Raw genomic sequence first — 40,809 nt, forward strand, 5'->3', positions numbered from 1 at the left:
GCCGTATCCGCCGCGCCATTGATCATCTTCGCGGCCGTCGTCGCCGTCTCGGTGTTGTTGCGCACCACGGCCGTGATCTCTTCCATCGACGAAGCCGTTCGCTCCAGGTTGCTCGACTGCCCTTCGGTGCGTTCGCTCAGATCCGCATTCCCTGAAGCAATCTGCGCCGATCCGGTCGCAATCGAAGCCGAAGCCGCACGAATCCGATGAACGAGCGTCGACAGCGACGACACGAACCGGTTGAACGCATCCGACAACTGCCCGATCTCGTCCTCGCTCTCGACCGTCATCCGGCGCGTCAAATCGCCCTGACCGCTCGCAATCTCCGACAACAACGTAGCTGCCCGACGAATCGGCGCGGCAATCGCACGCCCCACCAGCCAGATCACGATCAACGCAACCCCAAGCCCCACCACCGCCGCAACCAGTGCCGCGCTGCGGATCGCACGCGTCACCGGCCCGAGCAGTTCGGCCTGCGGCACCTGAACGACCACATACGCATTCAACTCAGGAATAAACGACGTCGCGATGAACCGCGCGCCGCCATCACCCTCGTAGCTCCGATACGCATACGGCTTACCCGCAAGCAACGTCGACGACGCATCCCCCGGCAGCCCCGATTCATCCTTCAGAAAATGCTTACCGTCGATCAGCGACGTATCGCGATGCATCATGATTGCGCCGTCGGGGCGCACGAGGTACGCAAACCCGGTGTCACCGATCCGGTAAGCCGAGATGCCCTTCGCGAGCGCATCGACGGACAGGCTCATGCACGCCGCGCCGATCGGCACGCCGTCGAGTTCGATACGGCTGTTGATGAACATCATGTAGCCGCCGACGGTCACCTCGCGATCCATGTTCACGTCGTACGCCTTGCCCGACGACAGGAAACTGGTCAGCCACTGATCCTTGTCGGTCACCTTCCGCTGCAAGCCGGCTTCGTTGTAGTAGTTGCCGCTCTTCACCGACACCCACTGCACGGACGCGGCCTTCTGCTCGTCCTTCACGTTCTTCGCGAGCTGAATCCAGTTGCGCGTGCCGGCATCGGGTTCGCCGTCGGCTTCCCATTGCAGCAGGAACGCATCGCGCGCCAGAATGCGCGACGCGGCGATCGGGCCGGCCATCTGGCGCTGCACGTCGGCGCGGATGCCGTTGACGGCGGTCGGCAGCTCTTCGCGGACGACGCGCTCTCGCACCGCGTTGCCGATCAGACGAACGCTGAGCCCGCTCGAAATCGCGACGAACACGAGCAGGCAACTCGTCATGCTGAGAATCAGCTTGTTCTGAATGGAAAGCTTGCGCCAGAAATGCATGGGGAACCCTCGATAACCGCTCGGTCTGAGCCAGTTTGGGTTATCGGCATGCACGCGCAGAACCACATCGTTGATTTCAAATGTCGATCATTCGAGATTCGTTATGTTGTTGATGGGCGGGCATATGCAGCCGCCTATATGTACGAGAACCATGCAAATACAACGCGCGGATCAATACGCAACGAAGATCGTGACGCGCCGGTTTCGCGCTCTTGATGCCGCATCGTCCCCCGCGACAAGCGGCTGCGTATCCGCCCGCCCGATCGCCGCCAGCCGATGCGGCGCAACACCACGCTCGGTCAGATAACGCACCACACTGCCCGCCCGCGCCGACGAAAGCTCCCAGTTCGATTCGTATTTCGCGTTCGCGATCGGCACGCTGTCGGTGTGGCCTTCGACGAGGATGTCGCCGGTTGCATGCGCGCTCAATGCCTGCGCAATCTGGTTCAGCACCGGCGACGAATCGGGCAGCAACCGCGCATCGCCGACGTTGAACAGAATCTTCGCGTCGATACCGATCTCGACGCCATGCGGCGCCTTCACCAGCGAAATGCGTCCATTCGACTTCAACGAATCGAGCAGCGCGAGCCACGGCGGCGCAGGGTCGGACCTCGCGGTATCGACGGCGGCAGTCGCCGCGCCCCCGGCCTGCCGCGCAAGCGTCTGATACCGCGCATCGAGCGCGTTGTATTTCGCGAGCTGCAGCACATACAGCGCGAGAAAGAGCACCATCAGCGTCGTGATGAGATCCGCGTACGAAATCAGCCAGCGTCCGGACTGCGCGCCTTCGAGTTCGTCATCGTCGCGATCGGCAGCGGATGCGCCGTCAGTTCGAGCAGTCATGCCGTCGGGAATCCGGGTTCGTCATACGGTACAGATACAGGCCCACGCGCAAGCACGAAGCACACGGACATCACGCGAGCGATTCCGCCGCCCGCCCGCGCACATCGCCGGTCAACCGCGTCTCGATCGTATGCGGCGACTCCTTGCGCGAGATCGCGAGCAAGCCGTCGAGATACAGCTTGCGAAACCGCATCTCGCTGTCGATCTGCGCGCGCAGCTTGCCGTACAGCGGCAAGAACACGAGGTTCGCGAACGCGAGCCCGTACAGCGTCGCGACGAACGCCACCGCGATGCCCGGCCCGAGCTGTGCCGGCTCCAGAATATGGCTCGTCACCTGCACGAGCCCGAGCACCGACCCAAGAATGCCGAACGTCGGCGCATAGCCGCCGGCCTGCTGCCACACGCGCACGGCGGCGAGGCGACTGCGTTCGTACGCATCGAGTTCGCGTTGCAACGCATCTTCGAGCACCGCGGTCGACACGCCGTTCGCCAGCAGTTCGAGCCCGCGCCGCGCAAACGGATGAATCCCGCTCACGTCCATCGATTCGAACGCGAGCAACCCGTCGAGCTTCGCGCGGTCGCCCCATTCGAGCAGGTCGGACAGGTTCTTGCGATCGACTTCGCGCGCCCGCACGAACGCGAGCCGCAACTGCTTCACCGCGTCGAAGAAGCGCGCCCACGTGTTCTGGATCATCACCGCGCCGAGCGTGCCGCCGAGCACGATCACGAGCGCCTCGAACTGGAACAGCATCGAGAAATGCCCGCCTTCCAGCGCGAACCCGAACACGATCGCCGCGCCGCCCAGCACCACCCCGACCAGGGTCAACAGATCCATACGCGCCTCCGTATCACGCATCCGACGCCGAAGTCGACGCAACGGCCGTTGCGCCCGCCGCAGGCGCCTTCGCCGCGCGTACGGCCTCCAGCACGCGCTGTTCGATCTCGTCGATCTCGACCGGATCGAGCTTGAGTTCGCGGCGCATCACCCACGACACCTCGTTGCGCCGCGCCTCGGTCATCACGGAAAACAGCTTGTCGGCCACCGCGCGATCGTCGAGGTTCGCGATCAGCTTCGCGAGGTCATAGGTATCGAACGCGCTGATCACGTCGAACAGCGTGCGCTGGTCGATCCAGACGAGATCCTCGAGCGCGCGCACGTCGCCGCCGCGGCGCGCGTTGCGGCGCGAGAAGTACGCAACACCCTTTTGTTCGACGTAGTTCAGCACCTTCGATTTGCGGAACGCGAACACTTCTTCCGCGATCTCGCCGTTCGACAGCTTGTTGAGCAGCAGCGTCTTGTCGACGCCGATCAGCGATTCGAGATCGGCCAGTTCGATGAGTTCGAGTTCACTGTTGATCGATACGTCGAGATCGTGATCGGCCACCTGTTGCGCGCGGTCGATCACGCGGGCGGCGTCGAACGTGACGACCTGGCGCGCATCCGACGAAGCCGCGTAATCGCTTGCGCCGCCGGTGCCGTCGCCCTGCGCGGCTTCGATCGTGACGAGGTTGAGCTTCTCCATGCGCCGCAGCATCGCGAGCACGTGCGGCCGCGAATGGCCGGCAATCGCGCGGCATTTGCGAATCACTTCGGCAAGCGGCACCGAGGTTTCGGCCGCGTGCGCCTGCATCGGCCGGCGTGCCCACGTGTCGCCGGATTCGCGCGCGTCGGCGCCGGCCATCAGCGACAGCACGTGCGCATACGACAGCACGCCCGGCATGAAATCGGCATGCGTATAGGTCGCCAGTTGGTCGTCCTTGCGCTTCACGCGGCGGATCATCGTTCGCACGATATGGCGCAGCAGCGCGGACACGCGCTCGATTTCTTCATCGAGCATGCCGGCCGGCACGACGGTGAGCTGGCAGAACGAAAGCGCCTTCGCGGTATGCGCGCGCGGTTCGGCGGCGAGCAGCGCCGATTCGCCGAAGAATTCGCCGCGGCCGAGCGTCGCGACGATCACACGCTTGTCTTCGCAGCGCGTGGACAGCTCGACCTTGCCGTCGGTAATCAGAAAGATGACGGGCTCGCCCGCGAAGCCCTCCGAGTAGATGATTTCTCCGGGCGCCGCGGTACGCGTCCACGATTGCTGACGATTCAAGTCGATTCCCCTGCTGCGCTGGTTATTGCGGACTGCGCGTCGCACGTCTGAAGCATGCGATCGCGAGTCGTCCCCGTGACTCGTTTACGTCATCGTGCGCAACATCCTTTAGGGCATTCGTGCTCGTTTCGAACCGAAATCAAGGTAAAACGTTTGCGGATTGCGCGGGCGCATCGATCGTTCGTTTCGCCGTTTGCGCATGTAGTGAAATTGAAAGCCCACCGCGACCGCATGCGTCCGGTCAGAACTCCATGTCGAGTTCGTCGATGTCTTCGTGCTCGGCCTTCGCCGCGTCGATCCATTCGGCGACGAACGGATGCGCGAGGACGCGCATGCAGTACTCGGCGACGTCCGGTTCGAGTTTCACGTCGTAGGTCAGGAAGCGCGTGACGACCGGCGCATACATCGCGTCGGCGATGCCGATCTCGGCACCGAACAGCCAGGGGCCGCCGTACTCGGCCAGGCACTCGCGCCAGATCGTCACGATCCGCTCGATGTCGTGCTGCGCGCGCGACCAGATCCGGAAGCCGGGGAAATGCCCGCGCAGGTTCATCGGCAGCGCGGATCGCAACGCGCTGAAGCCGGAATGCATCTCGCCGCAGATGGACCGGCAATGCGCGCGCGCATGCCGGTCGTCGGGCAGCAGCCGCGCCTGCGGGCGGATCTCGTTCAGGTATTCGGCGATCGCGAGCGTATCCCACACCGCGTTGCCGTCGTGCGTCAGGCACGGCACGAGGATCGACGGCGACAGCAGCAGCAGCTCCGCGCGCGACGTCGCATCGATCGGCACGCTGATCGTCTCGAACGCGAGCCCGCTCAGCTTCGCGAGCAGCCAGCCGCGCATCGACCACGACGAGTAATTGCGGCTGCTGATGGTCAGCGTCGTCCGTGCGTTGGATTCCATGTCGCTCCCTCCTGCTAAATGTCGTTCGTGCCCCTGCACCGTATACGGACGCGCCGCATGAACGGCCGCACCACGTCTGTGCGGTCCGTTCGCCGAACTGGCGCAACGTCGCACGGCCGCGCGGCATGCGTCGCACGCCCGACCGGCAAGGCAACGCGTCACCTTCGCGCTGCGTCATCACGTCCCGCGCGTGCCGCCGCGCTCCCGAACCGCTGCAACGCGCGTGCCAGCCTCACGCTGGCATACGGCTTGCCTCGTTCCTTGCAATGCGGCGTCACGAGCGACGGTCATGAACCTGCTTGCCTATCCGTTTTATCAATGGTCTGCGGAATGCCTGCGCCCGGCGCGTGCATGGGCCGCCGCCACCCGCGCGACGATGTCGCTGTGGCCGCCGGCGACATCGACGCCGACCGGCCGCATGGTCGACGCGCTGTGCGAACTGCTCGAATGCTGCGCGTTCTCGCATCGGCGGCCGCCGTTCGGAATCGCGTCGGTCGTCGTCGACGACGAAACGGTGCCGATCGTCGAGGAAGCGGCGGCGGTCACGCCGTTCGCGACATTGCTGCATTTCCGCAAGGCGCGGCCGGTCGCGCGCCAGCCGCGCGTGCTGATCGTCGCGCCGATGTCCGGGCACTTCGCGACGCTGCTGCGCGGCACGGTACGCACGATGCTGGCCGACCACGACGTATACATCACCGACTGGCACAACCCGCGCGACATCCCGCTGGCGGCCGGACGCTTCGGCTTCGACGAGTACGTCACGCACGTGATCGACTTCATCCGCCACATCGGCCCGGACGCGCACGTGCTGGCGATCTGCCAGCCGACCGTCGCGTCGCTGGCGGCCGTCTCGCTGATGGCGGCCGGCGGCGATCCCGCGCAGCCCGCGAGCCTCACGTTGATGGCCGGCCCGATCGACTGCCGCGTGAATCCGACGAAGGTCAACGAACTCGCGACGAGCCAGCCGATCGAATGGTTCGCGCGCAACCTGATCAGCGTGGTGCCGACGGGTTTCGTCGGCGCGCAGCGGTGCGTGTATCCGGGTTTCGTGCAGGTCGGCGCGTTCATGTCGATGAACCCGGACCGCCATGCGGCGTCGTTCGCCGATCTGTACTACGAGCGCGCGAAAGGCGACCCCGCGAAAGCCGACACGTTGCGGCACTTCTACGACGAATATTTCGCGACGGCCGACCTCACCGCGGAGTTCTATCTGGAAACGGTCGAGAAGGTGTTCCAGCAGTACGCGCTCGCGCGCGGCGAGCTGGCGGTGGGCGACACGCTGGTCGAACCGGCGGCGATTCATCGCACCGCGCTGTTGACGATCGAAGGCGAGAAGGACGATATCTGCGCGGTAGGCCAGACGGTGGCCGCGCAGGAACTGTGTTCGGGATTGCCGTCGTACCTGAAGACGCACCATGTACAGACGGGCGTCGGGCACTACGGCGTGTTCAACGGCAGCCGCTGGGAAACGCAGATCTATCCGATCGTGCGGGCGACGATCCACGACAACGAGCCGTACGATCGCACCGCGGACGCGCAAGGCGACACGCACGGCACGCACTACGTCACGCTGCGCGCGCTGCTCGATGCACGGGCATCCGGGATCGATGCGGCGACCGAAGCACAATCGGCGCACGCGCACTGAACGCGGCTAGCCACACAGTGAATCGCCCCGCCTGAGAGGCGGGGCGATGTGTGCTGCAGCATTCGGACGCCGCGCGAGCGAAACCGCTCGCGCGCCGGGCCGGCTCGTTACGAGCAGGCCTTGCCGTGCGACGCGTGGTAGCCCTTCGCCTTCGCGTCGGCTTCCGACATGTAGCTGCCGTGCTTCGTCTTGCCGTAGTACTTGTCGGTCGAGCAGTGATAGACCTTCGTGCTGTCGTTCGCCCACACCTTGCCCGCGCCGCCGCCCGGCGCCGCGGCCGTCGTGGCGGCGCTCTTCGCGCCTGCGGCGCCCGATGCCGGCGCGACGGAAGCCGCCGTAGCCGGCGCCGCGGCCGGTGCGCTCGCCGCGGCAGCGCCCGATGCGCCGTACCACGTCTTCACGCCCTTGTGGCCCGCACATGCGCCCTTCTTCGACGCGCCCGAGTAGAACGAGCCGTCCTTGCACAGCCCGGTCGTGCCGGCCGGCGCGCTGGCCGGAACCTGCGCGAACGCACCGATCGACACACCCATGCCGGCGACCAGCGCGGCGATCAACATCGTTTTTTTCATGATCCTCTCCTGATTTGCCTGAATGACGAAAGCGTCCGGGACATCCCCGGCGACAGCGACGGTTACCGCGCCCAGCGGCACACGCGGTGATGGTGATGATCGAAGTGGCACACGCGGTGCGAATGCGCTTCGGCCAGTGCCGGCACGAGCACGGCGCAAGCCAGTGCGGTGGCCGTCAGGATCTTCGCGATGCGGTTCATGGTGAAACTCTCCCGGATAGTCAGCCGGTGATCCGGCTGGTACCTCCTTAACGCCGGGCGTCGACACGCCGTGCACCGCCCCTGCGGGCAATTGACGATCTTTGACATCGCATCGCCTGTCGACGATCGAAGCTGACGAATGTCTTTCTTTTCTTTCTGGTTCTTCAGTTTCTCGATCGTTTGGAATTCGAAGGAATGTGTCGAAGCGAAAAGCAGTGCGCGTAAATCGCGCCGACCAATAAAAAACCGCCTGAATGCAGGCGGTTCGTCTAGAACGCACACCCACTCGACCGGCTACGCACCGACCTCGCCCCACGGCGTCGGCTCCGGCACCGCGCACGGCCCGTCGACATCGATCGATTTGAAGTCGGCAGGCCCGACGATCTCCAGGTACTCCATGTCCGGCGAGTAATCGAACAGGTAGTGGACGATCCCCGGCGCCTGGTGCACGCAGTCGCCCGCCGCCACCAGTGTCTCCTGTTCGCCGTACATGAAGCGCGCCCAACCCTTCAGCATGATCACGATATGGAACTCGGCCTCGTGACGGTGCCAGCCGGTGCCCGCCTCCGGTGCATGATTGGCCCTGACGAGTTGCGCGACGACCTTGCCGTTCGTCGCGGCGGCGATACCGAGATCGCGGTACAGGAAGAAGTCGCGCAGGCCCTCGCCTTGAAAGGCGGTGTCCTGCGGCTTCACGTGGGAAAAAGCGGTGGTGGTCGGCGTGCTCATCGCGGTGCTCCTTCATCGAAAGGATCACGCGAGACAAGCATTAAGCGTTCCAGTTTGCGGCGGCACGGCACCGTGCGCGTCAGCGCTTGCGCCGCTTGCCGGTCAGCAGCGTCTGCGCGATCACCGCGAGCAGCAGGAACGCGCCGCTCGCGAGGTTCTGGTAGTACGGGCTCAACGTGCCGACCTGGTTGATCACGTTCTCGATCACGCCGAGCAGCAGCACGCCCGCGAGCGGGCCGAACAGCGTGCCGACGCCGCCCGTCAGCAGCACGCCGCCGATCACCGCCGCCGCGATCGATTGCAGCTCGTAGCTGTTGCCGGCGCCCGGCAGCCCCGAATCGAGCCGCGACGCGAGCAGCGCGCCGGCCAGCCCCGCCAGCGCCCCGCTCAGTCCGTACGTGACGACCTTGAGCCCCTCGACGTTCACGCCGAGCATGCGCGCCGCCTCCTCGTTGCCGCCGATCGCGAACACGCCCGCGCCGTAGCGCGTGTGATTCAGCACGAACGCGGCGACGAGATACGCGACGAGCACGATCCACACGAGATGGCCGACGCCGAACAGCGAGCCGTTCGCGATCGTCGCGAAGAAGCCGGGGTTCGCGATCAGCATGTCCTGGCTCGCGAGCACGAGCGACAGCCCTTTCAAGCCGAGCAATGCGGCGAGCGTGACGATGAACGGCGCCATCCGCGCGCGGGCGATCAGCCAGCCGTTCATGAGCCCGACGATCAGCCCGACGCACACCGGCGCGGCCAGCGCGGCGCCCCAGCCGTACGGCGCCGCATACGCGGCGATCACGGTGCCGAGCCCGACGAGCGAGCCGACCGACAGGTCGAACCCGCCGAGGATGATCACGAAGCTCTGCCCGATCGTGATCAGCGCGACGAACGCGGCGGCCGTGACGATATCGAGCAGGTTCGGCGCACTCAGGAAATGCGGAAACACGCGGCCGGCGATCAGGCACACGAGCACGAGGATCGCGATCGCACCGCGCGCCTGCACGAGCCGGACGAACTGCGCGCGGCGCGCTCGGCCGGCATCCTGCGCGGTGTGCGGAGTCATCGGCGCGGTCGACATGTCAGGCTCCCGAGCGTTGCAGATACAGCGCGCCGAGGATGAACGCGGCCTTCAGGATCTGCGCATACGTGTAGCTGATGTTGTTCATGATGAAGCTGGCATCGAGCAGTTGCAGGAGCAGCACGCCGAACACGGTGCCGACGATCGACACGCGCCCGCCGGACAGCGGCGTGCCGCCGATCACCGACGCGGCGATCGCATCGAGTTCGAAGTTCACGCCGACATAGTTCGGATCGCCTGCGCCGAGCCGCGCGGTGGCGAACAGGCCCGCCAGCCCGGCCAGCGCCCCGCTCGCCGCATAGACCGCCAGCAGCGTGCGCCGCACCGGCACGCCGGCCAGATGCGCGGCGTCGCGGCTCGCGCCGACGAGAATCGTGTAGCGCCCGAAGGTCGTGTTGCGCACGACGAAGAACACGATGGCCGCGCACACGAGCGCGATCAGCATCACGACCGGCAGCCCGAACCACGTGCCGATGCCGACGAAGTCGAACGCATCGGACGGCGGCAGGCTCACGCGCGAGCCGCCGAGCAACGCCTGCGCCAGCCCGCGCGCGGCGACGAGCAACGCGAGCCCGGAAATCAGCGGATCGATGCCGAGCCGCGCGACGAGCCCGCCGTTGAACAGGCCGACCACAAGCCCGATCGCGATGGCCGCCGCGAACGCCGCGCCGGCCCCGTACGGCAAGCACACGGCGATGATCGCGCTGGAGAGCGCCATCACCGAGCCGACCGACAGGTCGATCCCGCGCGTGGCGATCGCGAGGTTCTGCCCGAGCGCGATCAGCACGATCGGCGCGGCCTGGAACAGCAGGCTGCGCGCGGCGAGCGGATTCGAGAAGCCGGGCGTGACGATCAGGTTGAAGACGGCGAGCGCGACGAACGCGAGATACACGCTGTGGTCGCGCGCCTGCGCGAACAGCGAGCGGCGCGACGGGCGGCGGGCTTCATCGGGTTCGCTCATCAGGTTGGCAAGATTCACGCTGTCCTCGTCCTCGGGTCGATGTGCGGGGCGTCAGGTCTGGTTCGCGAGCAGCGCGGTCACGTCGTCGGGGCTCGCGCCGCGCGTCGGCAGTTCGCCGCTCGTCGCGCCTTCATGCAGGATCACGAGCCGGTCGGCCAGCTCGAGCAGTTCTTCCATCTCCGACGACGTCGCGACCACCGCGAGCCCGTCGTCGGCGAGCCGTTTGACGAGATCGTGCACTTCGGCCTTCGCGCCGACGTCGATGCCGCGCGTCGGGTCGTCGAGCAGCAGCACCGACGGCTCGGTCGACAGGCAGCGCGCGATCAGCGCCTTCTGCTGGTTGCCGCCGGACAGCGTCGAGATCGGCGCGCCCGCATGCGACGTCTTGATGCCCAGCTCGCGGATGTAGCGCTCGACGAGCGCCTCCTGCTTGCGCACGGAGATGAAGCCGAACCGGGCGATGCGCGGCAGCACGCACACGACGATGTTCTCGCGCACCGACAGCTTCGAGAAAATGCCTTCCGAGCGGCGATCCTCGGACAGGAACGCGAGCCCCGCGCGAATCGCGCGCGCCGGGTCGGCGCCGTCGAGCGCCCTGCCGCCGACGCGCACCGCGCCGCCGTCCGGCTGCTGCGCGCCGAATACGGCCTTGAACGTTTCGGTGCGGCCCGCGCCGAGCAAACCCGCGAGCCCGACGATCTCCTTCGGCGCGACGCGGAACGACACGTCGCGCAAACGCGTGCCCCAGCGCAGCCCGTCGACGGCGAGCGCGGGCTCCCGCGTCGTGTCGGCGGCAACCGCCTCCGCCTGTTCGCGCGGGCCGTGCGCACCGACTTCGCGGCCGAGCATCGCCGCAATCAGCGCCATGCGCGGCAGCCGGTCCGGCGACTCGCTGCGCACCACCGCGCCGTCGCGCAGCACGGTGAGCCGGTCGCACATCCGGTAGCACTCCGACAGCCGATGGCTCACCAGCACGATCGCGATGCCGGTCGCGCGCAACTGCTCGACGACGCCGAACAGCACCTCGACTTCCGCACCGCTCAACGCGGAAGTCGGCTCGTCGAGAATCAGCACGCGCGCGCCGAGCGACACCCCGCGTGCGATCGACACCATCTGCTGCTGGCCGAGCCCGAGCGAGCCGACCTTGTCGGCCGGATCGACGTCGAGCCCGTAGCGCTCGACGATCTCGCGGGTGCGCGCCCGCATCGCGCGGCGGTCGATCCACGGGCCGAAGCGGCGCGGCTCGTGACCGAGGAAGATGTTCTCGGCCACGCTGCGTTCGGGAATCAGGTTGATTTCCTGGTAGACCGCGCAGATGCCCGCGCGCTGCGCGGCACGCGGGCTGTCGAACGACACGGGCACGCCGTCGACGCGGATCTCGCCCGCATCGGGCTGGTGAAAGCCGGTGAGGATCTTGATCAGCGTCGACTTGCCGGCGCCGTTCTCGCCCATCAGCCCGTGCACCTCGCCCGCGCGCAGCGACAGCGACACGCCGTTCAGCGCGCGCACGACGCCGAACGTCTTGCCGACGCCGTGCGTTTCGAGCACGACGGGTTGGCCGTGGGCGCCCGAGTCGGCGCCGGGTCCGGCGGGAAGCGTTGCGTCCATCGCGCGCCTCGCGTTCGCGGTTGAGCGGTTGAGCAGCGGTTGAGCGATTGCCGAGCGTTTGCCGGCCGATCAATAGACGAGGTTCGCTTCGAGCGAATGCTTCGCGTTCGCCTTGTCGTACAGCGCGTCATCCATGATCTGCTTCTGCGCGACCGGCTTGCCGGCGAACCATGCTTCGAGCGACTTGAACGCGAGCGGGCCGAAGCGCGGGTTCGTCTCGACGCTCGCCGCGGCCGAACCGTTCGCGATCGCGGTGACGAAGTCCTTGGTGCCGTCGATCGACACGACCGTCACGCCGCGCTGCTTGCCGGCCTGCCGCAACGCGGTCATCGCGCCGAGCGCCATCGTGTCGGCCTGCGCGTAGACGGCATTCACGTCCGGATGCGCGAGCAATACCTGCTCCATCACCTTCTGCGCTTCGGTGGCCGACCAGTTCGCGGTTTGCGACGCGACGATCTTCATGTTCGGGAATTTCTTCAGTCCGTCGGCGAAGCCGTCGGTGCGCTGGCTCTCGACGGTATTGCCGTAGCCGCCCTGGATCTCGGCGATCACGGCTTTGCCGCCCGTCGCGTCGGCGAGCGCCTGCGCGGCGCGCTGCCCCTGCCGGAAGAAGTCGGAACCGAGGAACGTGATGAAATCCTGGCACGGCGTGCCGGCCGTCTGGCGGTCGATCGTGACGACCGGAATGCCCTTCGCGCGCGCCTGCGCGAGCGCGGGCTGCAGGCCGGTCGAATCGTTCGGCGCGACGATCAGCGCCTGTGCGCCCTGGTTGATCATGCTTTCGATATCCGCGACCTGCTTCGCCTGGTTCGCGTTCGCATTCGTATACAGCAGCCGCTTGACGCCGGCCGCCTTCGCGGCGGCACGCACCGACGCGGTTTCGGTCGCGCGGAACGGGTTCTGTTCGTTCTCGGACTGCGAGAAGCCGACGACGAGATCGGTCAGCTTCACGCTGCCCGGCTTCGGATTCGTGCAGGTCTGCGCGGAACTCGCACCGACCTTCTGCGCATTGTCCTGCGCATGCGCGATCGCGACGCATCCGAGCGTCACACCCATCGTCACCACGATACGTTGCAGCTTTGCACGGCTCGGCATCATCGTCTCCAAATGTTGTGATGGCGTGATCGGCCCGCGCCCCGTCGCCTGCGGACGGCATCGGCGTCACGAATTAATATTATTACTCGATATTATCGCCTGCCCGACTCAGGATAATCCCGTATCGCCGAACCCGTCAGGCGGGGCCCGGCGTCCACCGCAACGTCGCCTGCAGCGACTCGCCCGGCGCCAGCACGCAGCCGCCGACGAGCGATGCGGGTTCCGTTGCATTGAAGCTGTCCGTCGTGTTCGTGACGGGCTCGACGCACAGCGCGTCGGCGCCCGACGGCGCGTACACGACGAGCTGGTCGAACGGCTGCTCGGCCTGCAGCACCAGTTGCCGGCCGCGCTCCGGCCAGATCACCGCGGCTTCGCGCGACCAGCCGACGAAATTGTTGTCGAGCTCGAATGCATCGACCGGCATCCCGCCGCGCAGCGCGGCGACGGCCGGGTGATCGCCGACGTGGGTAGGCAGCACGTCCGCATCGGCATGCCACATCGCGTCGACGTGCGCCTTCACGACGGTGTGCGGCGTGCGCAGGTAATACGGGTGATGGCCCATGCCGAACGGCATCGGCTGTGCGCCGAGGTTGCGCGCGGACAGCGTGATCGACAGCACGGGGCCGTCGAGCCGGATCGACTGGCGCGCCTCGTAATGGAACGGCCAGTCGCCCGCGCGGCCCGTGTCGGGGCGATGTTCGAAGCGCAGGTCGACCTGCGTTTCGTCGCGCTGCTCGACCTGCCACGGACGCAGCCAGCCGTGCCCGTGCAGCGCGTGACGATACGCATCGTCCGGGCCGGACAGGTCGATCGTGCGGCCGTCGAATTCGAACTTCGCGTCGCGGATGCGGTTGCAGTACGGAAACAGCGGGAAGCTCGCGAAGCGCAGCGGATCGCCGCTCGCGAGCGCCGCGTCGGTGGTCGGGCGAAACCAGTGCTGCGGGCCGTCCGGCGCTTCGTCGTAGTACGCGGCGATCGAGCCGCCGGCCAGCGGCGCGACGCGGACGCGGGTCGACCCGCTGGCGAGTTCGATCAGGTCGGTGTGGCGGGGCATTCCCATCGGCATCGATCATCCCGGGATGAAGCTGACGACCCCGTCGCCGGCATGCAGCATCCGGCCGCGGGCATGTGCGGCCAAGGATGGCACGGCGCCGCCCGCGTGGTCAATAATATTTGTTGATATTATTATCCGGACATCCACGCATCCGGCGGAACACGCGTAAAGCTTGATTGCCGGCCCGAATGGCCGATGTTACCGTCGGGTCAGATTGATCCGACCCGCTGTTCATCACCGACTTTATTTGCCCATCCTGCCGAGGCCGGACCGCGCTCCTACCGTGAAACGCTCTACTCAACGTCGCCCCACGATGACCGACATCGCCAAGCTTGCCGGCGTGTCGCAATCCACCGTCTCCCTCGTGCTGAACAACGCGGCGGGCACCAAGTTCTCGGACGCCACGCGCGAAAAAGTGCTGAAGATCGCGCACGAGCTCGGCTACCGGTTCCTGCCGCGCGAAGTGACGATGACGCACGGCGGCGAGCGCGACCTGATCGTCTATCTGGCCGACGAAATCTCGACGAGCCCGCACCCGGTCGTCAACATCGACGGCGCGCGCGACGCGGCGTATGCCAACGGCAAGCTGCTCGCCGTGTACTCGACGCACGGCAACGTCGACATCGAGCGCCAGGTGCTCGAATCGGTGCTCGCGATGCCGAACCTGCTCGGCGTCGTCTATGCGACCGTCTATACGCGCAAGGTCGCGCTGCCGGCCGAGCTGCTGCGCGTGCCGGCCGTGCTGCTCAACTGCTACACGACGGACAGCGGGCTGTCGTCGATCGTGCCGGCCGAAGTCGCGGGCGGCCATGCGGCGACCGAATACCTGCTGCGCGCGGGCCACCGGCGCATCGGCTACGTCAACGGCGAGCCGTGGCAGGACGCCGCGAAGGATCGGCTGAAGGGCTATCGCACCGCGCTGGCCACGGCCGACATCCCGTTCGCGCCGGAACTCGTGCGCGACGGCGACTGGGGCTCCGACACCGGCTTCGAGCAGACGCTGTCGCTGCTGCGCGAGCCGAACCCGCCCACCGCGATCTTCTGCGCGAACGACCTGATGGCGATCGGCGCGATCGAGGCCGTCAAGCATCTCGGCATGCGCGTGCCCGACGACATCTCGGTGCTCGGCTACGACGACCAGGAAATCGCGCGGCACACGCACCCGCCGCTGTCGACGATCGTGCTGCCGAACTACGAGCTGGGCCGCTGGGCGGTCGAGATCCTGCTGCAGGAAGAACAGAACCGTGCGGTCGGCATGCCCGTGCGCCGCCGCGCGATCAAGCTCGACGGGCCGCTCGTCGAGCGCGGGTCGGTGCGGACCGTCGAGACGGCCGCGCAATCGGCGAGCGCGTAGGCGCGCCCCTTCCTCCTTCCGACACACCCCTGCGACGCGGGCGGCACATTCGCTGCCCGCGCGTGCTTGCACGCCCTGTCGCCCCCCCGCTTGCCCTCCGTGTTGCCGCCCATTCGAGGGTAAACACCATCACTAAATTATTAGTAATATTTCTCCGTCATTTCTATACTTGCGTCGGCATCGGGCAGAACCCCGGGCCACGACAGAACAACACGACGAGACGGTGACCGGAAGCGACCGCGCGCGAACCCGCCGCGCGGCCCGCTCCGCGCCGTCCGCACATCACACGCGCACCGTGCCGCGACGCTTGCCGTCCGGGCACCGCTTCATCGCATCGAGTCACCAGTCGTCCGCTTCTCCCCATTGATCCGGAGTCCAGAATGACTATCACGTCTCGTCTCAAGCCCGCCGCGCTCGCGGTCTTCGTCTTGCTCGCCTCGTGCGGCGGCGATGATTCGTCCGCGCCGTCGGCATCCGCGCTTGCCGCGCATGCGTCCGTCGATGCCGCGTCCAGCGACAGTGCGGCCACGGCCAACGCCGCCGCATCCAGCGATTTCATGAACATGGGTCACGGCGGCCCGTCGCATTTCCCGAACCAGCTGGTCACGCTCGGCCTGCCGGGGCCGACGCCCGCGCTGCGCGTGTCGTCGCGCGGCGTGCCGCCGTATGCGCCGCCGCCACCGCCCGTCGCGACCGACACGCAAACGCTGACGCTCGCCGATTTCGATACGTACGGTCCGGCGTGGACGAGCGGCGGCACGAACACGATCCGGATCGACGGCACGAGCACGGACGGCGCGAAGCTCGTCACCAACGCGCAGCATCCGGCGTACGGCCACGCGTCGTACGAAGCGGACGTGACGATCGGCGCGCCCGCGCCCGGCGCGAATACCGCGAATGCGGGCTTCATCGTGCACGTGACGAACCCGTCGGTCGGCACCGATGCGCTGACGGGCTACTACATCGGGCTCGACGCGGTGCGCCACGTGGTGCAGGTCGGCCGCGAGCAGAACAACTGGACCGACTTCATCGACTACCCGGCGCCCGCGGTCGTGCCGGGCAGCACGCATCACCTGAAGGTCGTCACGCGCAACAACGCGATCGACGTGTATGTCGACGGCGCGCAGGTGATCAGCATCAACGACGCGACGAGCGGCCTGACGACCGCGCTGCGCGCGGGCGCGTTCGGGCTGCGCCGCTTCGGCGCGAGCGTCGCGTTCAGCAACGTGACCGTGAGCCGCCATCCGGACGTCGCGCCGAAAACCTACGACTTCTCGCGCGTGGTGGGCGCCGTGTACAACCCGTGGAATGCCGTCAACGCGATCGATTTCTGGCAGCACTACGATCCGGCGATCGTCGACCGCGAGCTCGACTACGCGCAGACGTACGGGATGAACACGATCACCGTGTACCTGCACTACCTGAACTGGGTCAACGATCGCGACGCGTTCCTCGCGAAGTTCGACAGCCTGCTCGAGATCGCCGCGCGCCACGGGCTGAAGGTCGCGCCGATCTTCTACGACGATTGCTGGCACGTCGATCCCGCGTACGGCCCGCAGCCCGCGCCGATCTTCGGCGTGCACAACAGCCGCTGGGTGCAGTCGCCCGGGCAGTCGGTCGAGCAGCAGTACCTGCAGCCGATCGCGGCCGGCGCGTCGACCACCTACAAGCAGGACCTGCAGCACTACATCGCCGATTTCGTGTCCGCGCACCGCAACGACCCGCGCATCCTGTACTGGGAGCCGATGAACGAGCCCGGCTGCAGCGGCAACGGCGCGCTGCAGCCGACGCGCGCGCTGATGATGAACGACGCGCGCATCGCGATCCTGAACGCGGGCGCGACGCAACCGATCAATTCGCCGAACGTGCAGGAGCCGGAAGGCGATTACTTCTCCGACTTCCATGCGTTCCACCCGTACGCGCTCAACGCGACGACGCCCGACTACTCGCTGCCGCCGAGCCTGCTCGACAGCCTGAATTCGGAAACGCTGCAGCGCGGCTGGCCGGGCGGCCAGGCAGGCCAGACGATGGCCGGCATCGCATCCACCTACGGCGGCAAGACGGGCTTCCTGGTGTGGGAGTTGATGATCGGCCGCACGAATACGCGCTTCCACTGGGGGCAGACGGCGTCCGCCCCGGCGACCGTCGAGCCGGCGACGCCGTTCCAGGGCACGCTCTACCCCGACGGTCACCCGTGGAGCACGGCCGAGGTGCAGGCGCTCGCGAGCGCGTTCAGCTCGCGGCTGCGTGTGCTGAACGCGACGTACTACAACGACACGACGTTCACGACGCCGGTGTTCTCGTCGATCACGCCGCTGGTCGATTTCGACCTGAACACCGAGCGCGGCACCGATTCGCCCGATGCGTCGAAGGGGATGAATGCGACGAACTATGCGATCCGCTGGACCGGCGCGCTCGACATTCCGAAGGCCGACAACTACACGTTCAGCGTGACCAGCGACAACGTCGCGCGCGTGTGGATCGACGGCCGCAAGGTCATCGACAAGGAGCAGCCGGGACTCGCGACCGCGAAGGGCCGCATCCACCTGTCGCAGAAGCGGAACGTGCCGATCCGCGTCGAGTACGTGCATGCGAGCGGGCCGGCCAGCATGCATCTGCAATGGTCTAGCCCGAGTGCGGGCCGCGATAATCTCGTACAGGTCGCGCAGCGGCCGTTGACGGACGCGCTCGCGCAATAGCAGGCGTTACCCGCATCAACGCCCGTGAAGCCTGCGCGGCTTCACGGGCGTTGCGATGCAACCGGCAGACGCGTTTATTACTTCAACCGCCCCGACAGAAACTGCCCGAGCCGCTCGCTCTTCGGATTCACGAGGATCTGCTGCGGATCGCCCTCCTCCTCGATCTTCCCCTGATGCAGGAAGATCACGTGGTTCGACACGTTGCGCGCGAAGCCCATCTCGTGCGTGACGACGACCATCGTGCGCCCTTCCTCGGCGAGCTTCTGCATCACCTTCAGCACTTCGCCCACCAGTTCCGGATCGAGCGCCGACGTCGGCTCGTCGAACAGCATCACTTCCGGCTCCATCGCGAGTGCGCGCGCGATCGCGACGCGCTGCTGCTGGCCGCCCGACAGATGCGACGGATACATGCCCTCGACGCGCGGCGCGAGGCCGACTTTCTCCAGATACTTGCGCGCCCGCGCGATCGCTTCGTCCTTGCCGACCCCGAGCACGGCCATCGGCGCCTCGATCACGTTCTCGAGCACCGTCATGTGCGCCCACAGGTTGAAGTGCTGGAACACCATCGACAGCTTCGTGCGCATCCGCTGCAACTGCTTCTGGTCGGCCACGCGCAGCGACCCGTTGCGGTCGCGCGTGGTCTGGATCGGCTCGCTGCCGATCGTGATCTGCCCCGAGCAGGGCTGTTCGAGGAAGTTGATGCAGCGCAGGAACGTGCTCTTGCCGGAGCCGCTCGAGCCGATGATGCTGATCACGTCGCCGGCCTTCGCCTTCATCGACACGCCCTTCAACACCTCGTTGTCGCCGAATTTCTTGTGCAGGTTGTCAACGGTAAGCTTGTACATGCTGGGTCCTTCGTTGCGGATCTTGCGGATGCGTTAATGGCTGCGCGGCGCGAGGTACGCGAGCCAGCGCGTCTCGAGCTTGCGGAACGCCCAGATGAGCGCGAACACGACTACGGCGTACAGCACGGCTGCGATGCCGTAGGCCTGGAACGACATGTAGGTTGCCGAATTGACGTCGCGCGTGACCTTCAGGATGTCGGGCACGGTCGCGGTGAACGCGAGCGTCGTCGCATGCAGCATCAGGATCACTTCGTTGCTGTAGCTCGGCAGCGAGCGGCGCAGCGCGGACGGCAGGATGATGCGCGTATAGAGCTTGAAGCGCGACATCCCATAGGCCATCCCGGCTTCGATCTCGCCGGACGACGTCGCCTTGATCGCGCCCGCGAAGATCTCCGTCGCATACGCGCATTCGTTCAGCACGAACGCGAGCAGCGTACAGTTCATCGCGTTGCGGAAGAACGTGTCGAGCAGCACGTGGTCGTGCACGACCTGCAGGCTGTAGATGCCCGTGTAGCACATCAGCAGCTGCACGTAGAGCGGCGTGCCGCGGAACACGTACGTATAGAGCCACACGGGGCCCGAGATCCAGCGGTTCGACGACGCCCGCGCGATCGCGAGCGGCACGGCGAGCGCGAAACCGAACGCGATCGACACGACCAGCAGCCACAGCGTGATCGCGAGGCCGCTGAAGCGGTAGCCGTCGGAATAGAGATAGTTTTGCCAGTACTGGCTGACGAGTTCGATCACAGTGCGAGCCTCCGGACACCGACGGAATAACGCTTCTCGAGGTGATGCAGCACGACGTTCGACACCGTCGTGATCGCGAGGTAGATCGCGCCCGCAGCCAGCGTGAAGAAGAAGAAATCGAGCGTGCTCTTGCCGGCGTCCTGCGACGCCTTCACGACGTCGGCGAGGCCGATGATCGACACGAGCGCGGTGGCCTTCACGAGCACCTGCCAATTGTTGCCGATGCCCGGCAGCGCGAAGCGCATCATCTGCGGGAACAGGATGCGGTGAAACACGCGCCAGCCGCTCATCCCGTACGCGAAGCCGGCTTCGAGCTGGCCGCGCGGCACCGCGAGGAACGCGCCGCGGAACGTCTCGGTGAAGTACGCGCCGTAGATGAAGCCGAGCGTCACGACGCCGGCCACGAACGGGTCGATGTCGATCTGGTCCCAGCCGAGCAGGTCGGTCACGTCGTTCAGCAGGATCTGGATCCCGTAGAACAGCAGCAGCATCAGCACGAGATCGGGCACCGCGCGGATCAGCGTCGTATAGAACGTGCCGACCGACTTGAGCACGCGGTTGGCCGACAGTTTCGCGGCCGCGCCCGCGAGGCCCAGTATCAGCGACGCGGCGAGCGACAGCACCGCGAGCTTCACGGTCTCGACCGTGCCGGCCCACAGCAGCGGGCCAAATCCTTGGAAGATCATATGAGGAACCCAGAACGAGGTGGCTGGATTGTCAATAGCCATTAAGCGCGCAGCAAACGAGTTCTGCGCACGACGTGATGCAGCCTGCTCATCAAGCCGGACGCGGCCCGCGCACGGTGCGGCATCCGGCAACGCAGGCGGCGCGCCGCCATCGATGCGCGCCGCCCGGGCGGTCAGCCGCCGTAGACGTCGAACGCGAAGTACTTCTTCTCGAGCTTCTTGTAGGTGCCGTCCTTGATGATGTCGGCGATCGCGTGGTCGATCTTCGCCTTCAGGTCGGCGTCGTCCTTGCGCAGGCCGATGCCGGCGCCGTTGCCGAGCGTCTTCGGATCGTCGATGTCGCCGCCGGCGAACTGGAAGTTCGCGCCGCGCGGCGTCTTCAGGAAGCCGATGTCGGCCTGCACCGCGTCCTGCAACGCCGCGTCGAGGCGGCCCGACATCAGGTCCTGGTACACGCCGTCCTGGTTCTGGTAAGGCACGACCTGCACGCCCTTCGGCGCCCAGTACGCCTTCGCGTAGGTTTCCTGGATGGTGCCCTGCTCGACGCCGACCGACTTGCCCTTCAGCGATTCGGCCGTCGGCTGCAGGTTCGCGCCCTTCTTCGCGACGAGGCGCGTCGGCGTGTTGAACAGCTTGTCGGAGAACGCGATCTGCTCGGCGCGCGCCGGCGTCATCGACATCGACGACAGCACGCCGTCGAACTTCTTCGCCTTCAGCGCCGGGATCATCCCGTCGAAGTCGTTCTCGATCCACACGCATTTCGCCTTCAGGCGGGCGCAGATCTCGTTGCCGAGGTCGACGTCGAAGCCGACGACCTTGCCGCTTGCGTCCTTCGATTCGAACGGCGGGTAGCTGGCGTCGACGCCGAAACGGATCGTCGACCAATCCTTGGCGTGGGCACCGACCGCGAGGCAGGCGAGGGCAATACTGAGCGCGAGTTTCTTCATGGCGTTCCTGTCAGAGGCGGACTGGGGCGGATTCCGGTCGGGCTGCCCGCCGTGAATCCTTCCAACCGGGTAATCGCGCGTTCCGGCGATGTTCCAAGTTGTACATACAACTTTGCCTTTTCCAGGATAGGGTCAGCAATCCGTGTTTATCTCTAATTGTCGGCGGATTAGGGGAGTCGACGGGATTTTCCTTAATTTTCAATTAATTATGGATTACGTGGGGCTGAATGGAGGCTTTCTTGCGGCGTACGGCGGCAGCTGGGCAGGGCCCGGCACCTGTCTAGACTTTGTCGGCCACCCACCGTGTTTTCCGAACCGGCCTGACGTTCGTCCAACGACGGCGTGGCCGCCGCCGGCTCACCCTGCCCCTCCGCCCTCGGTCGCCGGCGCAGCGCGTTTACACATCCTTTGCAGACGCGCGGCGAGTCTATACACCGTCTCGCCGCGGCGATTTCTAGAATGGGCGCCATGTCGAGAACGAGATCTCCGCCGTGCAGCGCGCGCCGCGACCGGGGATGAGCCCATGAAACCGACCAGAACCGAATCCACTGCTTCACGCCATCTGCCGCCCGCTCGCTCGCGGCGTCGCGCTCCCGCGGACACACTCGTGCTGCTGTCGATCCGCGTCGAATCGGACAACCTCGCGGTCGTGCGACGTCGCTTGCATCAGGCCGTCGGCGCCGCACTGAACTGCTACACGGCCGCGCTCGACCGCCGCACCGGGCGCGCGTGCATCGAACTCGAAGTCGCACGGTCACAGGCGTCGCCCGCGATCCTGTCGATCCTGCGCCTGCTGCCGGCCGCCGAGTTCGGCGCGATCCGCCTGTTGCAGCACTAGCGGCGTTCGTCACCGCCGCGCGTGACACGCGTCACGCACGCCCCCTTTTTCATCGATTCGCACGCACGCGTCCGCACGGATCCGCGCGGCGGATCGCCGTTCCCGTCGCAACGGGCCTTTCCAGGAAACACACGCAATGAAAAAAGCAGTCGTCGGTACCCTCTCGCTCGCATGCTTCGGCGCCGTCGCGCATGCGCAAAGCAGCGTCACGCTCTACGGGATGCTGGATGCCGGTATCGCCTATACGAACAACCAGTCGGGCAAAAGCGCGTGGCAGCAAGGCAGCGGCCTGCTGTCGAATACGGTCTTCGGGCTGAGCGGCAACGAGGATCTCGGCGGCGGCCTGCATGCGCTGTTCCGGCTCGAAAGCGGCTTCAACCTGAACAACGGCACGCAGTCCTATCGAAACACGCTGTTCGGTCGCCGCGCGTACGTCGGCCTGCAGAGCGATCGATACGGCGCGCTGACGCTCGGCCGCCAGTACGACGCCGTGGTCGACTATCTCGGCCCGCTCGCGATGGCGAACAACGGCGACGGCAACAACCTCGCGTCGCATCCGTTCGACAACGACAACCTCGACGATTCGTTCTACATCGACAACGCGGTGAAATACACGAGCCCGACACTCGCGGGCTGGCAGTTCGGCGGCCTGTACGGGTTCGGCAACGCGGCCGGCGGCTTCGCGAACAACCGCGCATACAGCGCGGGCGTGTCGTATGCGAACGGGCCGGTCAGCGTCGGCGCCGCGTACCTGCAGCTCGATCGCGGCGGCCTGACGGCCGGCGGCGCACTGTCGACCAACGACGCGCCGAACTTCCCGGCCGTCCGGCAGCGCGTGATGGGCGCCGGCGGCAGCTACGCGTTCGACCGGCTGACGATCGGCGCGGTGTGGACGCACGCGATGTTCGACGAAACGGCCGCGTCGTCGCTGCCGGGCGCGCTGAACGCGCTGCGCTTCGACAACTACGAGATCAACGCGCGCTATGCGCTGACGCCGGCGGTTTCGTTCGCCGGTGCCTATACGTTCACCGACGGCCGTTACGACGACGCAACCGGCAGCCACCGGCCGAAGTGGCACCAGGTGACGCTGATGGCCGACTACGCGCTGAGCAAGCGCACCGACGTGTATGCGGAAACCGTGTATCAGCACCAGTTCGGCGTGCCGACGGGCGCGACGCTCGGGTTCGCGAACGTCACGGGCGTCGCGGCTTCGTCGACCCGCACGCAGGTGGTCGCGACGGTCGGCATCCGGCATCGGTTCTGACCGCAAGCGAGCCGTCGCAGGCCGGCCGCTCTGTGCAATCCCGCATGGACGCGCGCCGGCCGAACAGGGATCATTCGGGGAATCCGGGCCGGCGCGCCCGCGAAACCGGTACACTCGGCGCCGGGCGCGCGCCGGATCGGCATTCGGCGGCGGCCCGCCGCCGACCCAGAAATCGTGATCCCATGACCACACCGATCTATCAGGAAATCAAGGACTTCATCCTCGCGCGCATTCATGCCGGCGAATGGGCGGAAGGCGACCAGGTGCCGTCGGAGAACGAGCTCGCACGCGAATTCAACGTCGCGCGGATGACCGTCAACCGCGCGCTGCGCGAGCTGACGGCCGAACAGGTGCTCACGCGCACGCGCGGCTCCGGCACGTATGTCGCGTCACCGAAATACGAATCGACGCTGGTCGCGATCCGCAGCATCTCCGACGAAGTCGCCGCGCGCGGCCACGGCTATCGCGCGCAGGTGCTGCAGGTCGGCGCGGCCGTCGCCGATGCGAAGCTCGCCGACGAACTGCGGCTCGACACCGGCAGCCCGATCTTCCATTCGCGCGTGCTGCATTTCGAGAACGACACGCCCGTGCAACTCGAGGAACGCTGGGTCAATCCGGCCTGCGCGCCCGAATACGCGTTGCAGGACTTCACGACGACGACGCCGAACCAGTACCTGACGCGCGTCGCGCCGCTGCAGCGCGTCGAATACCGGATCGAGGCCGCGATGCCCGATGCCGAAACGCGCCGCCACCTGACGATGGACGATCGCGAGCCGTGCCTGCTGCTGCATCGGCGCACGTGGTCGCAGGGGCTGGTCGCGTCGATCGCGAATCTGTGGCACCCGGGCAGCCGCTACCGTTTCACCGGGCATTTCTGATGCCGCGGCGCGCGCTTACCTCGCGCGCGGTCGCGCCCATCGTTCGATCGCACTGACGGCCCGCTGCAATCCCTCCTCCTGCGCGATGCGCGTGCCGAGCGCCGCCGCACGCGCCTTCGTCTCGCCGCGTTCGGCAAACGCGATCGCCCGTGCCAGCGCGGCCGCCTCCACGCGCCGCCCCGCGACCGGCGCATCCGCGACACCGAGCCGTTGCAGCCGGTTCGCCCAGAAGAACTGATCGCCCGCGAACGGCACGACCACCGACGGAATGCCGGCCCGCGCCGCCGAATGCGTGGTGCCCGACCCGCCGTGATGCATCGCCATCGCGACGCGCGGGAACAGCCAGTCGTGCGGCGTGTCGCCGATCACGCGAATGTGCGCCGGCAGCAGCGACGCATCGATGCCGCTCCAGCCCGGATAGAACAGCGCGCGCCGGCCGGCCAGCGCCTGCGTCAGCGCGGCGGCCAGCGCCGCCCGATCGAAGCCGGCCATGCTGCCGAACCCGATGTACACGGGCGGCTCGCCCGCGTCGAGAAACGCCGACAGTTCGGGCGGCGGCGTCCACGCACGCGCGTCGACCCGCCACTGGCCGCAGGCGTGCACGTTCGCCGGCCAGTCGGCCGGACTGGACAGCAGCGCCGGCGACACGCCGTACAGCATCGGATGATCGGTCCACACGTGCTTGCGCGGCGGCAATCCGCAGACGCTGGCGCGCGCCGCATTGGTCGACTTCCTGAACGCGTGCCACAGCAGCGCATTCACGAGCCGATGGCTCGTGCGATTCAGCCAGCGCGGCAGCTTCCCCGGCGGCAGGAACGGCGACGCGAATTCGGCGGTCGGCGTGATCGGGATCATGCCCGTGCCGATCGCCGGTATGCGGCGATACTCGGCGACCGACAGCCCGACGAACGACGCGAGGCCCGACACGAGCAGCGCATCGCACCCGGCCGACGCGTCCGCGACTTCTTGCATCCATGCGGCCGTGTTCGCATTCGCGATCGCCGCGAGCGCCTTCGACGTATCGTTGAAGCCGCCGCGCCCGCGCACCGCATCGGCCAGCGCGCCTTCCGGCGCGATCGCGCGACGGATATCGCCGGACAGCGGCGCCGACGGCACGCCGAGCGCGGCGGCCGAGCCGAGCGTCGCCGCGTCGGCCAGCAGCCGGACGTCGTGGCCGGCATCCAGCAGCGCGCGACCGAGCGCCGCGAGCGGACGCGTGTCGCCTTCGGTGCCGTAGGTGGCGATGACGAGTTTCATGCGGGGCTCCTCGTGCACGGCGGAAAAGGTTGGATTCAAAAAAGTGCACGTCGTATACTAATGCAATCCGCACACTTTCAGTCAATCCCCTGCCATGACGACTCCGACCGACGATCCGGGCCGCCGCGCGCGCAAACGCATCCAGATGCTCGCGCATCTCGCCGCGACCGGCGCGCGCCTGTTCGATGCGCACGGCTACGATGCCGTCACGATGGAGCAGATCGCCGCGCAGGCCGATGTCGCGAAACGCACGCTGTACAACCACTTTCCGACGAAGGAAGCCGTGCTCGCGCACTGGCTCGAAGGCGAACTCGCGCGCGATCTCGCGCATCTGCAGCACGACGTCGCGCGGCGCAAGACCTTTGCGTCGCGCATCGGCTGCGTGCTCGACGCGTCGGCCGCCTGGTGCGAGCACCATCCGGCGTACCTGCTCGCGTACCTGCGGCACCGCTTCCTGAGCATCGGCGCAGCCGAACCGGCGCGTGCGGGAGAGAACGGCAGCGACATCGCATGGGTGTGGCAGCAACTGATCGCCGCCGGGCAGCAGGCCGGCGAACTGAACGCCGCGCTGCGGGCCGATCAGCTCGCGACCTGGTTCCATCACCTGTATCTCGCGGCGATGCTGCGCTGGCTGACCGTGCCGGGGCTGTCGCTGAAACGGGAGTTTCAGTCGGTCGCGAAGCTGTTCATCGAAGGCGCGGAAGCGAAACGGTGACGCAGCCAACGCGTCGCGTGGCACACACATTGTTACAACGAACCCACACTTCGCATGCCAAATTTCCCGCGCAGCAGTATGCTGATGTCGTACGGCTGCGCACTGCGCATCGGGTAATCCCGTCGTTTGCACGCGACACGCGCCGCCGTCGCGACCGCAATCATGCGTTGCAAGGAGGGTTGTGATGGCTACCACGCATCAGCACTTCCACCTCGAACTACGGCACGCCACCGCGCCGACCTACTTCATCAGTTACCTGTTCCCTGCGTTGCTGTTCGTCTACGAACTGCTGCGCGTCGGCCAGTGGATCCGCGATCACGGGATGCAATTCGTCGCGTTCAAGCAGATGGGCTACGAGTATCTGCTGATGCTGCTGTTCGTCGGGCTGCAGATCGTCGTCGAGGCGATCTTCCTGCTCGGCGCCGCGATGCGCAAGGATCATCGCGATTTCGAGCACCGCTTGCCGAACGTGATTCTCGGCATCGGGCTTTCGATCGTACTGCTGGCGATCGATCTCGCGATCCAGCTTTCGTTCTGACCACCGGCGGGCAGGCGCCCGCCGGCGAGGGCGAGCGCGCTCAGGCGAGCGCGTCGCGCAGGCACGTCGCGACGGCGGCCAGCACGTCGTCGGTCCGCTCGCGGTGCGGCAGGTGTCCGCAGCGGGCAAGCAACAGGAACGACGACGGCCCCGCGACGCGCGCGGCGATCCGCTTCGGATGCACGTCCGACCCGTATTCGTCGTCTTCGCCGTGAATCGCGAGCGTCGCGCACTGCACGCGCGGCAGGTCGTCGTCGAGATTCCAGTCGCGAAACGTCGGCGACAGCCACGTGTCGACCCACGCGCGCAGCACCCATTCGGCCTTGTCGCCGTGATAGCGCGCGAGCCGGTCGAGTTGACCCGGCTCGTCGAACTGCCGCCCCGCGTCGCGAATGCCGGCCAGCGTGCGATCCTCGACGAACGCCTGCGCGGCGACGGTCACGAGCGCACGACACCGCTCAGGGTACGCGGCCGCACAGCCGACCGCCATCCCGCCGCCGACGCTGTGCCCGAACGCGACGAACGCGTCGACGCCAAGCTGCTCGAGTACCGCGGCGAACGCACGGTCGGCTTCGTCGCGCACGAACGTCGTGCCAAGCATGCCCGGATGCCGATCGGAACGGCCGAAACCGAGACGGTCGTACGCGATCACGTCGCGCTGCGTCGCGCGGGCGAGCTGCGCGGGGAAGTCGCGCCACAGGTCGACGCAGCCGAGCGAATCGTGCAGCAGCACGATCGGCGCGGCCGGCCCAGGCGCCGCCGCGGGCTGCGCCGGCCCCGCACGCCAGCGTTTCGCAAAGAGACGCCCTTGCGGCGTCTCGACGGTCGTCTCGGTCAGGATATCGGTCATGTGTCGGTCGTCTGCATGAAAGCGGCCGCGCGTCGGCGGCCGCATCGAATGCGCGCATGGTGGCCCGCCGGCGCGCGCAGCGTCAAGCAAGCCCCTACGGCCCGCGCGCTCATTCGGGCTGCGGCGGCAGATATTCCATCCGCGCCTCGTCGTACAGCCGGTAGATCAGCGCCTGCATCGCGCGGATGTCCTCCGATTCGTCGAGCGCGCGCATGCTCATGATGATCGGCGACACGAGGTTCGGATCGTCGAGCGGCTTGTAGCTGATGTCGTCGCGCTTGAGCCCGTACACGCTGTGCGGCACGACCGACACGCCCTCGCCCATCGCGACGAGGCCGAGCGCGATCTGCAACTCGCGCGTCTCGTAGATCCGGCGCGGTTGCAGCGCCCGATCGTGAAAGGCCGCGAGCACCTGGTCCGCGTAGCTCGGGCGCGGCGCCTTCGGAAAGATGATCAGCGTGTCGTTGACGAGATCGTGCAGCGACAGCACCGGTTTCGCGCTGTCGAGCACATGGCCGACCGGCAGCGCGACGATCATCCGCTCCTCGCGCAGCACGACGCGCCGCACGCTCGGGTCCTCATGGCGGATGCGCCCGAACCCGACGTCGATGCGCCCTTCCTTGAGCGCCTTGATCTGGTCCATCGTCGACATCTCGTGCAGGCTCAGCTCGACGGCCGGATATTCGCTGCGAAAGCGCCGGATGATCTTCGGCAGCATCCCGTACAGCGTCGAGCCGACGAAACCGACCGACATGCTGCGCTCGATCTTGCCGACCCGCTTCGTCATCGATTCGAGTTCGGTCGTCTGCGCGAGCAGTTGCACCGCGTGCGAATAGAAGAAGCGTCCGGCATCGGTCAGCTTCAGCGGCCGCGCGTTGCGCTCGAACAGCGGCACGCCGAGCGCCTCCTCGAGCTGCTGGATCTGCCGGCTCAGCGGCGGTTGCGCGATATGCAGCCGTTCCGCCGCCCGCGTGAAATTCCGCTCCTCGGCCACCGCGACGAAGTAGCGGAGATGTCTCAACTCCATGTTCGAATCCTCCCGGGACAGGCAACGGACGCTCACCCGGCACCGCGCGAACGGCGCCCGCACCGCTCACCCTCGCCGGCTATCCGTACCGGCCTCCTCGATCGCCTGCTTCCTGATCCCGTCACGATACCTCAGCCGGCGCCGATCCCGGCGCAAGCAGCGTCGTGCTCGCGGCGACGCGCGGGGCTGCGCAAAGCAAAACGGGAAGCCGCGAGGCTTCCCGTTCGTTCACCGACGCCGCACGGCGGCATCGTGTCGACCGCATCACCCCTCGGTCGCGTACAGCGCATCGCGCTGCTCGTGGCTCAGCGAGTCGAGCGGCACGTCCGGCAACTGATAGCAGATCATCGTGCCGTACAGCTCGGCCAGGCAGTTGCTGCCGGCGTCGAGCGCGTAGCCGTCCTCGCCGTCCGGCGCCGGCGGGTACACTTCGCGCCACGCGTTGATCGCGGCTTCGATTCGCACGATGGAAACGGGTCCGGCCTTCCGCTCGGCGGGTGATGCGCTCATGGATTCCTCTGGGTTGCGCGCTCCGCGGGCCGTGCCGGCCCGGCGGGAGCGATGAAAACGCCGGGCCGCTCGCCGGCCGCCGCGCGGCGCGCGCCGGATGCCGATCCGCGCCGCGCCTGTCGCGCCGGCCGGGCCGTGGCCCGGTAGGGTCGGGCAATATAACCGGCTTTGACCCCGTGCAGGCAAAAGCCGGGCAAAAAAAACGGGAAGCGCGCGGCTTCCCGTTTCGTCGACCGTCGCGCGGCCGCCTGCCGCGCCGGCCTCAGCCCGCGGTTTCGCGGTTCGCCACCGGCTGCCGCTGCGCGCCGCGATTCGCGGCGATCCACGGCGCGATCTCCATGTCCTCGTAGCGCACGAACCGGCTCTTCTTCAGGAACCGGAAGCCGAGCCACACGACGACGAACAGCGGAATGCCGACATAGGTCGCGGCCACGCCGGCCCAGTCGATCCGGTTCGCGAGGAACGCCTGGTAGTCCTGGCCGAGCGCGATCACGAGGCACAGCACGAACGCGAACAGCGGGCCGAACGGGAACCACTTCGACTGGTACGGCAACTGGTCGAGCGCATACCCCTGCTTCACGTAGCCCTTGCGGAACCGGTAGTGGCTGACCGCGATGCCGAGCCACGCGATGAAGCCCGTCATCCCGGAGGTGTTCAGCAGCCACAGGTACACGGTCTTGTCGCCGTACAGCGACGTGAAGAAGCACAGCGCGCCGACGGCGGTGGTCGCGTACAGCGCGTTGCGCGGCACGCCGCCCGGCGACAGCTTCGCGAACACCTTCGGCGCGCGGCCTTCGGTCGCGAGGTTGTAGAGCATCCGCGTGGACGCGTACATGCCCGAGTTGCCGGCCGACAGCACGGCCGTCAGGATCACCGCGTTCATCACGCCGGCCGCGAAGGCCAGGCCCGCGTGACGGAACACGAGCGTGAACGGGCTCACGCCGATGTCGGTCACGTCCGTCTTCAGCAGGTTCGGGTCGGTATACGGAATCAGCACGCCGATCACGAAGATCGCGAACACGTAGAACAGCAGGATGCGCCAGAACACCTGGCGCACCGCGCGCGGGATCGTCGTACGCGGGTTTTCCGATTCGCCGGCCGCGACGCCGATCAGCTCGGTGCCCTGGAACGAGAAGCCCGCGATCATCGCGACGCCCATCAGCGCCGGCAGGCCGCCCGCGAACGGTGCGTCGCCGATCGTCAGGTTGCCCCAGCCGTTGGCCGGCGCGCCCTTCAGAATGCCGAAGATCATCAGCAGCCCGACGCCGATGAACGCGACCACGGTGACGACCTTGATCAGCGCGAACCAGTATTCGGCTTCGCCGAAACCGCGCACGGTGAGCGCATTGAGCAGGAACATCACGCCGAGGAACGCCGCGCTCCACCACACGCCCGGCACGTCCGGAAACCAGTAGTGCATCACGAGCTGCGCGGCGACGAGCTCGACCGCGATCGTCACCGCCCAGTTGTACCAGTAGTTCCAGCCGAGCGCGAAGCCGAAGCCTTCATCGACGTATTTCGCGCCGTAGGTCGCGAACGAGCCCGACACCGGCATGAACGCGGCCATCTCGCCGAGGCTCGTCATCAGGAAGTAGACCATCAGGCCGATCAGCATGTACGCGACCATCGCGCCGCCGGGGCCGGCCTGCGAGATCGACGCGCCGGACGCGACGAACAGGCCCGTGCCGATCGAGCCGCCGATGGCGATCATCGTCAGGTGGCGCGCCTTCAGCGCGCGATGAAGCTTGGGTGGGTTCGCGGGCGAACCGGGTTGGTCGGAATTCGGAATTGCGGACATAAACGAGACGAACGTTGAGCGGGCCGGCATCCGTAGCCGGCGCATGCGGAATCGGAGCGCGGCGCGCGTCCTGCGATGCATTCGATGCGGCCCCGATACGCGTTGCGCGGCGGGCGCCTGCGGCGAAGCGCGGATTCTACCTGATTCGATACGGGGACAGCTGAGGTGGCCCCGCCCGCCACCCGCCGGAGATTTCGCGGAATCAACGGGTTGGCCGCGTCGGCGCGGCCACGGTCGCACGTCGTTGCAAAAGACCCCGATTACGAACGGGTCATTCGATATTCGTTTTTCCCGGTCACGACCTAATCCTGTCCCGATCCGCCAAATACCGCGGCAATACGCAAAATCGACCGATCAATACACCATTAATCAGACAAAAAGCCCGACACTGGTCATTGATTCAAATCAAATCGCCCGCGCGCCATGCGGTAATGATGCGTAACCGTTTCGAATCGCCGTATCCGCATGCATGTTTTGCATGCGCACGCGAAATTCAGGAATTCGCGGGATAATGACGCTTAATTCGAAATAATCTGCGCGCGGAACCGCAACGACGCGACCAGCCGCCACCCGCCACCCCCGAGGATGAAGTCATTCCCGCTGCCCGCCACGCTGCGCCGCCATACCGCGTCGGTCGTGGCACGCATTCTGTCGCCCCGCGGCGTACTCGTGGCGGGCATCGTCCTGCTGATGTTCAGTTGGGGACTTTCCACGTCGCTATTAATCGAGGCGCGCCGCGACGCGTATGACCATGCGGTCGAAAATGCGCGCAACCTGATGCTGCTGATCGAACGCGATATCGCGCGCAATATCGAACTCTACGATTTGTCATTACAAAACGTCGTCGACGGCGTGGCCGATCCGGAACTGATGACATTGCCGCCGCGCCAGCGCCACCGGCTGCTGTTCGACCGCGCGGCCACCGGCGCCTATCTCGGCTCCATTTTCGTGATGGATGCGCACGGCAATATCGCGATCGATTCGAGCGCATCGCCCGCGCGACAAGGCAATTTCGCCGACCGCGACTATTTCGCCGTGCACCGCGACCGGCTCGTCCCCGGCCTCTACATCAGCCGGCCGTACGCGTCGCGGCTGCGCGGCGGCGCGCTGACGATCGCGCTGAGCCGCCGGATCAACCGGCCCGACGGCACGTTCGCCGGGATCGTCGTCGGCACGCTCAGCATCGACTACTTCCGCGCGCTGCTCGACGGCCTCGCGGTCGGCCGGCACGGCAGCGCGGCGATCGTCGAGGACAACGGCACGCTCGTGTCGCGCCTGCCGTACGACACGCGGGTGGTGGGCCTCGACCTGCACGACTCGCCGCTGTTCGTCGACGCGCAGCGCAGCCGCGACGGCGAGCTGAGCGGGGTCGGCGCCATCGACGGCGTGCGGCGCGTCTATGTTTACAAGCATCTCGCCGGGCTGCCGCTGATCGTCGACGTCGCGCCCGCCGAGATCGACATCTATGCGTCGTGGCAGCACCGCGCGGTGTGGACCGTCGTGCTGATGAGCCTGTTCACGGCGTTCATCGCGTGGGGCTCGCTCGCGCTGTCGCGCGAGCTGAAGCGCCGGCAGGACGCGGAATCGAAGCTGTACCGGCTCGCGCACACCGATTCGCTGACGGGCCTCGACAACCGCGGCACGTTCGATGCGGTGCTCGCGAAGGAAGCCCAGCGCGCGTCGCGCAGCGGCCGCCCGTTGTCCGTGCTGTTCGTCGACGTCGATCACTTCAAGGCGTTCAACGACTACTACGGCCACCCGGCCGGCGACGACGTGCTGCGCCAGGTCGCGCAATCGCTGTCGCGCTGCCTGCGCCGCGACAGCGATCACGTCGCGCGCTACGGCGGCGAGGAATTCGTCGTCACGCTGCCCGACACCGACGCGCCAGGCGCGGCGACCGTCGCCGAAGGCATCCGGCGCGCGATCGCGGGGCTCGGGATCGAACACGTGAAAAGCCCGTACGGGCGCGTCACGGCCAGCATCGGCACGGCCACCGCCGCCGACGGCCGGATGAACGCCGCGACGCTGCTGCGGCGCGCCGACGAGGCGCTGTACCGCGCGAAGTCCGGCGGCCGCAACCGCGTGCTGGACGCACTGTCGAGCGCGGCCGACGCGTGACGCGAGGTGCGCCGTGACCTGACGCGGCCGCCGGTCGCCCGGCCCGTCGGCGCCGCCGTGGACAGCCCGCGCGCGTTCGGCTAGCGTTACGTCAGCTGCGCAGGCGGCGCGGCGCCGGCCCGCGCGGGCCGCCGTGCGCGTCCCGGCCCCCTCGACTCCGTCATGACCGCCCCGCTCCCGACCCGACTGCCGCCGCTCGTGCGCCACGCGCTCCGCCCGCTGCTCGACCCGTATCGCCGCTACCGGCACGCGAAGCTGATCCATGCGGCGCGCGTCGCGCTCGCGATTCTCGTGTCGATCGCGCTGTCCACCGGCCTGCGCGTGCCGCACGGCGAATGGTCGACGATCACCGTGCTGATCGTCGTCGGCGGGCTGCAACATCACGGCAACATCCGCAAGAAGGCAGCCGAGCGCGCGCTCGGCACGTCGATCGGCGCACTGGCGGGGCTCGGGCTGATCCTCCTCTACTCGTTCCTGCACGCGCCGTTCGCGATCTACCTGCTGATGGCCGTGGGGTGCGGTATCTGCGCGTATCACGCGATCGGCAAGGCCGGCTACATCGCGCTGCTGTCGGCGATCACGATGGTGATCGTCGCCGGGCACGGCGACAACGAGATCGTCGACGGCCTGTGGCGCGCGGTGAACGTGCTGGTCGGCATCGCGATCGCGCTGGCGTTCTCGTTCGCGCTGCCGCTCTATGCGACCTACTCGTGGCGCTACAAGCTCGCCGACGCGCTGCGCGCGTGCGCGGCCGTGCATGCGCGGCTCGCGGGCGACCGCCACGTGAGCGACGACGCGCACCTGAAGGAAATGGCCGCGCTGAGCGCGCTGCTCGTGCAGTTGCGCTCGCTGATGCCGTCGGTGTCGAAGGAGTGCGAGACGTCGATGGCGCAGCTCGAGGCGATCCAGCGCAGCCTGCGCCTGTGCATCGGTTATCTGGAGATCCTGTCGAGCGCGCTGCCGGCGCGCGACGACGTGGCGGCCCGCGAATACATGCGCGTCGAGATGAAGGGCGTGAACCGGCGCATCCGCGACACGCTGGTCGGGGCGAGCCGCGCGCTCAAGTTCGGCACGCCGAGCCGGCTGGCGCCGCGCCGCCGGCCGGCCGACCCGCCGCACGACGCGCCGCCGCCGCCGTTGTCCGGCTACGTGTCGATCACGGCCAAGCTGGCCGGCGAAGTCGACCAGTTGCGCGAGCGGCTGCTCGATACCGCGCGGTCGTGGAATATCTGAGGCGCCCGCTTCACGCGCCTTTCTTTCATATGCCTTTCGGCACATCGACGCGGCGCGCCGGCGACGCTGGGCACGGCCGGCCACCGATCCGGCCCCGGAAATCCGGCCCGCGGCCGGTTCGTCCGCGCGCGTGTTCGGCGGCGATGCAACGCCGCCCCGCACGGCGTTCTCCACCCGGTTAACCGCCCGTCAGGCCCGCCGCGACAGGCGCGACGACGGTTCCGCACCAAAATCAGCCCTTGCCCCAACTTCCCGGACAGCCGATACTCGCATATTCCGCGAAATACGATCCCACCGGCTTCAATCCACGGTAATTCCTATGAGCACGATTCTCGAAAGCCTCCCGACCGGCCAGAAGGTCGGTATCGCCTTCTCCGGCGGCCTGGACACCAGCGCCGCGCTGCACTGGATGAAACTGAAGGGCGCCGTCCCGTACGCATACACGGCGAACCTCGGCCAGCCCGACGAAGACGATTACGACGCGATCCCGAAACGCGCGATCGAATACGGCGCAGCCGGCGCCCGCCTGATCGACTGCCGCGCGCAGCTCGTCGCCGAAGGCATCGCGGCGCTGCAAAGCGGCGCGTTCCATATCACGACCGCCGGCGTCACGTACTTCAACACGACGCCGATCGGCCGCGCCGTGACGGGCACGATGCTCGTCGCCGCGATGAAGGAAGACGGCGTCAACATCTGGGGCGACGGCAGCACGTACAAGGGCAACGACATCGAGCGCTTCTACCGCTACGGCCTGCTCGTGAACCCGGATCTGAAGATCTACAAGCCGTGGCTCGACCAGACGTTCATCGACGAACTCGGCGGCCGCGCCGAAATGTCCGAATTCATGAACCAGGCCGGCTTCGCGTACAAGATGTCGGCCGAGAAGGCGTATTCGACCGACTCGAACCTGCTCGGCGCGACGCACGAGGCGAAGGATCTGGAAAGCCTCGAAAGCGGCATCAAGATCGTGAACCCTATCATGGGCGTCGCGTTCTGGCGCGACGACGTGAAGATCGCCGCCGAGGAAGTGACCGTGCGCTTCGAAGCCGGCCAGCCGGTCGCGCTGAACGGCGTCGAGTTCAAGGATCAGGTCGAGCTGCTGCTCGAAGCGAACCGCATCGGCGGCCGTCACGGCCTCGGCATGAGCGACCAGATCGAGAACCGGATCATCGAGGCGAAGAGCCGCGGCATCTACGAAGCTCCGGGCCTCGCGCTGCTGTACATCGCGTACGAGCGTCTCGTCACCGGCATCCACAACGAGGACACGATCGAGCAGTACCGCGAGAACGGCCGCCGCCTCGGCCGCCTGCTGTACCAGGGCCGCTGGTTCGACCCGCAGGCGATCATGCTGCGCGAAACCGCGCAACGCTGGGTCGCCCGCGCGATCACCGGCGAAGTGAAGATCGAACTGCGCCGCGGCAACGACTACTCGATCCTGAGCACGAAGTCGCCGAACCTCACGTACCAGCCGGAACGGCTGTCGATGGAGAAGGTGGCGTCGACGTTCTCGCCGCGCGACCGGATCGGCCAGCTGACGATGCGCAACCTCGACATCACCGATACGCGCGACAAGCTGCGCGTGTATTCGCAAGTCGGGCTGCTGACGCCGGGCGAAGCGTCGGCGCTGCCGCAGATCAAGGGCGACGGCGACAAGTAAGTCGCTGCGTTCGACGCCGTGCCGCATCGCTTGCATGCGGCACGGTCGGGCAGGCTGCCGTGTGGCGCATCGTTGCGCACGCAGCCTGCCGCTTCCCCGCTCCCCGCCTGTCCGCTTTCCCTTCGTATTCGCATCCCGCCGCGTGACGCACCAACGGCACTGCGCCGCCGCGCCAGTCATGGCAAGCTGCGAGTCGTCCGATTTTCTGCGTCGACTCATGCCCCCCCTTACCGTCATCCACCTGAACGGCCCGATCAACAGCGGCAAGACGACGATCGGCCTCGCGCTCGCACGCGTGCTGCCCGACGCGCGCTTCATCGACGGCGACGATCACGATGCGCCCGAAGACGCACCGTTCGACGTGCAGTGGGCGATTGCGCTCGAACGTCTCGTCACGCGGATCGCGAACGCGCGCGAACGCCATCTGGTCATCGCCTATCCGATCGGCGAAGCGGAATTCGAACGGCTGCGCGCGGCCTGCGAGGCGCGTGATGCGCGCCTGTTCGTCGTCACGCTCGCGCCGCCCGAAGCGGTCGCGGCGTCGAATCGCGGCGCGCGCGCGTTGACCGACTGGGAGCGCAACCGGATCGCGGAGATGTATCGCGAGGGCTATGCGGCGCGGCCGTTCAGCGAGATGGTGCTGGATACGTCCGCGGCGACGCCCGACGCGTGTGCGGCGCGCATCGCGCGGCAGGTCGCGGCGACGGCCTCGTAGCGACTGCGTCCGCATGCGCCTTCCGGCCCGCACGCGAACATGCGCTGACGCTGACGTTCCGGCCAGCCGATCGCGCGCCACCGCGCACGAAGCCGGACGGATACGTCACGCACCCGTCGGGCTGCCCTGCCGCGCGCACATTGCGGCGCTCACGAGTGATGCCGCACGCCCGGCACGGCCGCTTCCCGCGCCCCTTTGCGGCTCAGCATCAGCGTGACGACCGCCGACACCGCGAGCGTGCCGGCCACCACGTACAACCCCGCCGCATATCCGCCCGTCGCATGCTTGAGCCAACCGATCGCGAACGGCCCGACGAATCCGCCGAGATTGCCGATTGAATTGATCATCGCGATCCCTGCGGCCGCGCCGGCCCCCGACAGGAACGCACTGGGCATCGCCCACAGCGGCGCCTTCGCCGCACTGATCCCGATGTTGACGACGACCAGCGCGAGCACGGTCAGCAGCGCCGTACTCGCCTGCGCCGCGAACACGAACCCGATGCACGCCAGCACACATGGAATCACGACGTGCCAGGTGCGCTCGCCGGTGCGATCCGAATGTCGCGCCCACACGATCATCGCGACCACGGCGGCAATGCTGGGGATACCGGTCAGCAGGCCCGTCTGCAACGCGGTGAAGCCGAACTGCTTGACCATCAGCGGCGCCCACAGCCCGAGCGTATAGAGCCCCGCCGACGTGCCGAAGTAGATCAGCGCGAGCGCGAGCACCCGCGGATCGCGCAGGGCCTGCCACGCACCGGCCGTGTGCCCGACGTGCGTGTGGCGCGCGTCCGCTTCCGCTTTCAGCTTCGCGATCAGCCAGTCGCGCTCGTCGGCGCGCAGCCACGCGGCCTGCGACGGCGCATCGGTCAGGCGCTTCAGCACGACGAAGCCGAGCACGACCGCCGGCAGCGCTTCGACGATGTACAGCATCTGCCAGTCGGCGAGGCCGAACATCGGCGGCATCTGCATGATCGCGCCCGACAGCGGCGAGCCGATCGCGGTCGAGATCGGCGCGGCCGCCATGAACCACGCGGCGGCCACCGCGCGCTGCTTCGCGGGGAACCACAGGCTCAGGTACAGGATGATGCCGGGGAAGAAACCGGCTTCGGCCATGCCGAGCAGGAAACGCAGCACGTAGAAGCTGGTCGGCCCGGCCGCGAACGCGGACACGGCCGACACGATGCCCCACGTGATCATCACGCGCGCGATCCAGATACGCGCGCCGACGCGGTGGAGAATCAGGTTGGACGGCACTTCGAACAGGAAGTAGCCGATGAAGAACAGGCCGCCGCCGAACCCGAACGCGGTCGGCGACAGGCCGATCGCCCGGTTCATCGTCATCGCGGCAAAGCCGACGTTGACGCGATCGAGAAAGCTGACGAAGTAAAGCAGCATCACGAACGGAATGATGCGCCACATCAGTTTCCGCGCGACGCGGGTTTCCAGATCCGCTTGCATGTGTCTCCTCCTTCGAGGTCGGACCGTGCACCATCGGTCGATGGACCGCGAGCGCCGGCCGGCGCCCGGCTCGCGTCGGATGCGCGAGTCGCGGGCAGAAAAAATGCCGAGTGAAGCGAACGGGCGGCGCGCGGCTGGCATGCGCACATGCGCGTGCCGGCCGCGCCGCGCCGCCGTCAGGCCGCCACCGCCGCGTTCGCGACGCGCTCGCAGACGGCCGCCGTCACCTGCGCGGTCGTCGCGCGGCCGCCGAGGTCGCGCGTATGCAGCGACGGGTCGGCCGTCACGGCCTCGATCGCGTGCATCACACGCGCGGCCGCTTCCGTCTCGCCGAGATGCTCAAGCAGCATCACGACCGACCAGAACGTGCCGACCGGATTCGCGAGCCCCTTGCCCATGATGTCGAATGCGGAGCCGTGGATTGGCTCGAACATCGACGGATAGCGGCGCTCGGGATCGATGTTGCCGGTCGGCGCGATGCCGAGGCTGCCCGCGAGCGCGGCGGCAAGATCGCTGAGGATGTCCGCGTGCAGGTTGGTCGCGACGATCGTGTCGAGCGACGCCGGGCGGTTGACCATGCGCGCGGTTGCCGCATCGACGAGTTCCTTGTCCCACGTCACGTCGGGAAACTCCTGTGCGATCTGCTTCGCGATCTCGTCCCACATCACCATCGCATGCCGCTGCGCATTGCTCTTCGTGATGACGGTCAGCAGCTTGCGTGGGCGCGACTGCGCGAGCCGGAATGCGAAACGCATGATGCGTTCGACGCCGGCGCGCGTGAGGATCGACACATCGGTCGCGGCCTCGATCGGATGGCCCTGGTGCACGCGGCCGCCGACGCCCGCGTATTCGCCTTCCGAGTTCTCGCGCACGATCACCCAGTTCAGGTCGTCCGGCCCGCAGCGCTTCAGCGGCGCGTCGATGCCCGGCAGGATGCGCGTCGGACGCACGTTCGCGTACTGGTCGAAGCCCTGGCAGATCTTCAGGCGCAGCCCCCACAGCGTCACGTGATCGGGCACGTCCGGGTCGCCTGCGGAGCCGAACAGGATCGCGTCCTTGCCGCGCAGCGCGTCAAGACCGTCGGCCGGCATCATCGCGCCATGCCGGCGGTAGTAATCGGCGCCCCAGTCGAAATCCTCGAACTCGAACGCGAAGCGGTCGCTGCCGCGGGCCAGCGCCTCCAGCACCTGCTTGCCAGCCGGCACCACTTCCTTGCCGATGCCGTCGCCGGGAATCGTTGCGATACGGTAGGTCTTCATGCGGACATCCTCGATTGATCGTGAGCGTGAACGCACTTTACCGAACCGGGAGTGTAGAAACTGGGGCTATACTCAAAGCATCTTTAACTTCAATTCACGAATCCCGTCATGGCGGATACCGTCCAGCCGGCCGATCTCGGCTTCTTCTCGACGCTGGCCGCGTCGGGCAGCCTGAGCGCGGCCGCGCGCGAACTCGGGCTGACCGCGGCGGCCGTCAGCAAGCGGCTCACGCAGATGGAGCGGCGCGCGGGCGTGACGCTCGTCAATCGCACGACGCGGCGAATGATGCTGACGCCCGAAGGCGACGTGTACCTCGAATACGCACGCCGGATCCTCGACCAGATGGACGAACTCGGCGAGCTGCTCGGCAGCGCGAAGCAGCGGCCGAAAGGCCTGCTGCGCGTGAATGCGACGCTCGGGTTCGGGCGCAGCCACGTCGGCCCGGCGATCTCGCGCTTCGTCGCGCGCTATCCGGAAGTGTCGGTGCAGTTGCAGCTGTCGGTGATGCCGCCACCGCTCACCGACGACGCGTTCGACGTGTGCATCCGCTTCGGCGAACCGCCCGACACGCGCGTCGTCGCGCGGCGGCTCGCGCCGAACCGCCGGCTGCTGTGCGCGGCCCCCGCGTATCTCGCGCGCCACGGGACGCCCGGCACGCCGCACGACCTGACGCGGCACAACTGCATCGGCATCCGGCAAGGCGACGAAGGTTACGGCGTGTGGCGCCTGACGAGCGGACGCGGCGCGGCCCGCCACACGGAAGCCGTGCGGATCAACGGCAACCTGACGACGAACGACGGCGAGATCGCGGTGAAGTGGGCACTCGACGGGCACGGCATCCTGATGCGCGCGGAATGGGATCTGCGCGACTATCTCGCCGACGGGCGGCTGGTCGTCGTGCTGCCGGATCATGAAACGCCGAGCGCCGACATCTATGCGGTGTATGCGCAGCGGCACCAGATGTCCGCGCGGATTCGCGCGTTCGTCGATTTTCTGGCGGAAGAATTGGGACGGCTGACGGCGATCTAGGGCGGCGGTTCCCTACCCGTGGCAGCGTACGGTTTCGGGTCGCGGCGTATCGCTGCACGGATGTTCACCTGGCCTACGCGGGCCATATTCCGGCGAGTTTCGTGCTGCGTCGCCCAACTATCGACATCCTCCGATACGTACCGGATGGCCCGCGCGTTACGCCTCGCAACCATTTGAGGACTTGCCGTCGGCATCCCGCCGTCAGGCTGCCGCGACCAGTCCGCTGTAGCGGTCGCAGGGAGCGGCGGCATCCTGCGCCGGCCGCCACCCTACCGCCCCCGCCGCCGCTC

The 40,809-nt window shown here is 67.3% G+C and carries 37 protein-coding genes; 13 read left to right on the forward strand and 24 right to left on the reverse strand.

Features of this window, described 5'->3' with window-relative positions:
* The 5 genes from H0X95_RS32045 to H0X95_RS32065 form a co-directional block, all read right to left on the reverse strand.
* The coding region (locus H0X95_RS32045) for a methyl-accepting chemotaxis protein (protein ID WP_196446352.1) at positions 1-1,313 on the reverse strand (1,313 nt) is incomplete at its 3' end.
* A gap of 171 nt (positions 1,314-1,484) precedes the next feature.
* Positions 1,485-2,156 carry an OmpA/MotB family protein gene (locus H0X95_RS32050; RefSeq protein ID WP_059722517.1) on the reverse strand — a complete coding sequence of 224 codons (672 nt, stop codon included), beginning with the start codon at positions 2,154-2,156 and terminating at the stop codon, positions 1,485-1,487.
* Between the two features lie 70 nt (positions 2,157-2,226).
* Positions 2,227-2,991 carry a flagellar motor protein gene (locus tag H0X95_RS32055; RefSeq protein ID WP_006484340.1) on the reverse strand — a complete coding sequence of 255 codons (765 nt, stop codon included), beginning with the start codon at positions 2,989-2,991 and terminating at the stop codon, positions 2,227-2,229.
* A 13-nt stretch (positions 2,992-3,004) separates the two neighbouring features.
* Positions 3,005-4,255, reverse strand: a complete 1,251-nt coding sequence (locus H0X95_RS32060) for a Crp/Fnr family transcriptional regulator (protein WP_034202675.1) — start codon at positions 4,253-4,255, stop codon at positions 3,005-3,007.
* A 241-nt stretch (positions 4,256-4,496) separates the two neighbouring features.
* A complete protein-coding gene (locus H0X95_RS32065) occupies positions 4,497-5,159 on the reverse strand; it encodes a glutathione S-transferase family protein (protein ID WP_006496046.1) in 663 nt (220 codons plus the stop codon).
* A 289-nt stretch (positions 5,160-5,448) separates the two neighbouring features.
* Here H0X95_RS32065 and H0X95_RS32070 point away from each other — a divergent pair, with 289 nt between their 5' ends.
* The gene (locus tag H0X95_RS32070) at positions 5,449-6,804 is read left to right on the forward strand and encodes a polyhydroxyalkanoate depolymerase (RefSeq protein ID WP_059722515.1); all 1,356 of its coding nucleotides are present in this window, start codon (positions 5,449-5,451) and stop codon (positions 6,802-6,804) included.
* 107 nt (positions 6,805-6,911) lie between these two features.
* Here the strand turns inward: H0X95_RS32070 and H0X95_RS32075 are convergent, their stop codons facing one another.
* From H0X95_RS32075 to H0X95_RS32110, 8 genes are all read right to left on the reverse strand, one after another.
* Complete coding sequence (locus H0X95_RS32075) at positions 6,912-7,373, reverse strand: DUF3761 domain-containing protein (RefSeq protein ID WP_058902821.1); 462 nt, start codon at positions 7,371-7,373, stop codon at positions 6,912-6,914.
* Positions 7,374-7,435: 62 nt separating this feature from the next.
* Positions 7,436-7,573 (reverse strand): HHHH-motif protein, encoded by a 138-nt coding sequence (locus tag H0X95_RS32080; RefSeq protein ID WP_166677911.1) that lies wholly within the window; start codon positions 7,571-7,573, stop codon positions 7,436-7,438.
* Between the two features lie 294 nt (positions 7,574-7,867).
* Complete coding sequence (locus tag H0X95_RS32085; RefSeq protein WP_006488629.1) at positions 7,868-8,302, reverse strand: cupin domain-containing protein; 435 nt, start codon at positions 8,300-8,302, stop codon at positions 7,868-7,870.
* Positions 8,303-8,381: 79 nt separating this feature from the next.
* Complete coding sequence (locus H0X95_RS32090) at positions 8,382-9,362, reverse strand: ABC transporter permease (RefSeq protein WP_227746311.1); 981 nt, start codon at positions 9,360-9,362, stop codon at positions 8,382-8,384.
* A gap of 16 nt (positions 9,363-9,378) precedes the next feature.
* Positions 9,379-10,356 (reverse strand): ABC transporter permease, encoded by a 978-nt coding sequence (locus H0X95_RS32095; protein ID WP_080403563.1) that lies wholly within the window; start codon positions 10,354-10,356, stop codon positions 9,379-9,381.
* A 33-nt stretch (positions 10,357-10,389) separates the two neighbouring features.
* A complete protein-coding gene (locus H0X95_RS32100) occupies positions 10,390-11,946 on the reverse strand; it encodes a sugar ABC transporter ATP-binding protein (protein ID WP_058902819.1) in 1,557 nt (518 codons plus the stop codon).
* 69 nt (positions 11,947-12,015) lie between these two features.
* Positions 12,016-13,044 carry an ABC transporter substrate-binding protein gene (locus tag H0X95_RS32105; protein WP_080403572.1) on the reverse strand — a complete coding sequence of 343 codons (1,029 nt, stop codon included), beginning with the start codon at positions 13,042-13,044 and terminating at the stop codon, positions 12,016-12,018.
* Between the two features lie 133 nt (positions 13,045-13,177).
* Positions 13,178-14,095 (reverse strand): aldose 1-epimerase, encoded by a 918-nt coding sequence (locus H0X95_RS32110; RefSeq protein ID WP_059722512.1) that lies wholly within the window; start codon positions 14,093-14,095, stop codon positions 13,178-13,180.
* Between the two features lie 313 nt (positions 14,096-14,408).
* Here H0X95_RS32110 and H0X95_RS32115 point away from each other — a divergent pair, with 313 nt between their 5' ends.
* The gene (locus H0X95_RS32115; RefSeq protein ID WP_006496055.1) at positions 14,409-15,449 is read left to right on the forward strand and encodes a LacI family DNA-binding transcriptional regulator; all 1,041 of its coding nucleotides are present in this window, start codon (positions 14,409-14,411) and stop codon (positions 15,447-15,449) included.
* A gap of 380 nt (positions 15,450-15,829) precedes the next feature.
* Positions 15,830-18,148, forward strand: a complete 2,319-nt coding sequence (locus H0X95_RS32120; protein WP_059722510.1) for a PA14 domain-containing protein — start codon at positions 15,830-15,832, stop codon at positions 18,146-18,148.
* A 77-nt stretch (positions 18,149-18,225) separates the two neighbouring features.
* Here the strand turns inward: H0X95_RS32120 and H0X95_RS32125 are convergent, their stop codons facing one another.
* The 4 genes from H0X95_RS32125 to H0X95_RS32140 all read right to left on the reverse strand — a co-directional run bounded on the left by H0X95_RS32125 (position 18,226) and on the right by H0X95_RS32140 (position 21,373).
* Positions 18,226-18,993, reverse strand: coding sequence for an ABC transporter ATP-binding protein (locus H0X95_RS32125; RefSeq protein ID WP_006482526.1), 768 nt, complete (start codon positions 18,991-18,993; stop codon positions 18,226-18,228).
* A gap of 33 nt (positions 18,994-19,026) precedes the next feature.
* Positions 19,027-19,740, reverse strand: coding sequence for an ABC transporter permease (locus H0X95_RS32130; RefSeq protein ID WP_006482521.1), 714 nt, complete (start codon positions 19,738-19,740; stop codon positions 19,027-19,029).
* The gene (locus H0X95_RS32135; RefSeq protein ID WP_006482533.1) at positions 19,737-20,426 is read right to left on the reverse strand and encodes an ABC transporter permease; all 690 of its coding nucleotides are present in this window, start codon (positions 20,424-20,426) and stop codon (positions 19,737-19,739) included. Before H0X95_RS32135 ends, H0X95_RS32130 begins: the two co-directional genes overlap by 4 nt.
* 173 nt (positions 20,427-20,599) lie before the next feature.
* Positions 20,600-21,373, reverse strand: a complete 774-nt coding sequence (locus tag H0X95_RS32140; RefSeq protein WP_006482536.1) for an ABC transporter substrate-binding protein — start codon at positions 21,371-21,373, stop codon at positions 20,600-20,602.
* A gap of 523 nt (positions 21,374-21,896) precedes the next feature.
* On the opposite strand from H0X95_RS32140, the gene H0X95_RS32145 reads away from it, so the two are divergent.
* From H0X95_RS32145 to hutC, 3 genes are all read left to right on the forward strand, one after another.
* A complete protein-coding gene (locus H0X95_RS32145) occupies positions 21,897-22,211 on the forward strand; it encodes a hypothetical protein (RefSeq protein ID WP_006496057.1) in 315 nt (104 codons plus the stop codon).
* 136 nt (positions 22,212-22,347) lie between these two features.
* Positions 22,348-23,475 (forward strand): porin, encoded by a 1,128-nt coding sequence (locus tag H0X95_RS32150; RefSeq protein ID WP_006496058.1) that lies wholly within the window; start codon positions 22,348-22,350, stop codon positions 23,473-23,475.
* Positions 23,476-23,657: 182 nt separating this feature from the next.
* Positions 23,658-24,353 (forward strand): histidine utilization repressor, encoded by a 696-nt coding sequence (hutC, locus tag H0X95_RS32155; RefSeq protein ID WP_006482530.1) that lies wholly within the window; start codon positions 23,658-23,660, stop codon positions 24,351-24,353.
* Positions 24,354-24,368: 15 nt separating this feature from the next.
* Here the strand turns inward: hutC and H0X95_RS32160 are convergent, their stop codons facing one another.
* Positions 24,369-25,610 (reverse strand): glycosyltransferase, encoded by a 1,242-nt coding sequence (locus H0X95_RS32160; protein WP_059722508.1) that lies wholly within the window; start codon positions 25,608-25,610, stop codon positions 24,369-24,371.
* Positions 25,611-25,704: 94 nt separating this feature from the next.
* On the opposite strand from H0X95_RS32160, the gene H0X95_RS32165 reads away from it, so the two are divergent.
* Both H0X95_RS32165 and H0X95_RS32170 read left to right on the forward strand, forming a co-directional pair.
* Positions 25,705-26,325, forward strand: a complete 621-nt coding sequence (locus tag H0X95_RS32165) for a TetR/AcrR family transcriptional regulator (protein ID WP_006482520.1) — start codon at positions 25,705-25,707, stop codon at positions 26,323-26,325.
* A gap of 184 nt (positions 26,326-26,509) precedes the next feature.
* The gene (locus tag H0X95_RS32170) at positions 26,510-26,863 is read left to right on the forward strand and encodes a hypothetical protein (RefSeq protein ID WP_006482519.1); all 354 of its coding nucleotides are present in this window, start codon (positions 26,510-26,512) and stop codon (positions 26,861-26,863) included.
* A gap of 40 nt (positions 26,864-26,903) precedes the next feature.
* Here H0X95_RS32170 and H0X95_RS32175 read toward each other — a convergent pair whose 3' ends face one another.
* From H0X95_RS32175 to H0X95_RS32190, 4 genes are all read right to left on the reverse strand, one after another.
* Positions 26,904-27,713 carry an alpha/beta fold hydrolase gene (locus H0X95_RS32175; protein ID WP_059722507.1) on the reverse strand — a complete coding sequence of 270 codons (810 nt, stop codon included), beginning with the start codon at positions 27,711-27,713 and terminating at the stop codon, positions 26,904-26,906.
* Between the two features lie 109 nt (positions 27,714-27,822).
* Entirely contained in the window at positions 27,823-28,740 is a 918-nt protein-coding gene (locus H0X95_RS32180) for a LysR family transcriptional regulator (protein WP_006482538.1), read from the reverse strand.
* A gap of 264 nt (positions 28,741-29,004) precedes the next feature.
* Positions 29,005-29,250: a DUF3717 domain-containing protein gene (locus tag H0X95_RS32185; protein ID WP_006482527.1), complete on the reverse strand. Its 246-nt coding sequence runs from the start codon at positions 29,248-29,250 to the stop codon at positions 29,005-29,007.
* 262 nt (positions 29,251-29,512) lie between these two features.
* Complete coding sequence (locus H0X95_RS32190; protein ID WP_006496062.1) at positions 29,513-31,048, reverse strand: amino acid permease; 1,536 nt, start codon at positions 31,046-31,048, stop codon at positions 29,513-29,515.
* A 585-nt stretch (positions 31,049-31,633) separates the two neighbouring features.
* On the opposite strand from H0X95_RS32190, the gene H0X95_RS32195 reads away from it, so the two are divergent.
* From H0X95_RS32195 to H0X95_RS32210, 4 genes are all read left to right on the forward strand, one after another.
* On the forward strand, positions 31,634-33,166 hold the full coding sequence (locus H0X95_RS32195; protein WP_006491554.1) for a sensor domain-containing diguanylate cyclase: 1,533 nt from the start codon (positions 31,634-31,636) through the stop codon (positions 33,164-33,166).
* A gap of 162 nt (positions 33,167-33,328) precedes the next feature.
* Entirely contained in the window at positions 33,329-34,399 is a 1,071-nt protein-coding gene (locus H0X95_RS32200) for an FUSC family protein (protein WP_012493157.1), read from the forward strand.
* 319 nt (positions 34,400-34,718) lie between these two features.
* Entirely contained in the window at positions 34,719-36,056 is a 1,338-nt protein-coding gene (gene argG, locus H0X95_RS32205) for an argininosuccinate synthase (protein WP_006496064.1), read from the forward strand.
* 217 nt (positions 36,057-36,273) lie between these two features.
* Positions 36,274-36,771 (forward strand): shikimate kinase, encoded by a 498-nt coding sequence (locus tag H0X95_RS32210; protein ID WP_034202686.1) that lies wholly within the window; start codon positions 36,274-36,276, stop codon positions 36,769-36,771.
* A 149-nt stretch (positions 36,772-36,920) separates the two neighbouring features.
* Here the strand turns inward: H0X95_RS32210 and H0X95_RS32215 are convergent, their stop codons facing one another.
* Both H0X95_RS32215 and H0X95_RS32220 read right to left on the reverse strand, forming a co-directional pair.
* Positions 36,921-38,231, reverse strand: a complete 1,311-nt coding sequence (locus tag H0X95_RS32215) for an MFS transporter (RefSeq protein ID WP_059722505.1) — start codon at positions 38,229-38,231, stop codon at positions 36,921-36,923.
* 176 nt (positions 38,232-38,407) lie between these two features.
* Complete coding sequence (locus H0X95_RS32220) at positions 38,408-39,490, reverse strand: tartrate dehydrogenase (RefSeq protein ID WP_059722503.1); 1,083 nt, start codon at positions 39,488-39,490, stop codon at positions 38,408-38,410.
* 108 nt (positions 39,491-39,598) lie between these two features.
* On the opposite strand from H0X95_RS32220, the gene H0X95_RS32225 reads away from it, so the two are divergent.
* Complete coding sequence (locus H0X95_RS32225) at positions 39,599-40,519, forward strand: LysR substrate-binding domain-containing protein (RefSeq protein WP_006490478.1); 921 nt, start codon at positions 39,599-39,601, stop codon at positions 40,517-40,519.
* The last annotated feature ends 290 nt before the right edge of the window (positions 40,520-40,809 follow it).

Origin of the sequence: Burkholderia sp. 9779_493 (assembly GCF_015712215.1) — a bacterium.
GTDB lineage: Bacteria > Pseudomonadota > Gammaproteobacteria > Burkholderiales > Burkholderiaceae > Burkholderia > Burkholderia cenocepacia.

Excerpts from the sequence above, each read along its gene's own strand:
- H0X95_RS32225 (WP_006490478.1), top strand. The coding sequence starts at position 39,599 with ATGGCGGATACCGTCCAGCCGGCCGATCTCGGCTTCTTCTCGACGCTG.
- H0X95_RS32195 (WP_006491554.1), top strand. The coding sequence starts at position 31,634 with ATGAAGTCATTCCCGCTGCCCGCCACGCTGCGCCGCCATACCGCGTCG.
- H0X95_RS32120 (WP_059722510.1), top strand. The coding sequence starts at position 15,830 with ATGACTATCACGTCTCGTCTCAAGCCCGCCGCGCTCGCGGTCTTCGTC.
- H0X95_RS32080 (WP_166677911.1), bottom strand. The coding sequence starts at position 7,573 with ATGAACCGCATCGCGAAGATCCTGACGGCCACCGCACTGGCTTGCGCC.
- H0X95_RS32125 (WP_006482526.1), bottom strand. The coding sequence starts at position 18,993 with ATGTACAAGCTTACCGTTGACAACCTGCACAAGAAATTCGGCGACAAC.
- H0X95_RS32070 (WP_059722515.1), top strand. The coding sequence starts at position 5,449 with ATGAACCTGCTTGCCTATCCGTTTTATCAATGGTCTGCGGAATGCCTG.
- H0X95_RS32105 (WP_080403572.1), bottom strand. The coding sequence starts at position 13,044 with ATGATGCCGAGCCGTGCAAAGCTGCAACGTATCGTGGTGACGATGGGT.
- H0X95_RS32220 (WP_059722503.1), bottom strand. The coding sequence starts at position 39,490 with ATGAAGACCTACCGTATCGCAACGATTCCCGGCGACGGCATCGGCAAG.
- H0X95_RS32115 (WP_006496055.1), top strand. The coding sequence starts at position 14,409 with ATGACCGACATCGCCAAGCTTGCCGGCGTGTCGCAATCCACCGTCTCC.
- H0X95_RS32050 (WP_059722517.1), bottom strand. The coding sequence starts at position 2,156 with ATGACTGCTCGAACTGACGGCGCATCCGCTGCCGATCGCGACGATGAC.
- H0X95_RS32075 (WP_058902821.1), bottom strand. The coding sequence starts at position 7,373 with ATGAAAAAAACGATGTTGATCGCCGCGCTGGTCGCCGGCATGGGTGTG.
- H0X95_RS32200 (WP_012493157.1), top strand. The coding sequence starts at position 33,329 with ATGACCGCCCCGCTCCCGACCCGACTGCCGCCGCTCGTGCGCCACGCG.
- hutC (WP_006482530.1), top strand. The coding sequence starts at position 23,658 with ATGACCACACCGATCTATCAGGAAATCAAGGACTTCATCCTCGCGCGC.
- H0X95_RS32110 (WP_059722512.1), bottom strand. The coding sequence starts at position 14,095 with ATGCCCCGCCACACCGACCTGATCGAACTCGCCAGCGGGTCGACCCGC.
- H0X95_RS32185 (WP_006482527.1), bottom strand. The coding sequence starts at position 29,250 with ATGAGCGCATCACCCGCCGAGCGGAAGGCCGGACCCGTTTCCATCGTG.
- H0X95_RS32175 (WP_059722507.1), bottom strand. The coding sequence starts at position 27,713 with ATGACCGATATCCTGACCGAGACGACCGTCGAGACGCCGCAAGGGCGT.
- H0X95_RS32170 (WP_006482519.1), top strand. The coding sequence starts at position 26,510 with ATGGCTACCACGCATCAGCACTTCCACCTCGAACTACGGCACGCCACC.
- H0X95_RS32180 (WP_006482538.1), bottom strand. The coding sequence starts at position 28,740 with ATGGAGTTGAGACATCTCCGCTACTTCGTCGCGGTGGCCGAGGAGCGG.
- H0X95_RS32150 (WP_006496058.1), top strand. The coding sequence starts at position 22,348 with ATGAAAAAAGCAGTCGTCGGTACCCTCTCGCTCGCATGCTTCGGCGCC.
- H0X95_RS32135 (WP_006482533.1), bottom strand. The coding sequence starts at position 20,426 with ATGATCTTCCAAGGATTTGGCCCGCTGCTGTGGGCCGGCACGGTCGAG.
- H0X95_RS32100 (WP_058902819.1), bottom strand. The coding sequence starts at position 11,946 with ATGGACGCAACGCTTCCCGCCGGACCCGGCGCCGACTCGGGCGCCCAC.
- H0X95_RS32165 (WP_006482520.1), top strand. The coding sequence starts at position 25,705 with ATGACGACTCCGACCGACGATCCGGGCCGCCGCGCGCGCAAACGCATC.
- H0X95_RS32160 (WP_059722508.1), bottom strand. The coding sequence starts at position 25,610 with ATGAAACTCGTCATCGCCACCTACGGCACCGAAGGCGACACGCGTCCG.
- H0X95_RS32085 (WP_006488629.1), bottom strand. The coding sequence starts at position 8,302 with ATGAGCACGCCGACCACCACCGCTTTTTCCCACGTGAAGCCGCAGGAC.
- H0X95_RS32145 (WP_006496057.1), top strand. The coding sequence starts at position 21,897 with ATGAAACCGACCAGAACCGAATCCACTGCTTCACGCCATCTGCCGCCC.
- H0X95_RS32065 (WP_006496046.1), bottom strand. The coding sequence starts at position 5,159 with ATGGAATCCAACGCACGGACGACGCTGACCATCAGCAGCCGCAATTAC.
- H0X95_RS32055 (WP_006484340.1), bottom strand. The coding sequence starts at position 2,991 with ATGGATCTGTTGACCCTGGTCGGGGTGGTGCTGGGCGGCGCGGCGATC.
- H0X95_RS32190 (WP_006496062.1), bottom strand. The coding sequence starts at position 31,048 with ATGTCCGCAATTCCGAATTCCGACCAACCCGGTTCGCCCGCGAACCCA.
- H0X95_RS32210 (WP_034202686.1), top strand. The coding sequence starts at position 36,274 with ATGCCCCCCCTTACCGTCATCCACCTGAACGGCCCGATCAACAGCGGC.
- H0X95_RS32215 (WP_059722505.1), bottom strand. The coding sequence starts at position 38,231 with ATGCAAGCGGATCTGGAAACCCGCGTCGCGCGGAAACTGATGTGGCGC.
- H0X95_RS32140 (WP_006482536.1), bottom strand. The coding sequence starts at position 21,373 with ATGAAGAAACTCGCGCTCAGTATTGCCCTCGCCTGCCTCGCGGTCGGT.
- H0X95_RS32090 (WP_227746311.1), bottom strand. The coding sequence starts at position 9,362 with ATGACTCCGCACACCGCGCAGGATGCCGGCCGAGCGCGCCGCGCGCAG.
- argG (WP_006496064.1), top strand. The coding sequence starts at position 34,719 with ATGAGCACGATTCTCGAAAGCCTCCCGACCGGCCAGAAGGTCGGTATC.